Origin of the sequence: Lysinibacillus sp. RC46 (assembly GCF_041262385.1) — a bacterium.
Lineage (GTDB): Bacteria > Bacillota > Bacilli > Bacillales_A > Planococcaceae > Lysinibacillus.
The window spans coordinates 1-57,671 of the sequence record NZ_JBGCCF010000014.1 but is presented as its reverse complement, the minus strand read 5'-3'; the positions used below and the strand labels follow the sequence as shown (position 1 = coordinate 57,671).

Below are 57,671 nucleotides of genomic sequence, written 5' to 3'. Positions count from 1 at the left end.
TTTCAAGTGGAAGCTTCACAAGAGCATTTACAAGAAGATAGAAAGGTCTTCCCTGTTGAGAAAAAAGTAAAGCTTTTAGATGGTCAGGAAATAACAATAGAGGAGGTTGTTACTACACCAATATCAACAACGATATACTTTCATTCAGAGAAAAGCTTACTAAATGAAGCATTGCATTTTAAAATCCAATCAGTAACAGGGGAATCTTGGGCATTTAACGTAGCCTATCCTTTGAATGAAGAGTATACGAAGTGGGGTGTCCGCCTCGATGCATTATATTTAACGGGGAAGAGCTATGAGCTCATTCCGATAGCTGCAAATGGAAGTGAGCTTGGTTCTGCCATTAAAATTGGAGATTAAGAACGAAACCTGTTACCGTGAAAAAAACTTTACAATATCTTAAACCAAAAGGACGATTACCCATTGTACTATGAATATAGACGACATGGAAAGTAGTTGAAGATATTGCGAAGGTTATGGGAAATTTTTTTAGTTTCGCTTAAATTGGGTTGTACATCATTTGGAGGCCCTACTGCACATTTAGGGTATTTTCAAAATGAATATGTTCAGAAACGTAAATGGTTATCGGATCATGACTACAGTCAACTTGTTGCACTCAGTCAATTTTTACCTGGGCCAGCATCGAGCCAGGTAGGGATGGGTATTGGCTTATTAAGAGGCGGTTTATTTGGGAGTATTGTGTCATTTGTTGGTTTTACATTACCGTCAGTTTTTCTGCTTATGGCATTTGCGTATTTTTTTGCACATACACGGATGGATATGGGTTGGATTCATGGCTTAAAATTAGTGGCAGTTGCGATCATTGCGCAAGCTGTTTTTGAAATGTCAAAAAAATTGATTCCTAGTATTCACCATTTTATAATCGCTTTGTTGGCGCTTGTAGTAGTGCTTTTATGGGTCCATCCATTTGCTCAAGTAACTACTATTATTGTTGCTTCTTTTATAGGCTATCATTTTTTTAAGAAGACTAATCATAAAGATGAACCAAAAGAAACTGTTGTACCTATTTCAAAAACGACAGGTGTATGTTTTTTAGCGTTGTTTGTTATACTTCTTGTTGGTTTACCAATTGTTAGCCCACTTATACAATATGAATGGTTTACGATCATTGAAAAGTTCTATTTATCAGGTGCATTAGTGTTTGGTGGAGGTCATGTCGTATTACCTTTACTAGAGGCACAGTTTGTCCAAAGTGGATTAATGAGTTCTTCAGATTTTTTAGCAGGATACGGAATGACCCAGGCAGTCCCTGGTCCATTGTTTACGTTTGCTTCCTACATAGGTATGGTCATTGCTGGAGTACCTGGGACCATTATCGCTACGATAGCCATTTTTTTACCGGCATTTTTGCTAATAGTAGGGGCAATGCCTTTTTGGCTAGCTCTTAATCGTTTCGCTGGATTAAGAGGGGCGATGGCTGGTGCAAATGCAGCGGTTGTTGGAATATTAGCTGCAGCTTTTATTCATCCGATTGTTACACAGACAATTCAAAATGGTCTAGACATAGTAATTGCAGCCGTTTTTCTATGGTGTTTGATACGTTGGAAAGTTCAACCTTATTTGCTTGTGTTAGTTGGTATTTGTGTAGGGATTGTATGTTATTAAGGACATATAAAAAATCAAAACCATTATTGCTTTGGTTTTGATTTTTTTGTGAAATGAATGGAATGCTTAGATAAACTCTTCTTTTCGAATGGCTAGTTTCTTCATATGATATTGCAGAGATTGGCGAGAAATATTTAATTGTTTGGAAGCGGCCCGAAGCACTTGCTCACTATTTATTAAGTAGTAACGATATTTTAAGTATTGAATAAGACAAAATCTGGGTTATCCCTAATGAGAAAAAGTATGCTTGAAGATGTCTTCTAGCATACTTTTTTGTTACCAAAATAATAGTCTCGAAGCTTATTATTCTCGCAATTGGAATTATTGCTAAAATATTGTAATAAAGGAAAATCGTTTTTATAATTCCTTACGTTTGCTTGCTGCTGGTATTCCTAACTAGTCTCGATATTTGCTAATAGTACGTCTAGCCAAATGGATTTGAAAAGAGCTGGCTAGGCTTTCAGCAATCTTTTGATCGGATAAAGGCTTTTGTTTATTTTCAAAGGTGATTATTTTTTTAATCATTTCTAAGATTGACGTTTGAGAATGCTCTGTTTGAGTGCTTTCAATTTTAGAAGAAAATAGATCCTTCCATAAATATGTTCCAACAGGTGTTAGTATTATTTTATTCCGAATTGCTCGACTTACTGTTGATTCGTGCATATCGATTTGTGTTGCGACATCCCTTAGTGATAAAGGTTTTAAATAAGGTAGCCCTTTGTAGAAAAATTGTTGTTGATGCTGTAGGACAACTGACATAATCCGAATAATTGTTTGACGGCGCCGATGTAAACTATGGACGAGCCATTCATAATGCTTATAATGCTGTTTTACATATGCTTGTTCGGCTAAGGGCAGTATAGATGCGTAGCTATCATGAAGCCGAATAGATGGCATTGAGCGATCATTTAAACTGAATTGTAATGTGCTATCTTCGATCACAACAACAATATCTGGTGTGACATATTCTATATTATCTTCTGAGTTCAAAGTGCAAGGGATTGGTGTTAGTTGCTGTAGCTGATTAATTAGTGCTAATAACTGTTCCTTAGAAAGCTTAAGAGATTTCATCAATTCAGGAAATTTACGTTCAGCTAGTAGGAACAGCCCTTTTTGAATAAGTTGCTGTAAATCATAATTATTCTCTTCGATTTGCAGTAAAAGACATTCTTGCAGATTACGTGCACCAATTCCCGGCGGCCCGATTTGTTGTAAAAGCTGAATACCATAATAATGTTGTTCTTCTGCAACATTAGAAAGGTGGGCTGGAGAATAACCTTTGTTATCTAACTGTTCAATAAGAAACTGTACAATTTGTAAATCATCACCTGCAAAAGTGAGTGTAGCTAGTTGTAGCAATTCCTCCCGGTAGTTTAGTTCTACAATTTTTGTATATAAATCATTCTCAGTTGTTCGAAAGGGAGAATAAGAATTTCCGTAAATACGTTCTTGAAATGATGGTGGTTGTAAGTCGATTAACGGGTTCTCTAATTGCTGTTCATACAGAAATTGCTCAAGTTCAAGTGTTGTATATTGTAGTAATTCAATAGATTGCTGTAATTGAGGTGTCATCATCATTTTCTGTTGCTGTTGTTGTTTTAAAATTATGTCCATCATGATCACTCCGTTTCTTGCTTTTAATTAGCATAACATAAAGATGTGAATTTTCAGATAATAATTTGAGCAAATAATGTTAATGCAAAATAGTTTTGATTTAGTTATTTTACTAACTTGATTCATGGCGTTCCATGCCACTATTGTTTATAATGAGGAAATGGAAAAGACTAACGAGAAAGAAGGGATAGCTATGGCACGAGGTGTTTACATTCATATTCCTTTTTGTCACCAAATTTGTAACTACTGCGATTTCAATAAATTTTATTTTAAAAATCAACCAGTGGATGAATATATAGAAATGCTTGGCAAGGAGATGGAACTTGCGACAAAAAAATATCCCGAGAGTTTTAAGCAAATCGAAACAATATTTCTTGGTGGCGGTACACCAACAGCACTATCATCTAAACAAATAGAGAGACTTCTTGAGCTTATTCGTACGTATATTCCGATGGACAATGTGACAGAATTTACATCAGAGGCTAATCCGGACGAGCTATCAGAAGCAAAAATGCAGGCATTATTTGATGGGGGTGTAAATCGCTTAAGTATGGGTGTACAATCCTTTGATCAAGAGTTGTTAAAGAACATTGGTCGTACACATAGTAATAATCACGTCTATGAAACAATTGCCATGGCGAAAAAGGTAGGTTTCAGAAATATTAGTCTGGATTTAATGTACGGTTTGCCGGGGCAGACGATGGCACAATGGAAAGATACTTTAGAAAAAGCGTTCGCTCTTGATATACCACATTATTCTGCCTATTCACTAATAGTGGAGCCAAAAACGATTTTTTATAATCAATACACAAAAGGTAAGCTCCATTTACCAACGGAAGATCTTGAAGCGGATATGTACGATGTGCTAATGAGCCAGATGGAGGCGCATGGACTTCTCCAATACGAAATTAGCAATTTTGCTCTATCTGGTTTCAGTTCTAAACATAATAAAATATACTGGGAAAACGATGAATATGCAGGATTTGGTGCTGGTGCTCATGGGTATCTAGCTGGTGTGCGCTATTCAAATCATGGACCATTGAAAAAGTATATGGATGCAGTAAATGCAGGGGAACTACCAATTGTATATGAACATGTTGTAACAGAGAATGAGAAACGCGAAGAGCAAATGTTTTTAGGTTTGCGTAAAACGGAAGGAATTCCACACTCTATATATGAAGAAAAATTTAAAGAATCAATGCAGAGGGATTACTCACAAGTCATTGAAAAGTTAGTTTCAGAAGGTCTTTTGGAACATGATACTAAAGGAATTCGTCTTACGCGAAAAGGTCGCTTTGTAGGTAATGAAGTATTTCAACAATTTTTACTAGAAGATTGAGCGATATCGTTGACATAAAATGTAGGATTTGATAACTTAATAATAGTATTAGCACTCCTCTTAGTTGAGTGCTAACAGAGGTGATGATCATGCTAACAAATCGGCAATTACAAATATTGCAAGCTATTGTAGATGACTTTATTATGTTTGCACAGCCGGTAGGTTCTCGCCAAATCTCCAAAAAGAAAGAGATTACATTTAGTCCAGCCACAATTCGAAATGAAATGGCGGATTTAGAGGAATTAGGCTTCTTAGAAAAAACGCACACTTCCTCTGGTCGAGTGCCTTCGGAAAAGGGTTATAGATTTTATGTAGATCATTTGTTGAACCCACAAGGCATTAATTCAAGGGATATTCAGCAAATCCAATCAATTTTTAATGATCGTTTGGTAGAAGTAGAGCATATTATCCGAAAGTCAGCCAATATTTTATCAGAGCTGACATCGTATACATCGATTCTTTTAGGACCAGATGTTCAAAGACATCGAGTAAAACGATTTTCAATTGTGCCACTCTCTAGCGATTCAGCAGTAGCGATTATCGTAACGGATAACGGGCATGTTGAAAATCGCATGTTTAGTTTACCGCCTAATTTTACCGCTTCTGATTTAGAGAAAATGGTTAATATCTTAAATGAACGTCTCGTTGGTGTTTCATTAGAGGATATTCATAAAAAACTCGAAGCTGAAGTGCTAACAGTATTACAACAGCATGTTCGATCAGCGGATGATTTTATCCACGGTCTCGTTACAGCGACGATGCATAATTCGGAAAGTAAAATTTTCTATGGTGGTAAAACAAATATGTTCAACCAACCGGAATTCCACGATTTAAATAAAGTCCGTATGATTTTGGACTTAATGGAAACGACTAGCCAAGTGCAGTCACTCTTCCATCCTAATGAATCGGGCATTCAAATTCGTATTGGTTCAGAAAATAAACAACTAGAAATGGAAAACTGTAGTGTCATTACGACCACTTATTCTATTGGTGAAGATCAGCAAGGGGCTATAGCAATTATTGGTCCAACACGTATGGATTATAAGCGTGTCGTTGCTTTACTAGACGTAATGCGCATGGATTTATCACAGGCCTTTACGAAGAATCGTAGTGATTGATAATGAGGAGGATTAAAGTGACTGAAACAACTGAAAACAAAGACCTTGTGCAGGATGTACAAGCTGAAAATGTAGTAGAAGAAACAGAAGTAGTAGAAGAACAAAAAGCTGAATTAACACTCGAAGAACAGTATGAAGCAAAGCTAGCTGAGTTACAAGCAAAGTTAGACGACGAGGAAAGTCGTCATCTACGCTTACGTGCTGACTTCGATAATATTCGCCGCCGCAATCAGCTTGATCGTGAGGCTGCTGAAAAGTATCGCGCTCAGAGCTTACTGTCTGATTTACTGCCAGTAATCGATAATTTCGAGCGTGCCTTACAAGTTGAAGCGACTTCTGAAGAAACTGCTTCCATCGTGAAAGGTATTGAAATGGTGTACCGTTCTCTTATAGAAGCTACTGAGAAGGAAGGCTTACAGATTATTAAAGCTGAAGGTGAGCAATTTGATCCTAATGTTCACCAAGCTGTCATGCAGGAGCAAGATAGTGAAAAAGCGACGGGTGTTGTCTTACGTGAGCTTCAAAAAGGCTATATGTTAAAGGATCGCGTATTACGCCCAACAATGGTATCTGTAAACGAATAGACTTAGTACTATTTAATTAATTACATTAGTTAGAAAACGCGTCATTTGCGTTTAAATAATAGGAGGAAATTTTTATGAGCAAAATTATCGGTATTGACTTAGGAACAACAAACTCTTGTGTTTCTGTACTTGAAGGCGGAGAACCAAAAGTAATTCCAAATCCAGAAGGAAACCGTACAACACCATCTGTTGTTGCGTTTAAAAATGGCGAACGTCAAGTTGGTGAAGTAGCAAAACGTCAATCAGTAACAAATCCTAACACAATTATTTCTATTAAATCTAAAATAGGTACATCTGAAAAAGTTAAAGTGGAAGATAAAGAATATACGCCACAAGAAGTTTCTGCAATGATTCTTCAATACTTAAAAGGCTATGCTGAAGACTACTTAGGTGAAAAAGTAACTAAAGCAGTAATTACTGTACCTGCTTACTTCAACGACGCTCAACGCCAAGCTACTAAAGATGCTGGTAAAATCGCAGGTTTAGAAGTAGAGCGTATTATCAACGAACCAACAGCTGCTGCACTTGCTTATGGTTTAGACAAACAAGACACAGACCAAAAAGTATTAGTATTTGACCTTGGTGGCGGTACATTTGACGTATCTATTCTTGAATTAGGTGACGGTGTATTTGAAGTATTAGCAACAGCTGGTGATAACAAACTAGGTGGGGACGATTTCGACGATGCTATCATCGAATATCTTGTTGCAGAATTCAAAAAAGAAAACGGCATTGACCTTTCTAAAGATAAAATGGCTATGCAACGTCTAAAAGATGCGGCTGAAAAAGCGAAAAAAGACTTATCAGGTGTAACATCTACTCAAATTTCTTTACCATTCATCACTGCTGGTGAAGCGGGTCCATTACACTTAGAAATTTCTTTAACTCGTGCAAAATTTGACGAAATTACATTACCATTAGTAAACCGTACAGTAGGTCCAGTACGTCAAGCATTATCTGATGCAGGTCTTTCAACATCTGAACTTGACCAAGTAATCTTAGTTGGTGGTTCTACTCGTATTCCAGCTGTACAAGAAGCTGTACGTAAAGAAACTAATAAAGAGCCACACCGCGGTGTAAACCCTGATGAAGTTGTAGCAATGGGTGCTGCTGTTCAAGGTGGCGTATTAACTGGTGATGTAAAAGACGTAGTTTTACTTGACGTAACTCCACTTTCATTAGGTATAGAAACAATGGGTGGCGTATTCACAAAATTAATCGACCGTAATACTACGATCCCAACATCTAAATCACAAGTATTCTCAACTGCAGCTGACAACCAACCAGCAGTAGATATTCACGTGCTACAAGGTGAACGCTCAATGGCAGCAGACAACAAAACATTAGGTCGCTTCCAATTATCAGATATCCCACCAGCACCACGTGGTGTACCACAAATCGAAGTAACATTCGATATTGACAAAAATGGTATCGTATCTGTTAAAGCGAAAGACCTTGGTACAAACAAAGAACAAACAATTGTTATCCAATCTGATTCTGGTCTGTCTGAGGAAGAAATCGAACGTATGGTAAAAGATGCAGAGGCAAATGCTGAAGCGGATACTAAACGTAAAGAAGAAGCAGATCTTCGCAACGAAGCTGACCAATTAGTGTTCCAAGTTGACAAAACAATTGCTGACTTAGGCGAGCAAATTACAGAAGACGAGAAAAAATCTGTTGAAGATGCTCGTGATGAACTGAAAAAAGCGCTTGAAGCTGGCGAATTAGAAGGCATTAAATCTGCTAAAGAAAAACTAGAAGGCGTATTACAGCCATTAGTTATGAAAGTATATGAACAAGCTGCAGCAGCTGCTCAAGCAGCTCAAGGTGGCGATGCTGGTGCAGATGCTGGCGCTGGTAAAAAAGATGATATCGTAGACGCTGATTTTGAAGAAGTAAAAGACGATAAATAATAGTAAGAACACAGTTAAGTGAAGAAGCCAAAGACCGCTTGCGGCTTTGGCTTTTCTCTTTATAGTTAGCTATAACCTACGCACATTTATTCGTCTAGGTGCATAGGTTAACTGCGAGAAATGTGAAGAAACATATGTGCAACATTTTTAATGAATATTTAATAATAAAAATAGAGGCAGTTTTTTTAACTGCGTGATACAATAGATTTTATGCAAAAAGAGCGGAGTGTGAATGATGGAGAAACGCGATTACTACGAGGTGCTTGGTTTAACGAAATCAGCTTCTAAAGATGAAATTAAAAAAGCATACCGTAAATTATCAAAACAATACCATCCTGACCTTAATAAAGAGCCAGGTGCAGATGAAAAATTCAAAGAAATCGCTGAAGCTTATGAAGTGTTAAGTGATGATCAGAAAAAAGCACGCTATGATCAATTTGGCCACGAGGATCCAAATGCAGGCTTTGGTGGTGGCTTCGGAGGCGGCGGCTTTGGCGGCTTCGAGGATATTTTCAGCTCATTCTTTGGTGGTGGCGGTCGCCGTCAGGACCCGAATGCACCGCGCAAGGGTGATGACCTTCAATATCGTATGAATATTACATTCGAAGAAGCGATTTTCGGGAAAGAAACAGAAATCGAAATTCCAAAAGATGAATTATGTGATACTTGCCACGGTTCAGGTGCAAAACCAGGTACTAACCCCGAAGTATGTTCAACATGTCAAGGTGCAGGTCAAGTAAATCAAGCTGTAGATACACCTTTTGGCCGTGTGATGAATCGTCGTACTTGTTCTACATGTCATGGCGCAGGTAAAATCATTAAAGAAAAATGTTCAACTTGTCGTGGTGAAGGAAAAGTTCAACAACGTAAGAAAATCAAAGTTAACATTCCAGCAGGTGTGGATGATGGTCAGCAAATTCGTGTGTCTGGTCAAGGTGAGCCAGGTATAAATGGAGGCCCAGCGGGGGATTTATATATTATGTTCCGCGTTCAAGGACATAATGAGTTTGAACGTGATGGCGATGATATTTATTACGAACTAAAACTGACATTCCCACAAGCAGCTCTTGGTGATGAAATTGAAGTTCCGACTGTTCATGGAAAAGTAAAACTACGTATTCCAGCGGGCACACAGTCAGGTGCGCAATTCCGTCTAAAAGACAAAGGTGTCAAAAATGTACATGGATATGGTACAGGGAATCAATATGTAACAGTAAAAGTTGTAACGCCAGAAAAATTAACAGAAAAACAAAAACAATTACTACGTGAATTTGCGGAAATCAGTGGTGATATTCCTGAAGAGCAAGGAAGCTCGCTATTCGATAAAATTAAGAAAAAATTCCAAGGTGAATAATTAGAGGAGCTGAAGAGCTACGTGAAGTGGTCAGAATTATCCATTCATACAAAAAATGAAGCGGTAGAAGCAATTTCGAATATTTTGCATGAAGCAGGGGCAAGTGGTGTGGTTATTGAGGATTCTGCAGAATTTGCGAAGCCACGAGAGGATCAGTATGGTGAAATTTATGCGTTAAATGAAGCGGATTTTCCGAGAGATGGTGTTATTGTTAAGGCTTACTTATCGGAGTCTAGTTTTTTAAATGAAACAGTCGAAGAAATTAAGGCGGCTATAACAAATCTAACGAACTTCAACATCGATATTGGTGAAAATGTTGTATCGATTGTGGAAGTGAACGAGGAAGACTGGGCAACAGCATGGAAGCAATACTATCATCCTGTAAAAATTTCTGAACGCTTTACAATTGTGCCAACATGGGAAGAATATGTACCAGTATCAACAGATGAATTAATTATTGAATTAGATCCTGGTATGGCTTTCGGTACAGGAACACACCCTACAACTGTTATGTGCTTACAAGGGCTTGAGAAGGTCGTAAAAGAGGGCGATACAGTTATCGATATCGGGACGGGTTCAGGCGTTCTATCAATTGGTGCAGCCTTACTAGGAGCTAAGAGCGTACATGCACTTGATTTAGACGAAGTAGCTGTACGTTCAGCACAAGAAAATGCTGCATTAAACAAAGTAGATGATAAAGTATCTGTATTCCATGGAAATCTATTGGATACAGTTAAGGAACCAGCTGATGTCGTTGTGGCTAATATTTTAGCAGAAATTATTATGTCCTTTACTGACGATGCATTTTCAGTTGTTAAACCGGGTGGATTATATGTCACTTCAGGCATCATTGGCGCGAAACGTGATGATGTAAAAGTAGCACTAGAAGCTTCAGGATTTGTAATCGAAGAAGTATTACTAATGGAAGATTGGGTAGCGATCATTGCCCGTCGACCACAATAAATTGATTGAGGAAGCGCCAAATCGTGAGCCGAGTGCTGGCGATTTGGCGTTTTCTCTTCTTGCTATAAAGGAGTATGGTAACATGCAACGCTATTTTATTGAGACGACCATTGAGGAAGCACGTATTAGCGGAGAGGATGCGCGACATATTGAACGAGTAATGCGTATGAAAGAAGGCGACAAAATCGTTGTAGTTGCACAAAATACCGCCCATATATGTGAAATTGAAGCCTTCGAAGCAGATGAAGTATACGTTCAAACTACAGGTGAAATTATTCCTTCTCCGGAGTTACCTGTAAATGTAACAGTGGCATGTGGTTTGCCAAAGGGCGATAAACTAGAACTTATTACACAAAAGGCAACAGAGCTTGGAATGTTTGCCTTGTTGCCTTTTGAAGCGGAGCGTTCCATCGTTAAATGGGATAAAAAGAAGGGTGCCAAAAAGCAAGAGCGTCTACAAAAAATTGCTAAAGAAGCAGCTGAGCAATCCCATCGTACACATATCCCGGAAATTTATGAACCAATCTCTTTTAAACAGCTAGTAGAACAAGTTGGCAAATTCGACGCCGTTTTTATAGCAGATGAAGAGGATGCAAAAGCAGAACGACGCACAAGATTTTCGGAGAAGTTAAAAAATGTGTATGACAAGAAGTCGAAATCAATTCTTATTATCTTTGGTCCAGAAGGAGGCATTGCTAGAAAAGAAGCAGATGCCCTGCTTCAAGCCGGTGCCCAAACGATGTCATTAGGACCTCGAATTTTACGAGCAGAAACGGCACCACTCTATGCACTGTCTGCAATCTCTTATGAATTTGAATGAAATAAGATTTAGCCTTGTCAAAAGAGGCTTTTCACGCAATAGCTGTGCATGGGTAAACTGCAATATAATTACGTGTAAGTGCAGTCGTGGCAAGGTTTGAAGGAATAAGCGAAAATCACAATCAATGACTTAATCCTAACAAAAAGAGCTGATTCAAAAAATTTGAATCGGCTCTTTTGCATTGTAGACCAAATAAACTCGTTAGAATAGGTTCGATTTTTAAAAGAAAAGCTTTAAAACACAAGTAAGATAAAACAATGCTCAACTCAAAAATCTCATTTCGATTAAAAGTAAAAAACTAGTATACAAGTCCATGTATAGTTTTAAGTGCTTCATATTCTAATATAGAGCGCTCCCTAATACTAAAAAAATGAAAAGAGGGAATTTCTTTGAGTGATCAATCAGATATTCAAGTAAATCAAGTCGAACCTTGTCCAGTAACATCAACAGAACAAATACCATTAAATACTGCTACTACTCCAGTAGTCGCTACACCGTTAACGACTCCAACTATTAAAATTCCAGTTGTACTTGCAGAACCAACATTGCAAATTGCTGTGGAGGCAGATATTACGCTTACACCTGCAGCAACTGAAATCAAAAGAGTGAAAAAAAATGTATTCCTGAATCAAGTAAAACTAGTACCAGTTGCTTTTGCACGTATTGCTGGCACTGACTTTTTTAGGGTAACAAGAGCTAAATTATTTGTAGCGGGAAATATTCGCAAAAATATAGAATATGCTACAGCAGCATGTAACGCGGCACTCCAAGATAGAATTGCCGATGTTCCTTTTTCTGGTTTTACAGACCTTACTTTCCCACAAACAGTAGGGGGCCCTACTCCGATTTTAGGGATTTCTGAGTTTGCAGAAGCGAACTTCCTTAATGAAACTACGCAAATGGATGCTCGATTGGATAAAGCATTCTTCCAAAATCTAGTTAAATACAATGAACAACCATTTGGCGAGTTAGTAGCTGCAAACTTCTTTGAACTTGATTTTTCACCGGTTATGGCAGCACCAGAAGGCACTTTCGACACATTACGTGAAAAAATCGTGCTAGAGCTTACTGTAAAAGTATTGCAAGTTCAACAAATTCGCCTTGGAGCTGGCACTAATGTTATAACTCCTATTCTTACAGGGCTTACTCCTCCAGTTAGTCCGGTTATTACTCCACCTACTCCTCCTTCTAATCCTAGTTGTTAATCTCAGTTTTTAGGGGAGTATAACAGAGAAAGGGTATTTCGAGGGCACTGAAAAAATCTAAAATTTAAGTTGGCAGTTGAAAGTTCGGTTAAATCGAACTTTCAACTGCTTTTTGTATTAAAAGAATGCTATTAAATAATTGAGTTGAAAACAAAATAGTGGATAGATAAAATTTTGGGTGCTATCGTCTCTCAAACACATGGGATCTTAATTGCTACCTGAGATTTGGAAAGTACTCTGTGACAAAAGTGAAAATAAAGCATAATATGGATTGTAATTATAAGTGCAACACTTAGATCAAAATAAAAGTAGCTCATAGTGATGTTGTTTGACAATATTCGAAAAAGGGGCATTCATTAAAAGCTATACACATCTATCATATATTCGAGCAAAAATAGAAGAAAAAGTGTTTAGCTGTTATCAAACATTAGAGAAAATGGAAATGGCAGTTTTTTACCAATCCCTATTCATCATGGCAACGTAAGTAAATGAAAACAGGTTACTTCGTGAGTTTTGCCTGAAGAAAATGATTTTGAACATGTCTCTCTATCGTAGGATTTTACGGATCAAATGTTGCACAATATTTATCAAAAACATTATTTGGGAGTGAACTAATGCAAACTCCATGGATTAACTATAAAGTGATGAAAGAGATAAGTTCCGAACAAAAATATAATTGTCAAATTGAACCCAGCGAAATGGATCAAGCATCGCAACAAAATTCTCCTTATTCCGATTTTATAAATGATCTCTTTGATATAGAAAATGAAACCAGCCTTGCATCACATTTAGATTCCAATTATGAACTACTCATTCCTTGTGAAATTAATGTAGGGGATGAAATGAATGATCTTCTTGATACAGCCGATGTAGATGAAACCAAGCCTGTGGAAGAACAGAAATATGCATCTCATCTAGATTCTAATTGTGAACTACTCATTCCTTCTGAAACTAATGTAGGGGATGAAATGAATGATCCTCTTGATACAGCCGATGTAGATGAAACCAAGCCTGTGGAAGAACAAAATTCTGTAGCCCATTTAGATTCTCGTGAACTACTTATTCCTTTTGAAACGAATGTGGGGAGTGAAATGAATGATCCCCTTGATTCAGAAGAAACAGATGAAACCAAGCTAGAGGAAGAGCAGAATTTTGTAGCTTGTCTAGATTCCGATCGTGAACTACTCATTCCTTGTGAAACTAATGTAGGGGATGAAATGAATGATCCCCTTGATTCAAACGTTGCAGAAGAAACCAAGCCTGTGGAAGAACAGGATTTTGCATCTCATCTAGATTCCGATTGTGAACTACTCATTCCTTCTGAAACTAATATAGGGGATGAAATGAATGATCCCCTTGATTTAGAAGATGGAGAAGAAACCAAGCCTGTAGAAGAACAGGATTTTGCACCCCAACTAGACTCTAAACGTGAAATTTGCAGTCCTTCTAAATCTGATGTTGGAAAGAAAATAATATGTCTTATTGATACAGAAGAGATGGAGAATAACAATTTTACAGATCGTGTTAATGCATTTCCTGAGTCAGTACAAGGAAAAGTATATTCTAAAACCCAAAAAAGCCCATTCTCTACTCACGTAGAAATTGATGATTTTCTTCATGCTCCTATCTGTGGTGAGATTGTTAAAAATACATTTGATTTTCTTGATCCAGACAATCATCTTACTCCGCAATTTGAAACCAAACTATTTAGTACTACAACGGATTATCCTGAACAACCTGATTGTCGGTTGGTTCACTCAAAAATTAATCAAATTGTATTTTTAACGAAAACTGATACTTATGATAAAAATAATCTGAAGGGTAATCAGGCTAAATCAGTTGTAGTTTCCTTACATAACACACAATCAATTAATAAAGGAGAAACCAATCATCACTCTTACGGTTCCGATGACTTTATGCACATTAGAGCTCCAGTTGTAGTAGGGGAATATAAAATAGAAATAGGCCTTGAAGAGAATATCGTATTTGAAAAAGGCATTGTGGAAGTTAAAGATATCTCGAATGAGGTAGTATTAACCAATTGTAGATTCGTTCCTACTCAGTTTTCTCAATCATTAGGTAATGGGACATGTTCAGCATTGAGGGGGAATTTATTTATTGAAGGTTATATTCATCAGAGTATTGAATATACAGCATCTCACACTGGGAATGCAGTACCTGCACAAAATGGGTCATTAATTCATTCAAATCAAATGTGTCAAAACATAGTATTAGAAATAATCATTCATTTACTACAAGCACAGAAAATTCGAGTGCCAAAGTTCTAAAGGATATTTGAACTAATATCTCTGTTTAAAAAACTCTTTTTTAAAAAACTAGTGTATATGTCCATGTATGGATTAATTCCCTACATATTCTAGCGATATGAGTATTCTCATAAAAAAAATGAAAAGAGGGAACATTTTGAGTGATCAATTAGATAATCAAGTTAATCACGTTAGTAAAGTCGAACCTTGTCCAGTGGCATCAACTGAACAAATGCCATTAACTAGTGCTACTACCCCAGTAGTCGCTACACCGGTTACGGCTCCAACTATTAAAGTTCCAGTGGTACTTTCAGAACCAACACTTCAAATCGTTGTGGAGTCGGATATTACGCTCACTCCTGCAGCAACTGAAATCAAAAGAGTGAAAAAAAATGTATTCTTAAATCAAGTTAAATTAGTACCGGTTGCTTTTACACGTGTTGACAACACTGACTTTTTTGCGGTAACAAGAGCTAAGTTATTTGTAGCGGGACATATTCGCAAAAATATAGAATATGCTTCATCAGCATGCAATGGGGCGCTTCGTGATAGAATTGCTGATGTTCCGTTTTCTGGCTTTACAGACCTTACTTTCCCACAAACACCTGGAGGCCCTACTCCGATCTTAGGAATTTCCGAGTTTGCCGAAGCGAACTTCCTTAATGAAAAAACGCAAATGGATGCTCGATTGGATAAGGCTTTCTTCCAAAACCTCGTTAAATACAATGAACAACCATTTGGCGAGTTAGTAGCTGCAAACTTCTTTGAACTTGATTTCTCACCAAAAATGGCAGCACCAGAAGGCACTTTCAGCACATTACGTGAAAAAATCGTGCTGGAGCTTACTGTAAAAGTACTGCAAGTTCAACAAGTCCGCCTTGGAGCTGGCACTAATGTAATAACTCCTAATCTTTTCGGACTTACTCCTCCTACTAGTCCTTGATAATCTCTAGTTTTTAGGGGAGCAGAACAAAGAAAAAAGGCAGTTTACTGCAAAAAAATGTAATCGAAAAATTAACCATGTAATATTAATTTGGCACTGATAAAAATCCAATATTTGAGTAGGCAGTTGAAAGTTAGGTTGAATCTAATTTTCAACTGCCTTTTTACAATTTTATAACCAAAGAAATTGATTTCTTTCGAGGGTTTATTGGGAGAAGCTAGAGAGTTGTAAAATGATGAGGGGAATAGCAGGTGTCTTAATTAAAATAAATGGATTAAGATGGATAAAATAGCTGTTTTTGGTTTTAGTGGAACGACCTATTAACAAGCAGGTACTCGATACTACGGTGCCTGTTTTTTTATTCAAAAAAATAAGCTTAGCCAAAAAGCTAAGCTCATTATCTTTATTTGTGCTATTATAAGACACGTTAATAATTTTATTTATTGTAGTGTACTCTTGAAAGGATGATATATATTATGAGTAACGAGCGACCGAAAATCGTGAGTTTCCATACTCTAGGTTGACCATTTCCCAAATGAGAAAGCCAATTCAAGTAAAATTTGGATTGGCTAATCTATTTTATACAGAAAAGTCCCGGCCTATTGTAATGCCTTAATCACAGCCATGGTGTTAAGGTATAGAACCGATTGTTGGTTTCTATTTGTTTATAAATAAAAATCCCCTCCTAAATATATGGAGGGGAAAGATAATTAATCTTTATTTAATTGTTAATGAATAAGGCATGTCATAGCTTGAGCGCCTAAACAACTAGCACAAGCTACCACACTTACAATATTTCCGCCAAATATTACAGAGAGACAAGCAGCGGAACATAATTCTTTCCTAAGTTCACCAGCATTATTCCAGCATATTTTAAACAATCCCAAGTATCGCTCCAATAACCTGTTTGACCACTATCATATGGAGATACCTCGTTGTATATTGTTCTGTCAATAACTTCATTTGTACCTACATCAAGAGTCATGCAACCACTTTTTCGTCATTTAATGTTGAATAGGTAACTTCAATTTCCTTATTTTCGATATTAAGAACTGATTTCATGATAATAAAATCATCACTAACTTCACCAGATGTTTTATCATAAGCAGTCAATAAACGAATATCAAGGTTTTCATTGTTCTGCTTATAAGGTATCATTAAACCATCTTTATCTTTGCCGAAATCCATGAATTCAGTATTTTTCCAATCGAAATCATCTTTATTGTACTCACTATGATTAAACTTCTCCGCTATATCTAAATCTTCTTTTACATCGTTTATTACTAAATTATTATTTAAAAAACCTGCTTTTTCCATTTGTAAAGGTACTTTTTGTGAACAGCCACAATCGTTATTGTTATTCACATCGTCTTCTTTAGCTAAAGCTCCATCTAAATTTGCGGATAGGGGTTGTAATGCTAAAAACATAACCATTACCAAAAAGATTAATTTTTTCTTCATTTACAATTCCTCCTGAATCTTAAATTTATTTTTTTTTGAAAAACTTGTACCACGGAACACCAATGAAAAAAACGGCAATTAAAAGATAAAAAAAATCACGAGATTGTATCCCGTCCGAAAAAAGTATTAGTAATAAGGCTATAAATGCCAATATTCTAATTAAAATAGTTTTTTTCACTAAAGACCCCCATTCCTTTACAAAATATTACGAAGCTTTTTAAAAAATGGAATTAACATCAGTAGAAAATATTACCATTAATTATATATAATTTCCATATATTTATAAAGAAATAGGTTATGCAAGTAATATTTGAGTTTGGAGAGATGAAAGAAAGGCACTCATTTTTTAACAATGAGTGCCTTTCTCCATGAATAGAACCTGGTCAGTCACAAAAAAGTATCTTAAAAGTACTGATTTCAAAAGGTTTGTGTTATTATAGTTCACGTATCTAAATTATGGACATCAAATAATAATTAAAAGTTAAGAAACAAAATGTAATGCAATCTTGAAAGGATGAAATATATTATGAGTGAAACGCTTCCTAAAACCCTAGCTCTATATACATTAGGTTGTAAAGTAAATCATTATGAAACAGAAGCAATTTGGCAACTATTTAAAGAAGAAGGCTATGAACGTACAGAATTTGATCGTCAAGCAGACGTTTATGTCATTAATACATGTACAGTAACAAATACAGGGGATAAAAAATCCCGTCAAGTTATCCGTCGAGCTATTCGTCAAAACCCAGACGCTGTCATTTGTGTAACTGGATGTTACGCTCAAACATCTCCAGCTGAAATTATGGCGATTCCTGGTGTTGACATTGTTGTAGGAACACAGGATCGTACAAAATTACTTGGCTACATAGACCAATATCTTACTGAACGCCAACCGATTAATGCTGTACGCAACATTATGAAAAATCGTGTTTATGAAGAATTAGATGTGCCTGCATTTACAGACCGTACACGTGCATCTTTAAAAATACAAGAAGGTTGTAATAACTTCTGTACGTTTTGTATTATTCCATGGGCACGTGGGTTAATGCGCTCTCGAGATCCTCAAGAAGTATTGAACCAAGCCCAACAACTAGTGGATGCGGGGTATCTTGAAATTGTTCTAACTGGTATTCATACAGGTGGCTATGGACAAGACTTAAAAGATTACAATTTAGCTCAGCTACTACGTGATTTAGAGGCAAATGTGAAAGGCTTAAAACGTCTTCGTATTTCTTCGATTGAGGCAAGTCAATTAACAGATGAAGTGATTGAAGTTTTACGTGAATCAAAAATCGTTGTTAATCACTTACACATTCCAATCCAATCTGGCTCTGATACAGTTTTAAAACGTATGCGTCGTAAGTATACAATGGAGTTCTTCGGTGAACGCTTAACTAAACTACATGAAGCGTTACCAGACTTAGCTGTCACTTCTGATGTAATCGTAGGTTTCCCAGGAGAAACTGAGGAAGAGTTCATGGAAACATATAACTTTATACGTGATCATAAGTTTTCTGAATTACACGTATTCCCGTTCTCTCCACGTACAGGTACACCAGCAGCGCGCATGGAGGACCAAATTGACGAGGACATTAAAAACGAACGTGTTCACCGATTAATCGCATTAAATGACCAATTAGCAAAGGAATATGCTTCTCGCTTTGAAGATCAAGTACTAGAAGTAATTCCTGAAGAATTCGTGCATGATGGAAGCGATGAGGAAGGGCTTTTAACAGGTTATACAGATAATTACTTAAAAGTAGTCTTTGAAGGTCCTGAAAGCCTAATCGGTCAGCTTGTGAAGGTGAAAATTACTCAAGCTGGATATCCACATTCTAAAGGGCAATTTGTTCGTGTTTTAGAAATTGTAAAATAAAATAGAGTAAATATGAAGAGAAACACCGTTCGAACTTTGGACGGTGTTTTACTTTATTTTTGATTAATGATATCACTCTTATAGAAATCGCCTAACTATAAAAGAAATTAGACGGCAACGTTAAAAAATGTTATGATGCCAAAGAGGTACGTACAACTTGTTGATAGAGGAGAGTTTAATAAAAATGGAACAAAATTTCGCGCGTATGATTGATCACACATTATTAAAGGCTGAAGCAACAAAAGAGCAAATCGAAAAACTGTGTGCAGAGGCAAAACAATTTAACTTTGCTTCTGTTTGTGTAAATCCAACTTGGGTAAATTATAGCAGCGAGCTTTTACAAGGCTCAGAGGTCTTAGTTTGTACAGTAATTGGCTTCCCTTTAGGCGCTAACACGCCAGCTGTTAAAGCATTCGAGGCGAAAGATGCGATTGCTAACGGTGCTAAAGAGGTAGACATGGTTATAAATATCGGTGCTTTAAAGGATCAAAACTATGACCTTGTGCAAGCAGATATCGCTGCAGTTGTTGAAGCGGCTGAAGGCAATGCACTTGTAAAAGTAATTATTGAATCTTGCCTTTTAACTGACGAAGAAAAAGTAAAAGCATGTGAGCTAGCTGTGGCAGCGGGTGCTGATTATGTGAAAACATCAACTGGTTTTTCTACTGGGGGCGCAACAGCAGAAGATATTGCATTAATGCGTAAAACAGTTGGCCCAGATTTAGGTGTAAAAGCCTCTGGTGGTGTACGAAGCTTAGAGGATATGAAAAAGATGATTGAGGCTGGAGCAACTCGTATTGGAGCAAGCTCTGGTGTTGCTATTATGAACGGATTAATTGCAGATTCTAATTATTAATAGTAATGAAAATCCTTATATAGTAAGTGTTACGGGGCTGTTCGTTAGGAACTAGCCCCACTTTCATTTAAAGTTTGACTAAATGCCGCTACGGATGCCTCTTCCATTTCTTTTAGAACATGACCATATATTTCATAAATCATTTTAGGAGTGTTATGTTAGATTGAATTTCGATATGCTCCCAACGTTGTATTTAAATTTGTTTTTGATAAAGCCTTTTGAAAATTGTGCATCCCCAATGACGACTAATCATTTAATTGGGTTGTATATTACGATTCAACAAAGACGAGTTAAATAGAAATGTTCAGTTTTTGTTGAGAATAATGTAGTGATCTATCAATGTCATTGTAAACAAACAAATGAACACACCAATGACAAAGCCCAGGTACTCAATTAATTTTGAGCCTGGGCTTTTTTTATGCGTATCGATAATATAATCGTTTAAAAACTAATATCTGGCTTAAAGTACTTACTACATCTGTAAAAGTTTTAAGAGAAGTATTGAGACTTAAAAATACTACAATATGGGTAAGCTATTGTGAAATTTACGTAATTATTTGTAGTATCTGTACCAGAAAAGGTGACTGTATCACCCGAATTATATGACCTCTCCAATTGGAGATTTTAGGATACACCTAATAATCAATGCTATTTTTTCTATTGGCATGGTAATTTTAACTATCCCTATTTTAAGATCATTTAGGGATAAGCAAGTTAGCCGAAAAAGAAAAATATGGAATGCTATATTGGTAGCAACTATCTGTATGTTTATTTTATTGATAATTCAGTACCGCTTTCTGTTGTTTTGGACTATATAAATAGTCACCAAATTTGCAATTGCTACTTTTAATGTCAGTATAAGAATCTATCAAACTCCACTCTGGTTAACGTTTAAATACCATATAGATTTTAATAAAAACAGGCAAAGTTATTCACTTTGCCTGTTTTTTTAATATACCTATAGTATTTCGACTTTGAATTATCACATTATAACCATCATATCAAAAAACAAAAAAATATACTCAATATCATAACCCCCTTGACAATATACGTCATGTAAGAGGATGTGTCTTGTTACTGATTTTAAAAAAACTGTCAGAAAGTTAGGTGAGTGCCTGTTTTTTTGAGTTTCTGTCAGAAGTGGTAGAAAAAATAATTGGAAGAAGAACAAAAACGTAAAGAAATGGAATCCCAGCAAAATGCGAATAAAGATGAATAATAAAATAAGCACTTGCTACGGCAGGTGTTTTTTTGTGGATGCCCAAATAAAAAATGGCTGTTATGAAAAATTGTTTAATAATACAAAAATTAGCTAATTAATGTATAATTAAGTCGGTATATTTTGACTTAGTATCGTGTGAAAGAGAAAGTGGTGGAAAGATGAAAAATAAAAAAGGGATAGTTATTGCTAGCATTATATTATTATACTGTGTAATTGATGTTATCTATACGCTTTTAGTAGTTGGAAAAATCAATTGGTCTATATTATTTTTAGCAATATGTATGATTGGCTTAATAGAAGTTGCTATCTCCAATAATAAATTACTTAAAAAGAACTTGAATAAGTAAATATAAGGGCATATTCTAAAACTCAAATTTGCATTTTATACCTTACGTAATGGTGAAATTAACATAAGAAGGGAGGTATTCTATTGTATAAAGATGTTTCAAAGTTTCAATTGGTGCTATCCTTTTTGATGATTTTTGTCGGTTTTTCGCAAGCGTTTAACAACTGGGGAGAAAAGAGAGCTTTATCTTTATTCTTTTTGACTTCTAGTATTTTAGTTTTAATTCTTGCGATTATTGCTTTGATTGTTTATAGGAAACGGCAAATAACTAAAGACTGAAGAGTTGTTTCACCTATTCCTGTACACACGCTCGCCGTATTTTATTAGCCCACTACTTAATACATTATTTTGCATTATTAAAAAATACATATAGAAGTTAAAATAAAGGAATTACACCCCATTATCTATTGAGTTTGCATTAAACCAAAACTACAGATTCTAATTATTAATAGTAATGAAAAATACTTATAAGTAAGTTACGAGGCTGTTCGTTATGGACTAGCCCCATATACATTTAGAATTTAAAAACCCCTTTTACCCCCACAATTAAAATCCCCCTAATACTTGAGCAAGTTCATCAATTTCCTTAAGTGATTTATGACAAATATTTAATCAATCGATCTATTGTCATTGTTTCATTCACAATAACCCTCTTTTTAACTTAAAATAGATGATGTATTATTGAGAGTAATTGCAAAAATGTATAGGAAGGAATATGATAATTTTTATGGTTTTATAATCAAGCTTTTTATATGTAAAATTTATTATTGGACTAATAAATTTTTTCTTTATAAGAACATTGTATAGGTACGAACCGACTTCTTACATAACTTAGTAACATCGATCACATAAAATATCGTAAAATTAACAGGTCAATCATTCGTTAACTATTATATTTTAATCTGAATGACCTCTCATTTTTTTAACTTCCTTCAATAAATGTTTTGGTAGCGAAAGCGAAGACTCAGCTACAAAAGTCTCCCACCTCTATAGGTGGTGAGATGATGCGGAATTAAGTTACTTTTTCAGCGGGTGTACTAACATCTGCAATTATGCCGAGGTATAATTGATTAATCATTCCGCTGTTTAATTAGCAAAAATGGGGTAATATATGATATTTGATAAAAGTAACGAATTGTATTAAAAAAGGAGAAACTATCCGTGGAATTCATAAGCAGTTTTATAAGTCAATATGGATATCTTGCTATATTTTTACTTTTATCTTTAGGGATAATTGGTTTACCCGTTCCCGATGAAATCTTGATGACGTTTGTGGGATTTATGTGTCAAGAGGGGCATTTAAACTATCTATTGAGTATACTTTTAAGTTTTCTTGGCTCATCTACTGGTATGATCATTAGCTATTTAATTGGTAATAAATTAGGGAAACCTATAATATTAAAATATGGAAAATGGATTGGTCTCAATGATAAACGGTTCATTAAAGTTGAACGATGGTTTCATCGTTTTGGACCATGGACAATAATTATAGGATATTATGTTCCAGGTATTAGACATGTAACAAGTTACATGTCTGGAATAACCCAGATGAAGTTTAGGACTTATCTTGCTTTCGCTTGTTTTGGAGCTTTGACATGGGTAATTATTTTTATTTCTATAGGATATTTTCTTGGTGTAACTTTATAAAAATGCATAATAATATGTACAAAATACAGCTCGCGTTTTTCGAAATGCGAGCTACTTTTGTGTTCTTGGTACGCGAAGGATTACCAATCTCGTTTGGTAATGTGACTTCCTCCGGATTATAACACCACTCTGAATAAAAATTTCATCTACCTCATATACTCCACTGATGTAATTGAATACAGAAGGGAGGATACAATGTTCACTCAATATAAATATTGGAAGCCTTTTATTAGCCCATTCGATCCATGTCCACCTATAAGGGTTAAAAGTTTTTCTACACCGCCCCAATTGTATATGAGTTTTCAACCGCCTGGGCTACCACAATATCAAACCCCTCAAGAAGCTCTCAAATCCGGCACATTATGGCCTCAATTATTTAGCCCCTATCCAAATCCCCAAGAAGGAGGGATGAAGAATGAGTAAAGAGATGCCACCAGAATTTTATAAGCTACTTGAAGAAATACAAGCCATTGATTTTGTAATAGTGGAATTAAATCTTTATTTAGATACTCATCCTCACGATTATGATGCTATTCAGCAATTTAACGAAAACACTGAAATAAGCATGCGACTTAAGGTTGCATTTGAGCAAAAATTTGGTCCGCTTATGAATTTTGGGAGAAGTTATTCAAATTATCCTTTTAATTGGGTAGATACACCTTGGCCATGGCAAGTTTAACTTTATCAGCAAATATGTTTTGGTAGGATTCCGGATGCAATTATGCCTGGCATAATTGATTATAAGTAACTAGGAGGAATTTTTTTGTGGTATTACGAAAAGAAGCTCCAGTATCCAGTAAGGGTGAGTACATGTAACCCAATGCTAGCTAAGTATTTAATTGAGCAGTATGGTGGTGCAGATGGAGAATTAGCAGCGGCACTTCGATATATGAATCAGCGCTATACTATTCCTGATAAAGTAGTGGGTTTGTTGACAGATATAGCTACAGAAGAATTTTCTCACTTGGAAATGATTGCCACGATGGTTTATAAACTTACGAAGGATGCCACCCCAGAGATGCTTAAAGAGGCAGGTCTTGGAGAACATTATGCCAATCATGACAGGGCATTATTTTATCAGAATGCAGCTGGAGCACCGTTTACGGCAACTTATATTCAGGCCAAAGGGGATCCGATTGCTGATTTGTATGAGGATATTGCAGCTGAAGAAAAGGCACGAGCGACATATCAATGGATTATTGATTTATCAGATGACACAGATTTGAATGATAGCTTAAAATTTTTACGCGAACGAGAAATCGTCCATTCTCTACGTTTCAGAGAGGCGGTAGAGATTTTAAAAGACGATATGGATAGCAAGAAAGTCTTTTAATTTTTTCAGCCATTGTTTTCTGTAGCGTCAGCGCAATTATGCCGAAGCAAAATTGATAAAATATAACAGGCTGTTTCAAGGGAAACCTTTTGACGCAGCCTCTTTTGATCCCTTTTTCTATTCAATATTTGAAAATACAGTGAGATCCTTTCTATGCCCAATCATCACTAATATATCTTTTTCCTTAATAGTCTCATCAGGAGAGGGTAAAATGGTAATATTACCGTCTCGAACTATGGCAATAACACTGACATTATATTTAGCTCGAATGTCTAAATCCCGTAGATTATGACCAGCCATTTTAGAAGGAATCATAATTTCCTCTATACTGTATTCCTTTGACAATTCAATGTAATTTAGCATATTCGGTGAAAGTAGCTGATTGGCTACACGTTCCCCCATATCTCTCTCAGGGTAAATAACCCACTCAGCACCCACCTTATCTAAAACTTGTCCATGTCTTTTTCCGAGAGCCTTTGCAATTATTTTTTTGATACCTAGCTCCTTTAATAAGGAGACCGTTAAAATACTTGATTGCATATCAATACCTATAGCAACAATGACACAATCGAAATTTCTTATCCCAATGGAGTTAAGAGCTTTTTCTTCTGTCGTATCAGCAACTACTGCATGCGTAACATATTGTTCGGCATCTTCGACTCTTTCCTCGTTAATATCGATTCCTAAAACTTCATGTCCAGCTTCATACAACTTGCGTGCTACGCTTACTCCAAACCGTCCAAGACCTATAACAGCATATTGTTTGATAGACATTGTACTCATCGCTCCTTTATCATGGTTACCCGATCATTATATTTCCTTTTGGATGACGGAAAGCCTCTTTTTTTCGTCGATTTGTAATAGCAAAAGCAATTGTTAAAGGGCCTAATCTTCCGATAAACATAGTTAATATGATAAGAAGGCGGCCACCAGTTGATAGCTCGGGAGTTAGCCCCATTGAAAGTCCAGCTGTTCCAAATGCAGAAGTAGCCTCAAATAAATACATCATAAAACTATGACGTTGTTCAATAATACTTAAGACAATGGTAACAAGTACGACAATCATCATCCCACACATTGTGACTGTTAAAGCTTTTAAAATCGTTTCATGAATAATTCTACGTCTAAAAAGCACAACATCTTCTTGCCCTTTTAATTGAGACCACATCGTAGCAACTAAAACAGCGAAGGTCGTTATTTTAATACCTCCAGCAGTTGAACCAGAACCGCCTCCGATGAACATTAGCCAAATGATTAAAAATAAAGTTGAATGTGTTAAATCACCAATAGGAAGGGTATTAGAGCCAGCAGTTCTAGGTGTAACTGCTTGGTATAATGAACCAAGAATTTTGCCCCATTCAGATAGTTGCCCAAGGGTTTTACTATTACCGTATTCAAATAAGAAAATTAAAATCGTTGAGCCGACTGTTAAAATAAGCGTTGTTGTTAATACAATTTTTGTGTGCACTGAAAGTCGTTTCGTTCCGCGGTATTCATATAGTTCATTTATAACAATAAACCCTAAGCCTCCAATCAAAATAAGTGCACAAATAGTAATTACGACGAAAGGATCGTCTACGTATTCTGTTAAGCTCTTATAGCCACCCATTAAATCAAATCCAGCATTATTAAAATTCGATATCGCATGGAAAAATCCGAAATAAAAGGCTTTACCTACAGGCATATCGAATGAAAAACGAATAGATAAAATGAAGCCACCTATAAATTCAATCAGTGCTGTAAATAACAGTATCCGTTTAACTAATTTAACTAGACCAGCAATTGTAACGTTATTAAATGCCTCCTTTAACAAAAGCCTTTCTTTTAAAGAAATCTTTTTTCCTAATAGCAAAAATAAAAACGTCGCGAACGTCATAAAGCCCAGCCCGCCAATTTGGATAAGAAAAAGAATAACTAATTCTCCAAATATCGAAAATGTATCACCGGTATCTACAACAACCAGTCCTGTTACACACGTAGCTGAGGTAGCAGTAAATAAAGCATTTAAAAATGAAAGACCTTTATCATCGACCGTTGCAATGGGGAGCATTAACAAAAATGTTCCGATTGAAATGATGACGGCAAAGCCTAGCACAAGTATTTTTGGAGGATTTAATTTATTTTTAAATGTTTTCATTTTTATCTCCCCATTGAACCTTTGATTTAAAACTTTGTATGTTTATGGTGTCCAAAAGCAAGCTGAAAATTCTTAAGGTAAAAAAACCAAAAATTCATCAGATTAATTCGTACACTTTCTATTGACCATTTTTAGACAATACGTTATAATTCTTTAGTACACAGCAAATGGTTATTTGCCTATTTGTGTATTGACGTGTGTTCGGAGGGAGGGAAAGAGAGATGTCAAAAACTGTCGTTCGCAAAAACGAATCGCTTGAAGATGCTCTTCGCCGCTTCAAACGTACTGTATCAAAAAGTGGTACAATTCAAGAAGTTAGAAAGCGCGAGTTCTACGAAAAACCTAGCGTAAAACGTAAAAAGAAATCAGAAGCTGCACGTAAACGTAAGTGGTAATTTAATTTCCCATTAAAAATCCCTACGTTCATAACACGCAATTGTATGATTCACTGAGCAGACAAAGATATACCTGGAATTAATCGCATGTCGGTTAATTTCAGGTATTTTACTTTAAGCTCTCAAATTACGTACATATTGAAGAAGCCGAATGTGATCCCTGAGATTCATTCGGCTTTTATGTTATATACTGATTGTATAAATATAAATTAAAAATTCACGGTATAATAAAATTATTAGGATTTATGAAACTTTTTAGTTAGTCAGTCGTATATACAGGAGAGAAGCATGTTAGAAGGGAGGGAAAAAGATGCGGAGACGAAGAATCCTCAGTTATTTATTAGTTATTTGGATGACATTTTTGTTAGCGTTTCCATTAACATCTGCTTTTGCAAGTAGTAAGGTCTACCACATACCTATTCATGATGAAGTAGAGCGAGGACTTCACGCATTTTTAGAACGAGCTTTTAAAGAGGCGGAAGAAAACTATGCAGAGGCGATTATTTTAGACATCCATACGCCGGGCGGTTTCGTGAATGCAGCTGGTGATATTGCTATGCTAATGGATGCAACGGATATACGTAAAATTGCGTATATTAACAAAGATGCGCATTCAGCAGGTGCCTTTTTAGCCTTACATGCGGATGAAATCTATATGGTGCCAAGTGGAACGATCGGGGCGGCTGCAGTTATTGATTCAGCAGGAAATGCAGCAGACTTAAAGGCTCATAGTGCATGGGTTGCTCAAATGGAAGCAGCTGCAGAATCGAAAGGTCGCAATCCAATCTATGCACGAGCAATGGCTGATGTATCTGTTGATTTACCAAAATTTCGAGCGGAAGAAGGAAATTTATTAACTTTATCTGCCTCGGAGGCAAAAAAAGTTAAATATTCTAATGGGACGGTTTCGAATTTCCAAGATCTTTTAGAAAAAACGCAATTAAATGGTAGTGATATCGTTCCAATTGAACCTACTTTTGCTGAAAAACTTGCTCGTTTTATTACGAATCCGATTATAGTTCCGATTTTATTGTCGATTGCAAGTTTGGGACTTGTAGTTGAGCTATATTCGCCAGGTTTTGGTGTTCCAGGTATAATGGGATTGTCAGCACTTGGATTATTTTTCTTCGGTCATATGGTGGCAGGCTTGGCAGGTTATGAAGCATTACTTTTATTTATTGTAGGCTTAGCGCTTGTTGTAGCGGAATTTTTTGTCCCGGGAGGTATTGTTGGTATTTTCGGCGGTGTGCTAATATTACTAAGTCTAATACTGGCAGGTGCGAACATGATGCAAATGATTATAGCGATTTTCATTGCGCTTGTTGTAGCGATAATAGGGATGGTGATCCTGATGAAATTTTTTGGTAAAAAAATGCATGTTTTAAACAAGCTAGTCTTGATGGATGCGACAACAACGGAAGAGGGCTATGTATCTAACGTGAATCGCACAGAGCTGCTCGGAAAAGTAGGTACAACGGTTACACCACTTCGTCCGGCAGGTACAATGCTATTTGGTAGTGAACGCATTGACGTAGTATCGGAAGGTGGCTATGTTGATGCTGGGAAACATGTAGAAGTTATTAAAGTAGAGGGCTCACGTATTGTTGTGAGACGAACAGAAGAAGAGATGGAGGAATAGCAAATGGGAATTGATTTAGCTTTAATAGGTCCAATTGCAGGGCTAGTCATATTATTTATTGTTGTCGCGGTATTCTTTACCTTTGTACCAGTGGCGCTGTGGATTTCTGCTCTTGCTGCAGGTGTCCGCGTTAGTATTTTCACTTTAATCGGTATGCGATTACGTCGTGTAATCCCGTCACGAATTGTGAACCCATTAATTAAAGCGCATAAAGCAGGTTTGCCTGTGACGATTAATCAACTAGAAAGCCACTATTTAGCTGGTGGTAATGTAGACCGAGTTGTCAATGCGTTAATCGCAGCTCATCGTGCAAATATCGAGTTAACATTTGAACGTTGTGCGGCAATTGATTTAGCGGGTCGTGATGTATTAGAAGCTGTACAAATGTCTGTTAACCCGAAAGTTATTGAAACACCATTTATTGCGGGTGTTGCTATGAACGGGATCGAAGTAAAAGCGAAGGCACGTATTACAGTGCGCGCAAACATTGAACGTTTAGTCGGTGGTGCTGGTGAAGAAACGGTTATTGCCCGTGTAGGTGAGGGGATCGTTTCTACAATTGGTAGCGCCTCTAGTCATACGACAGTTCTTGAAAATCCTGATATGATTTCTCAAACTGTATTAGCAAAAGGCTTAGATTCTGGAACAGCATTTGAAATCTTATCGATCGATATTGCTGACGTTGATATCGGCAAAAACATTGGTGCTGAATTACAAATTGAACAAGCACAAGCTGATAAAAACATTGCCCAAGCGAAAGCTGAAGAACGTCGTGCAATGGCTGTAGCGAACGAGCAAGAAATGATTGCACGCGTACAAGAGATGAAGGCAAAAGTAGTAGAAGCAGAAGCTGAAGTACCACAGGCAATGGCAGAAGCTTTACGTTCGGGTAATCTTGGTATTATGGACTATATGAATTACCGCAACATTCAAGCAGATACAGCTATGAGAGACTCCATTTCTAAAGTAAGCTCAGATAAATCAGAAACAAATGGACCTAACGAATAAAAAACTGAAAGGAGCAGTACTAATAAATGGAACAATTAATTATATTTGTGATAATTGCCATAGTCAGCTCTATTTTCGGTAAAGCAAAGAAGAAAGAACAAAAACCAATGCCTCCTTTTAATAAGGATTCTCATGTTGATCCTCCTATTACAGAAAAAGCAGAGATGTCTTCAGAGCAACGTCCTGCTTCTAAATCACAGAGCTTTGAAGATTTTGCACGTGAATTTTTAGGTGATTGGAAAAATGAGCAATCTAAAGTGGAAGAGCCGAAAAAATTTGTCGAAGAAACAGTGAGTAAGGAAGTTCCAAGCTATGCAGCTCCACCGTTAATCCCGACTGAGAAAGTAAGTCGTACTACGAATAGAGAAAGTATCGGTCGTTTGGCAGCTGAGAAAAAAGTTGTGGGAGTAGCTGAATCTCAATCTGCTTTTCAATTGCCAAAATCAAAAAAATCATTAATGCAGGCTGTTGTAATGGCAGAAGTTTTAGGTCCTCCAAAAGCAAAAAGAAAATAACTAGCATGTCCTCCTTTTTCGATGCATATATTGCCGAAGAAGGAGGCATTTTTTATGAGAAAACTATTTCAATTAACGCCACTACTTGAATTATTACAATATGAAACATTAAAAATCATTGGCCCATATCGTTTTCTACATGCTGATGCTTCATCATGCTCTTTTATTTATGCAGACTATCATATTACTGTGCGTGGGAAATCGGTGGAAATTAATGCTCTTAAAGAAGAAATGCTTCATCTTTCTGTAGAGGATTTGCAGGAGCTTCATCTGAAAATGACAAAGGATATGGGTGTGAGCGATAATGTGGAATAATCGGCCAATTATCATACGTATAAAGCGCCATGAAAATGTTCATCCTTTTATTCAAGCATTGCATGCACAACATGTGCCATTAAAGCGGATTGTCTTTCGTGAGCAAGAGGTTGCTTTTGAAACAACGATGCATTATCTACCAAAGATACGCCGTGTACGTAGACGTTACCGACTTAAAATGGCTGTCTATTATTCAGATGAGCTTCAAGTTTTACGAGCGCAGCTTTGGACTTTGCTTGGCCTAGCGTTGATGATATTAATACCATTGCTATGTGCACAGGTTATTTGGCGTATTGATATTAAAGCGGCAACGCCAGAGTTAGAGGCACGTCTAGGAAAGACCTTTCAAGATACATTTCAACTAGAAACACCCATTTCTAAAAAAGACTTACCCTCAGATGCTGTCATTCGACAGAAGCTATTAGAAGGGCATCGAGATCTTTCTTGGGTGCATATTGAAAAGCATGGTGGACGTGTAACTTTACGACCTCAGGAATCCCCGAAACAAACTAAACAAACGAATGAGAAACTAGCGACGCATTTAGTGGCAACAAAAGGTGGTGTTATTACCCACTTTAATATTCAAAATGGTGAACGTAAAATTTCAGTCAACGATACTGCTTACGAAGGTGATGTTCTCGTAAGTGGTGTAATTGAAAGTGGTGAAGATCAAGTCTTTGTTGGGGCAAAGGGAGAGGTCTACGCTGATTATTGGCTCGAATGTTCATTTAAAATTCCGAAAAAGCTAACGATGGAAACGCTACAACAGAAGCAGTGGCGTGTATTAGTGAAAGGCATTCATCAAGAAAAAGAAAAAGTTGACTATGTACAAAAGAAAGATTTACCAAGCTGGCTCGATCCGTATGTTTCAATTGTTGAAGAGCAGAACACTAAAAAAGTGCAAGTAGAGCTTGATGAATCCAAAATAGATTCATTGCTCATACCATTACTTCATGAAAAGGTAATACGTTCATTACCTGCTAAAACGGTTATAAAAAAAGAAAACCTTTTACAGGTAAAGTGGGGGGATGGTACAGTTGAAGGGAAAGTTCTATTTTTAGTCAATGAAAACATTGCCAGTCCAATACAAGGCCCACAAGGAGAATGATTATGTCAGAACATTTAACTGTATTACAAGTGGATAATCCAAACGAAGCGGTTATGCTACTCGGAATTTCCGATGCAAATATGAAGTTAATCGAAGAGGCACTACAAGTCCACATTATTACACGTGGTGAACAAATTCAGCTTGCTGGTGAAGAGGATGCAAAGGAACAAGCGACATTCCTTTTACATGCTCTTCTAAAGGTCATTCGTAAAGGAATTAATATTGATCAGCGTGATGTTGCAACTGCTATTGAAATGACACAAAAAGGAACGATTGAATATTTTGCAGAACTTTATGATGAAGAAATTGCACGCACGACGAAAGGAAAGCCTATTCGTGCAAAAACAATCGGTCAACGAGAATACATACAAGCAATCCGTCATAAAGACGTTGTTTTTGGTATCGGTCCAGCTGGTACTGGGAAAACGTATTTAGCGGTAGTCATGGCAACGCAGGCGCTAAAAAATGGGCACGTTAAGCGTATTATTTTAACACGCCCTGCAGTAGAGGCAGGAGAGTCTCTAGGCTTTCTTCCGGGGGATTTGAAGGAAAAGGTAGATCCTTATTTACGACCTCTTTATGACGCTTTAAACGATATTTACGGGACAGAACAAACTCAAAGACTTATTGAACGAGGAACAATTGAAATTGCACCTTTAGCGTATATGCGTGGACGTACATTAGACGACGCCTTTGTTATTTTAGATGAAGCTCAAAATACGACACATCAGCAAATGAAGATGTTTTTAACGCGTCTAGGCTTTGGCTCAAAAATGGTCATTACAGGCGACAAAACACAAATGGACCTACCGAAAAATACGGAATCTGGGTTAATCGTAGCAGAACGCACACTAAAGTATGTAAAATCAATACATTTCCAAATTTTAGAACAAGGCGATGTAGTACGCCACCCAATCGTAGCAAAAATCATCAAAGCCTACGAAGAACAGCAACTTTAGAATTGCGCTATGCGTAATTCTAAAGTCTGCACCGAAAGTGGAGTGAAACGGAACGACAGGTGCAACAGAGTTAGAGTAAATGCGACGGGTATAAAAATTAACAAACGTGAAAATACTTGGAAAATGGAAAAATTTGTGACAGCTATACAATTTGTATAGCTGTTTTTTTGCTTTCTTATACATTTTTCGGGAAAAATGTTTTTTGAATTGGTATGATAGTAGATAGATAGAGGAGGTGCCGGATGGAGAAACAATTAAAAAAATTTACAGAACTTATTGGCTTCCGCTACTTTTTAATTGTCGTTCTCATCTTAACAGGAGCCCTACAATTTACTTTTATGTATGGCAATGTTAAAGGTGTTACATATGATTTTAAACCATTACAACTAGCGCCTGAAACAGTACGATCTACTAAAACGATAGAAGATACTTATAAAACACAACAGGAACGAGAAAAAGCAGCGAATGCGGTTGAGCCAGTCTATCAATTTTCTGCGGATGTTGCTAAGCAGCGAGCTGCGATTGTAACGTCTTTATTTGACTATGTTCTCGACGTAAAGGCGGATGTTGAGAGTAGCAAAGAACCTATTCCGATTGCCGACCAAGTGGCGAAGCTGCGCAAAAAGTTTGAATCCATTGATTCAGAGCAAATGCCAATTATCTTTACTGATTCACAGCTAGAGGGTTTGTTAGTACAAAGTGAAGCAGATTTAAAAAGAACAAGTACGCAACTATCAAAATCTGTGCAGGAATATTTGCAAAAATCTATTCGATCAGAAAATGTGTTTGCGGGTCAAAATGATTTTGAGACAAAAATTCGTGGACAACGAGGATATCCGGATAAAATATTTAATACGGTAGTTTTAATTGGACGTACTAGTATTATCGAAAATGAGACGATAAATGAAGAACAAACGAAAATTCGAAAGGATCAAGCGAAGGAATCGGTTGAACCAACTCGAATTCTTCAAGGTCAAATCATCGTACAGGAAGGTCAAATTATTGATAATGAGGCGTTTCGTCAATTAGAACTTCTAGGTATGGTGAGTAATAAAGCATCGATGAAACCGATTGCAGGGCTGATTATTTTAATACTTTTGGAAATGACGTTCATGTTTGTTTTATTTGAACGTTTGGATACAGATGAGCACAAGAAACGTAATGCGTTGTTGGTGACAGTAATTGTTTATGGTTTATCCATCTTGCTGATGAAATTTATAAGCCTAGTTTCTAGTGGCTTCGATGTTACGGTTGCCTTCCTTTTCCCAACGGCTTTGGCAACAATGCTTGTACGGCTATTAGTGGATGACCGTGCTGCGGTACTTATTACGGTTATGACAGCGGCATCTGCGGGTGTTATTTTTCAGGAGGGTTATTCATCTGTTATGCAGATGGAAATTACACTGTATATAATTTTTGGAGGCTTTGCGAGCTTATTCTTTTTGGGGAGTATGGAAAAGCGTTCGCATATTTTACATGCTGTAGGTGTTATCGGGCTAGTAAATATGTCGTTTATCGCATTTTATTTACTGATGACACAATCTACTTACGGTTTGTCAGAGTTGGTGTATTACTTTATAGCGGCGTTGATATCGGCTCTATTATCAGGTGCTCTTACAATGGGTCTTTTACCATTCTTTGAATCAGCGTTTAGTTTATTGTCGTCGCTACGTTTAATTGAATTATCGAACCCAAATCATCCGTTGCTGAAAAAATTACTAATGGAGGCTCCAGGAACATATCATCATAGTGTAATGGTGGCGAACTTAGCGGAGGCGGCATGTGAGGAAATTGGAGCGGATGGATTACTGGCTCGTGTAGGATGCTATTATCATGATATTGGCAAAACGAAGCGTCCTGCCTTTTTCATCGAGAATCAAATGTCTGGTGTTAACCCACATGATTCATTGCCTCCAGAAAAAAGCGCGGAAATTATCATCGCACATACAACTGATGGAGCTGAAATGCTAAAACGTTATAAGATGCCACAGGAAATTATCGATATTGCCTTGCAGCATCACGGATCTAGTCTGTTAAAGTTCTTCTACTTTAAAGCGAAGGAAGAAGGAAAATGTTTAGATGATACAAAGTACAGATATCCAGGTCCGAAGCCACAAACGAAGGAAGCGGCAGTTATTAGTGTTGCAGATAGTGTTGAGGCAGCGGTTCGATCGATGAAGGAACCGAATGCAGAGAAAATTAAAAAGTTGGTACGAGCGATTATAGATGATCGAGTACAAGACAATCAATTTGATGAATGCGATATTTCAATAAAAGAGTTAAAATGTATAGAGCGAGTACTTTGTGAAACGTTGAATGGAATTTTCCACTCACGAATTGAATATCCAAAGGCAGATAAGTAGGAGGATCTATGATTTTAACAATTGATTTTACAGATGAAACAAATGAAGTGGCTGCTGAGCATATGGAGCTTGTTGAAAAGCTTTTACAGCATGCAGCGAAAGTAGAGAATATTGAACCGGAAACAGAAGTGTCAGTGACGTTTGTTACAAATGAAGCGATTCAAGAAATAAACCGAGAATATCGTGACAAGGATCAGCCGACAGATGTTATCTCGTTTGCCCTTGAGGAGTTAGGTGAGGGAGAAATAGAAGTAACATTTGAAGGGATGCCCCGTGTGTTAGGAGATATTATTATTTCAACGGATCGTACAAAAGAACAAGCTGAGGAATATGGGCATACATTTGAACGAGAATTAGGCTTTTTAGCGGTTCACGGTTTCTTACATCTACTTGGTTATGATCATATGGTGCCGGAAGATGAAAAGGTGATGTTCGGTAAGCAGGATGAGATTTTACAATCTTTCGGCTTAGGACGAGAATAAATGAATGTTCGCAAATTCGTACGCTCTTTTGGGTATGCCTTTAAAGGTATTCTTACAGCCTGTGCTGAGCAAAATTTTATATCCCACTTGCTAAGTGCGGGAATAGTTTTGATTGCTGGCTATTTTACGGAGTTATCACGTATGGAATGGTATATTGTGTTGCTATTAATAGCACTAATGTTTGCACTTGAAATGATTAATACTGCAATTGAACGAGTAGTAGATTTAGCTTCACCTACTATCCATCCACTTGCTAAGCAGGCAAAAGATCTTGCAGCAGGCGCAGTACTTGTATTTGCGATATTCAGTGCTATAATCGGATTACTCATATTTATACCGAAATGGTTTTAAAAATATTACTCGGTCATGAAGTAGTAGCTATTGTGCTGGAGAATTATGATTATTAGGTTCGTCACCAAAAGTTAAGTGAGGACATTTGTTAATCCATGCTATAAGTTGATTGTAGTGGAGGCTGGGCGACTCCTTGGGGATCAGCAATAGAGGAACGAAGGCTAAAAGCATCACATCCTGTGATAACGCCTTCGTGACCAACATCGTGTTGGCCCGAGACCATGGAGCGCAAGCGAAGCGGCTCATCGGACGCGCCCAGGAAAGCGCCCAGCCGGAACGGAAATCAACCCACGTTATGGTGATGAGCTATTTTTTATTTTATGTAGAGGAGAACATTAATGACAATTGATATGCATGCATTACTAGAAGAATCAAAAAAAGCGCGTGAAAAGGCTTATGTACCTTATTCAAAATTTAAAGTTGGCGCGGCGATTTTAACGAAAAATGGAGAGGTTATTCATGGCTGCAACATTGAAAATGCTGGCTATAGTATGACCAATTGTGCTGAACGTACAGCATTTTTCAAAGCCGTGTCAGAAGGTATTTATGATTTTGAGGCGATCGCTATTGTAGCTGATACGGATGGACCATGTGCGCCATGCGGAGCTTGTCGTCAAGTGATGATGGAATTTTGCAAACCATCTATGCCTGTATATTTAACAAACTTAAAAGGTGATGTCACGGTAACGTCTGTAGGCGAATTACTACCGTTTGCATTTACAACGGAGGATTTAGAGAATGCTGGAAAATAACAATGGCTATAAGTCAGGTTTTATCTCCATAATCGGGCGACCAAATGTAGGGAAATCAACATTTTTAAACCGTGTCATTGGTCAAAAAATTGCGATTATGAGTGATAAACCACAAACAACACGAAATAAAGTACAAGGTGTACTAACAACAAATGATAGCCAAATGATTTTTATAGATACACCAGGAATCCACAAGCCGAAACATAAGCTAGGGGATTTTATGCTAAAGGTTTCTAAAAATACTTTGCGTGAAGTGGATGTTATTATGTTCATGGTAAATGCAGAGCAGAAACTTGGAAAGGGTGACGAATTCATCCTTGAAATGCTGGCGGGTAATCCAACGCCTGTCTTCCTAGTGATTAATAAAATCGATCAAATTCATCCTGATGAATTAATAGGGATTATTGAAAGCTACAAAGAGCGTTATGACTTTGCGGAAATAGTTCCGATTTCAGCGTTACAAGGGAATAATGTAGAAAATTTATTAACTACATTAACGAAATATTTACCAGAGGGGCCACAATATTACCCAGCAGATCAAGTAACAGATCATCCTGAGCGTTTTATTATTTCAGAGTTAATTCGTGAAAAAGTGTTACATTTAACGCGTGAAGAAATACCTCATTCCATTGCTGTTGTTATTGATAAAATTCGCCGTGATGAGGAAAACGAAGATAAAATTCGTGTAGCAGCAACGATTATTGTGGAAAGGGATTCTCAAAAAGGGATCGTCATTGGTAAACGTGGAGCGCTACTAAAAGAAGTAGGGATACGTGCAAGAAAAGATATTGAAATGCTTCTTGGTTCAAAAGTGTATTTAGAGCTTTGGGTTAAGGTACAAAAGGATTGGCGAAATAAATCAACACATTTACGTGACTTCGGTTTCCGTGATGATGAATATTAACTTATTTCAGCGGCTGTACTAACATCAGCTGAAATAGAGGAACTCAGTCTAAGAACGTCACGTCCCGTGGCAACGTCTGAGTGACCAACATCATATTGGCCTAAAGCCTCTGGCAGATGTCACGGAATTATGCCGAGGCATAATTGATGAGATATGCTGTAAACACAAAACAACTTTACAACATTCCTATCTGTCGCTGTAGTTTTAAATGGAGCTGTCCAATAATTTATTGGACAGCTCTATTTTCACTTCTATTTGGACACCCGCTGATAGAAGTGAAAGCCTCCGGCGGATGTCACGGAATCGGAAAGGAGTTAATAAAGGGGTTAGCCTAAAATCATCGCATCCATGCGATAACGGCTAACTGACCTGCATCGGTAAAAACGCCACGTCCTGTGGCATTACCGAAATGACCGACATCGTGTCGGCCCTCACGCAGGCCAAAGCACAAAGCCGATTCCGGACGCATTGTTTATCTGCGCGACAGCGGCAATTATGCCGAGGCATAATTGATTGCAAAGGTTGAAAAGGAGGGGAATCGATGCTTCATAAATGGGAAGGGATTGTCCTAAAGGTACGTGCCTATGGAGAATCAAATAAAATTGTAACATTACTAACGAGAGAAGCAGGAAAGGTTGCAACGATGGCTCGGGGAGCGAAGAAGCCTTCCAGTAGGTTAGCATCTGTGACACAGCCATTTACGTATGGCATGTTTATGGTACAGCATCATACCGGTATGGGGACATTGCAACAAGGAGAGCATCTAAATTCAATGCGTCATATTCGTGAGGATATAATGGCAACGGCCTATGCAAGTTATATAATGGAACTTGTTGAGCGTGTAGTAGAAGAGGGAAAACCTGAGCCACTTGCATTTGATGTGCTCCTTCAAGCATTACAAGCAATTGAGGAAGGTTACGACCCGGAGGCTATTACATTGTTCGTTGAATGGAAAATGCTGCCCTATACTGGCGTGCAGCCTATTTTACATGCTTGTGCTGCTTGTGGTGCAGTAGACGGAGAATTTGCATTTTCTTTTGTCCAGGGAGGTTTTTTGTGTCATCGTTGTTATCATCATGATCCTTATATCATTCGATTAACACCGACTCAGCTTAAGCTTATCCGAATGTTCTATACTGTACCGATTGACCAGATTGGGAAATTAGAATTAAAAAAGGAAACAAAATATTTTATTAAAAAAATAATTACAACAATTTACGAGGAACAAACAGGAATTCGTTTTAAGACTAAAAAATTTATCGAACAGCTTGAAAGAACGCCTGAATTTCAGCTAAGAACGAGTGCTGATCAAGAAAAAACGCCAGAAGATCATTAATATTGATCTTCTGGCATTTTTACATTAATAATCTTCTGAATCATCCATGAAACCGTAAGAAACAGCCCATTTATTAGCGATTTTTAGAAAGTCAATATATAGATAAGCAGTTTCACCATTTTTACCTGTAATATGTAAAATAGATGTACCTTCTGCTAATGGTGTAACATTTACTTGCTTATCCTTTATTGTAGCTTTCACAGTTGCTGGCTCAGAATTAAATTTTTCTAAGGCAACATGTGTTGGTTCAAACGATAGATAGCTACTTGAAATCGTTAACTCATCTGTAACTTGATACAAATCAATACTACGCACGAAATCATATGTATCGACAATAGCAGCCATTGTTTGTTGTTGAGTACCGTTAGTGAAAGTAAGCATATACTGCCCATTTTTAAAGATAGAAAGTGTAGCAGAGTTATTCGTTGATTTAAAATTATATAATTCAGGAGATAAGGCTTGACCATCTGCAGTTTGAATACTTACATTAGTAGGAACAAATTTTAAATTACTTTCCTTTAAGTTGAACGGTAAGTTTTCTGCATAATCCTCTTCTTTCACTTTTTGAAGTGTTGTTTGTAGCTTCCCGTTTACATTCTTCACATTTACTAAGTAAAAGACATCCAAAAATTCTTCAGTATCTTCTTTAAAGCCCGTAATAACTAATTTTCCCGTGCCTTCTTTTAGCGGTTTAATTGTAATGGACTCTGTCATATAATCTTCTTCATCTTCAACCCATGTAAAGATATCCTCTGCAGGCTTAATGCCGCCATAAGAAGCATAGATATAGTCTTGCTTAAATTGACTAGCAAAAACTGTGACGTTGCCTTGAGCTTTTTCAGCACGTACAACAAAAAGTGCTAATTGGGAGCGTTTTACATTAGTTTGTGGTCCAAAGGTAGTAGGGGTTGTACCTTTTGTGATGGTGTTGGCAAAAAGCGTTTTTATATATGGTTCGTATTCACTGCCTTCATTGACATCATAGAAAGGAATGTTAATGCCGTTTGTAATTGGTAATTTAAAACCTTTCACAATCATTTTTGACATTTGTCCACGTGTAATATTTTTAGTTGGGTTGAAATAGCCATTGGTTCCGCTAATAATACCTGCATTTGCTAAAGCAGCAATCGCACCATAATTTGCATCGCCAGGTTTTATATCCTTAAAATTAGGATTTTTCACATGAACCGTATCAAGCTTTAAAATACCAGCTAAAATTTTTGCAGCTTGTGTACGAGTAATTGAATTCTCAGGTTTAAATGTGCCATCAGGGTAGCCTGATATAATGCCGCGTTGAGCTAAGTTAATAATAGCTTGACCTTCCTCACTTGACACATTTTTTACATCAGAGAATCCCGATGCAGCATGTGCTGGGGGTGCAATGACAATAGCGCTTGTTGCTAGTGCTGATGCCATAGCGATGTGATAAAAACGATTGCTCTTCAAATAAATTTCCTCCAAAGTACATAAAAAAATTTTATAGCTAGGACCTACCTATTACAACGGGCTGAATGTAATAGGTTGGAATCTCCATGAATTGTTAAATTATTGTTATTTAACATTTAGGATTAACTACAATACTTTATTTATATCAAAATGACGAAGATGAGAATAGAGGGAATTTTATGATGTTAAAAATTAACATGGATAAAATACTTGTTCATCAACATGAATGAATAGTATTTCTGACTCGACTGGTGTGCTTTTAAGGCCGAACAATGAGCTGTTTAGGGATAGGGGATTTGTCTCTGATCTATCGTACCAATCAATAAAATATGTATTAACAAATGTCATCTCGACTTTTGGTGGTGAGATAAAAGTTGGGTGAAATATATATAAATTATTAATTTTCAATGTTCCATAATGTAAAAATGAGTAGTTATTTTTCTGAATGGTAATATTTATCTATTAGTGTTGGATTTTTGCTAATGGTATTAGGACAAATTAAGTAATTCTTTATGATTTACAGAAATATTATTTAATGAGATAAATTTAACTATAAATTATAAATATACGCTAATATACGCTTTTTAGTCCTTTGTATAGGACTTTATATCTTTTTTTATTTAAAATTAATAATTGTTGCCAAAGGAATTTTTTTGGATATAAATTACTAATTTTATAATAGTTTTTAACGTAAAAATAGTAGTAACTATCCATGTAAATTCCATAAACTAGTTGAAAAGGTGTTTTAATCTATGATATTGTAAATGATATAGATGAATGTTAACTTCTTTCAGCGTGGGTCCAAACATCTGTACCTGACGTTACGCTTTTGGTACAAAAGACATCCGCTGAAATATAGGAACTCAGTCTAAAAAGGCCGCGTCCTGTGGCAACAACTGAGTGACTAATATCGTGTTGTAGCTGCCGCTACGTTGACACTACGCTTTCGCACAGACAAAACACGTTGCTGTCGCTACGTTGGCACTACGCTTTCGCGCAAAAAATATCTGCTGCTGCCGCTACGTTAGCACTACGCTTTCGCGCAAAAATTATTTGTTGCCTAAAGCCTCCGGACGCAATTATGCCGAGGCATAATTGATGAACAACGCAGTCTTATCGAAGAAGGAGGGAGTCACATAATGCTTGGACATTGCGTATGTGGCAGAAAATATGCTAAGAAAAGTGACGTTAAGTATTGATGAAGTTGAAGCCAATGATATTTTAGCTGAAGATATTTTTTCTGATTATCGTTTATTAGCTAAAAAAGATCTAGTTTTAACGGAGCGGATTATTGTCTTACTTAAACTTAGAAAAGTAGACGAACTATCTGTATATTTACCAACTGATTCAGTCCGAATTGTTCATGATTTGAGTGTTCAGCGTACAAGAGATTACGAGGATGTATTTGCACCTCTGATGGATAAAAAGGATGAGGTAGATGAGTATAAAGATACGGTAAAAAATCTTTTTATGACTACATTAGAGAATGTTGTGCATGAATTGCGCTATGGTCAAATTTTAAAAAGCACCCAAGATACTGCTTATGTACGAGGTATTTTTGAACAAATTTTTGAAAAAAAACATCGCTATGAATTACTCATGAGATTAAAAGAATGGGATGAGTATTCTTTTGTTCATTCATTTGATGTTTTCGTTTTAGGTACAATTTTTGCGCGTTATTTAGGTTTAACCGATATTGAAACGCTAGCAAGGGGCTATTTGTTCCACGATATTGGGAAGGTATTTATCCCGCAAGACATATTAAATTTAAAACGAAAATTATCAGAAGATGAGTTTGACATTGTTAAAACTCATACGACTAAAGGTTATGAGTTACTCATAGAAAATGGGGAAGACGATATTGCCTATTTAGCACGTGATCATCATGAACGTTTTGCCGGTAAAGGTTATCCAAATCAGCTTTGTGAGGATGATATGTGTGAGGGGGTTCAATTACTGCAAATTATAGATGTTTATTCCGCTATGACATCAAAGCGTGTATATCATTCGGGATATGCTGCAACAGATGCATTAGCTGTTTTATATCGTGATCGACATTTATATAACGAGAAATTTATGCATAAATTTGTAGAGTGCCTAGGGATTTATCCTGTCAACTCAGTCGTTCAATTATCGGATAATCGAAGTGCACAAGTAGAACTTGTCTATGATTTATTCCCAACGTTACCTAAAGTTAAATTGCTGGATGAACAAAAGTCAATGATTTTACCTTTAAATTATAGTGTGAAAATTGCGAAAATGATTGATTACCGTGCTAACAGCTTTGAAGAAATTTTTAACTTATTTATAGAACAATTAATTCGCTGTGACGAAAATAGCTTAAGAGTCTATTTTAATAAATTAATAGATCATTTACATCCTAAAGAAATTATTTTAAAAATATTTTTACCTGCCTTTCGAATTCTACGTTTATTAACAAGAGAAATTCAAACGGACATGACAAAATACAGGAATTCTATTAATATATTAAAGAAACTATTAGAAGATCAATTACATGTATTGTATATGGATTATCAGCATGAGAAAACAACTATATTAGTTGTGGAAACTTCACTTCGAGAAAATTTCTTCATAAAACTTGTGCAAAGTATTTTGTATATTGATAAAATTGTGCCGTTTTTTATTAATCCAGATGATGAACGGCGCATTACGCAATTAATGGAACATTGTAACGTAAATATAGCTTACTTTATTGGAGATGAGCTTACAGTCGATAAGAGAGTTCGCCCAATGGGAGAAGGAACATTCCTTTTTTATTCGCTTGTAGATATTGAAGAATTACTTATTAGCTTAGTAGGCATGGAAATGAAAAGGTTTTCATTTGAGGAGAAGATGCAAGAGCGTTTGTTTTCATTGTTAAAAACATAAAATAAGAGGGAGTCGCTTAAAATGCGACTCCCTCTTTATATACTGATGAATTTTAGAATTGAAGATGTTTTTCGATGTATGCTTTAACATCTGTAATTGGCATACGAACTTGAGACATTGAATCGCGATGACGCACTGTAACTTGACCATCTTCTTTTGAGTCGAAGTCATACGTGATACAGAATGGTGTACCAATTTCATCTTGACGACGGTAACGTTTACCAATTGATTGTGACTCGTCAAAATCAACTGGGAATGATTTACGAAGCTCTGCCCAAACATCAGTAGCTTCATCTGAAAGCTTTTTAGAAAGTGGTAGGACTGCAGCTTTAAATGGTGCTAGAGCAGGGTGGAAGCGTAAAACTGTACGCTTATCATCGCCTTCAAGCTCTTCCTCGTCATAAGCATCGCAAAGGAATGCTAATGTTACACGGTCTGCACCTAAAGAAGGCTCGATACAATATGGAACATAACGTTCGTTTGATACTGGGTCAATGTAAGTGAAATCTTCACCAGAATGCTCCATATGCTGTTTTAAATCGAAATCCGTGCGATCTGCTACGCCCCATAGTTCGCCCCAACCGAATGGGAATTTAAATTCAATATCAGTTGTAGCATTTGAGTAGTGAGATAATTCGTCGTCCTCGTGATCACGAAGACGCATAGAATCTTCTTTCATGCCTAAATTTAACAACCAATTTTTACAAAACTCTTTCCAGTATGCGTGCCATTCAAGGTCCTCGCCAGGCTTACAGAAAAATTCAAGTTCCATTTGTTCAAATTCACGCGTACGGAAAGTGAAGTTACCTGGTGTAATTTCGTTACGGAATGATTTACCGATTTGTGCAATACCGAATGGTGTACGTTTACGCATTGAACGTTGTACGTTTTTAAAGTTCACAAAAATACCTTGTGCTGTTTCTGGGCGTAAATAAATTTCATTAGTAGAAGATTCTGTTACACCTTGGAATGTTTTAAACATTAAATTAAATTGACGAATATCTGTGAAATCAGCTTTACCACAATCCGGGCACACTACGTCATACTTAATCATCGTTTCTTTCATTTGATCAAATGTCATACCATCGACAATGATTTCATCGCCTTTTGCTAGCGCAGCGTCCTCGATGATTTTGTCAGCACGATGGCGCGCTTTACATGCCTTACAATCAATCATTGGGTCATTAAAGTTGCCAACGTGACCAGAAGCAACCCAAGCTTTTGGGTTCATTAAAATTGCAGCATCTATCCCAACATTGTGCTCTGATTCTTGGACAAACTTTTGCCACCATGCTTTTTTAACATTGTTTTTTAATTCAACACCTAATGGACCGTAATCCCAAGTGTTTGCTAAGCCTCCGTAGATTTCAGAACCAGGGAAGACAAAGCCGCGATGCTTCGCTAAAGATACGATTGTTTCCATTGATTTGTTTGCCATAAAAATAGCCTCCTTCAAAGTTTTCACAGAGTGAACATTAATTTTGTTTAAGCGAATTTATACAATTCGCTAGAGATATTTTTTAATTTAGGTAGGACTAAATTAAAAAATAGCACCCGTCTCCGGGCACAATGAATGCCCAGGGACGAGTGCTAAAACCCGCGGTTCCACCCTGATTGTTTTAAACGCGTTGTTTAAAACCTCTTTTCAAAAAGTTAGCTCAAGGAGTGCCTTTTCTCTGTTGCTATGTAGACTTTCACCATCTTCTACTCGCTTTAAAGTGGAACAGATACTTTTTTTCCCGTCATCGCCTATATAACGCAAATCGCTCGAAAATACATTTAGAGCAAGCGTATGTGTCAATATTGTAGCATGTAGTTCTTTTCTTCGCAATAATTATTAAAATAGTATATAATAATTGAGCATAAGTATAACACTATTAGATTTGAGGCGGTGAGTCCAATCGAACTCAATAAACGTCAGGAAAACATTTTACAAATTGTGAAAGAAAACGGCCCAATCACAGGCGAACATATTGCAGAACATCTCAATCTGACAAGAGCAACTTTAAGACCAGATTTAGCAATACTCACAATGGCGGGCTTTTTAGATGCTAGACCTCGTGTTGGCTATTTCTATTCAGGTAAAAAAGCATCCGTTACATTGACGGATAGTATTAACAATTTAAAGGTGAAAGATTTTCATTCAGGACCAGTTGTTGTACCGGAAACAATGACTGTTTATGATGCGATTTGCTTCATGTTTTCAGAGGATGTTGGAACACTCTTTGTCGTAGATAAAAATGAATTTTTGACAGGGGTACTTTCTCGTAAAGATTTACTACGTACAAGTATTGGTACGCAGGATTTAAACAAAATTCCTGTACATATAATTATGACACGTATGCCAAATATTTCGTACTGTGAGAGATCAGATTCTTTAGTTGTTGCTGCGAATAAACTAATTGAACGGGAAGTTGATTCGCTACCAGTAGTAGAGCCACAAGAAGGTGGTTTGAAAATCGTTGGTCGTCTTACAAAAACGACGATTACACGAGCTTTCTTATCACTTGTACAGAATGTCTAAATATTTGAAGGAGAGCAGCATGAAAAGACTACGGGTTTTTGTTGTATCTGATTCAGTCGGTGAAACTGGTGATCAAGTAGCGAAAGCGGTTATTAGCCAGTTTCGACCTAGTTTGGAAAACACGGTTATTCGCCGTTTTCCTCATATACAATCAGAGGAGCTCATTCGGAAAATTGTATGCCTTGCAGCGAAACAGAATGCATTTATTGTGTATACGCTTGTTCGCCAGGAGATGCGATCGTTATTACATGAACTGTGTGAGCAAGAAAATGTCTATGCTGTCGACATCTTAGGGCCTGCTTTAAAAACAATGACAACATTTGTGGAAGAATTCCCATTAGAAGCACCAGGAATTGTGCACCAGCTAGATGATGATTATTTTAAAAAAATAGAGGCTATTGAATTTGCGGTAAAATATGATGATGGTAGAGATCCACGTGGTCTATTACAGGCTGATATTGTGTTAGTCGGTGTTTCACGTACCTCTAAAACACCGTTATCACAATATTTAGCACATAAACGCTATAAGGTGGCGAACGTACCTTTAGTACCAGAAGTGGAGCCACCAGAAGAACTATTACAAATAGATCCGAAAAAATGTATTGGTTTAATTATTTCTCCTGATAAATTAAACTCAATTAGAAAAGAGCGATTAATGTCTCTTGGATTGAATGATGATGCTATCTATGCGCAGCATAATCGAATATTAGAAGAAATCCAGCATTTTGAAAAAATTGTCGCTAAAATCGGTTGTAAGGTTATTGATGTGACAAACAAAGCTGTTGAAGAAACAGCGAACGTCATTATTGAGCATATCTCGAACTGTAAATAAGAAACGAATGATGATAAACCACCTCATTTAAGAGGCGGTTTTTTTGAGTCGGTTTTGAAAATAGTATAGATAAAAACTAATTTTTGTTTTATAATAATAAAATTGTGGTAAAAATATTTATTAAGAGAAAAATCCTATTTTTTTGTCGAGAAATAAAGGATTTTTAAATCGGATAGCGAATTGTGTTTTAGAACGTAATTAAAGATGGTGATGAATGTGGCAGGGAAGATTCCTGAAGAAGTGATTGAACAGATTCGCTCACAATCGGAGATTGTTGATGTCATAAGCGAATACATGCAGCTTACAAAGCGTGGGCGCAATTGGTTTGGGCTCTGTCCATTTCATGGAGAACAAACGCCATCTTTTTCTGTGTCATCAGACAAACAAATTTTTCATTGCTTTGGTTGTGGTGCAGGCGGTAATGCTATTACTTTTGTTATGGATATAGAAGGTATTTCTTTTCCTGACGCTGTCGTGAAACTTGGTGAACGTGTTGGCATACAGTTAGATATTGGGCCAAGTTTACCTGAAGTAACGAAAAAGGTATCTAAAGCGGAAGAAAGGATGAAAGAAGCTCACGCTTTTGCAGCAGATTTTTTTCATCATTTACTGTTAAATACTGAAGATGGTGAAGAACCTTTAAATTATTTGCTAGAAAGAGGATTTACAAGGGAACTTATAGAATCTAATAGCATTGGATGGTCTCTTCCAAGCTTTGATGCATTAACGATATTGCTTGAAAGAAAAGGTTATAACTTACAAGAAATCGCGGAAAGTGGTTTAGTAATCAAGCGTGAAGGGGAAGAACGCTATTTTGATCGTTTTAGAGGGCGTATTATGTTTCCCATTCGTGATGAGAACGGTAAGATTATAGCGTTCTCAGGACGAATCCTTGCATCAACTGGTGAAGAGGCAAAATATTTAAATAGTCCAGAATCACCAATTTTTCAAAAGAGTGAAGTGCTATATAACCTAGATAAAGCACGAACCTCGATTAGAAAAAATCGTCAAGTAGTATTGATGGAAGGATTTATGGATGTTTTAGCAGCAACTTCTGTGGGTGTAACGAATGCTGTAGCAACAATGGGCACTTCGCTTACGAATCAGCATATCACAAAGCTAAAGCGCTTAGTAGAGCAGATTACGATTTGCTATGACGGTGATAATGCTGGGTTTGATGCGGCGAAAAGAGCGGCACAGTTACTTCAAACGGAACGTATGAAAGTCAATATTGCGGTGTTACCAGATAAGCTAGATCCCGATGAATACATTCAAAGTTTAGGTGGACAAGCATTTAAAGAACAAATTTTGGAAAACCCTCATGCGTATATTGCTTTTATGATGATGCATGCTAGACGAAATAAGAACTTTCAGTTTGAAAATGATACGCTTCAATATATTCAAGAAGTTCTTGAGCAACTGGTAGGTAGATCATCACCAGTTGAACGAGATTTGTATATAAGACAGCTATCGAATGAAACAAACATCTCGGAAGAAGCGATTTATGCTCAATTCCGAAAGCTAGAGGCAAGTCAGGTTCGTTCTGCAAAAGTAGAAATGCCTGTTCAAACGCCTTCGATGCCGGTCACTCAGCAACATAAGCCTATGGACGCAGCTGAACGTGCCGAACGTTTATTACTGGCTCATATGCTTCATAATATAGATGTAGTGGACAGGGTATTACGTAGTGAGCAAAAAGATCCATTTGTACGAGATGCCTATATGGCAGTTTTTGTTCGCTTAGTAGGATTTTATGAGGAATATGGTCATCCTGATTATCAGCGTTTTGTTGAGATATTAGATGACTCTGAATTACGCAAGATTGTAATGGAAGCGGCTTTAGCGGAACGAGATCCCGACCAAGCAGATGCAGAGGTCGCAGACTCAATTCGTCAGCTGCAAAAATATAGAATTGAGCAAGAAATTCAACAAAAGATGCATGAGTCAAAGGAAGCGGAGAAGATGCATGAGTATGCACGTGCACTTGAAATCGCCCAACAGATTATTCATTTAAGAAAATCGTTATCGGCGATTTAACCCGATTCGGTTGTTTAGAAGGAGGAAGGTTTATGGCGGACAAGTCAGAACGTTCAAAAGAGGTAGAAGTAGAAATTACATTAGATGAAGCAAAAAAAATACTACAAGAAAAAGCAAAAACAGAAGGTGAAATTTCTATGAAAGAAATTTCAGAGAAACTAGCGCCTTATGAATTGGAGAACGAAGAGATTTTCCACTTTGCTGAGGACCTTGAAAAGGCTAAAGACATTCAAATCATTGGGAAAGAAGAGTTTGAAGAAGAAAGCTTAATGAAAGAAGAAGCAAACGAAGAGACTTTCGATTTAAATGATTTGAGTGTACCACCAGGTGTTAAAATAAATGACCCTGTACGTATGTATTTAAAAGAAATTGGTCGAGTTGATTTACTTTCTGCCGAGCAAGAAATTGCATTAGCTGAGCGTATTGAGCAAGGTGACGAAGAAGCACGTAAACGCCTAGCTGAAGCGAACTTACGTCTTGTTGTATCGATTGCAAAGCGATATGTTGGCCGTGGAATGCTATTCCTTGATTTAATTCAAGAGGGGAATATGGGGCTTATCAAGGCTGTTGAGAAATTTGACTACCGTAAAGGTTTTAAATTCTCCACTTATGCAACATGGTGGATTCGCCAAGCGATTACACGTGCAATTGCGGACCAAGCACGTACAATTCGTATTCCAGTGCATATGGTAGAAACAATTAATAAATTAATTCGTGTACAACGCCAATTATTACAAGACTTAGGTCGTGAGCCTTCACCAGAAGAAATTGGCGAAGAAATGGATTTAACACCTGAAAAAGTACGTGAAATTTTAAAAATTGCACAAGAACCAGTATCTCTTGAAACACCAATTGGAGAAGAAGATGATTCACATTTAGGAGACTTTATTGAGGATTCTGAAGCTCAATCTCCATCTGACCATGCAGCTTATGAATTGTTAAAAGAGCAATTAGAGGATGTGTTAGATACATTAACTGACCGTGAAGAAAATGTCCTTCGCTTACGTTTCGGTTTAGATGATGGTCGCACACGTACATTAGAAGAGGTAGGGAAAGTATTTGGTGTAACGCGTGAACGTATTCGCCAAATTGAAGCTAAGGCTCTTAGAAAGCTACGTCACCCTTCTCGCAGCAAACGTTTAAAAGACTTCTTAGAATAAAGATAAAAAGTTGGGCTATCTAATTAGTAATGACTAATTGGATAGCCCTTTTTTAGGCTACTATTATATTTGCATGAAATAGGAGAATACCTGTGAATGTGAAGTAAATAGCCGCGCAAAATTTTCATTATTTTTCCCTAGAACATACTAAACATAATAGATATTTTTTCGATAAATGTTATAGCGAGTAATTAGAATGAAACAGTCTTATTATTTTTGCTACTTTATACAGATGTGTTATTAAAGGTATTAAGATAAAATTGTAATAATAACCATTATTAAGCAATGTTTGGAGTATACACTATGACAAATCCTCGAAAAAAAATAATCTTGAATGAGATTTTGTTTTGGAAGCAGAATAAGCTATTACCAGAACATTACTGTGATTTTTTAGCGGCTCTATATGCAGAGGGGACAGATGTAGAGGAGTTAGAACCAGTACATCATAAACAGGCTATATTGCCTTCAGAAAAGAGAAGGCTACTATTTATTATTGCAGGTATATGTATTGCCATGATTACACTGTTGTCTATTTATTTTACAATAGCATCCTTAATGATAATTTTAACGGTTGTTGTTGGAATAGCTGCTGTGATATTATTTCTGACAGCATTTAGAATGGCACGTAAAAATGATTTATTAGCCCCTGTTTTCCATTTGTTGGGTGCTGTTTTATTGTTTAGTATGTCTATTCGAATTTACACTACATATTTTAATGGGAATAATATTGCTTTGTTTTGCTTGATTGCAGCAAACTGCGGGGTTTGGCTTTGGTCAGGTTTAAAAATGAAGCTACTTTATTTCACGGTCTCAGGTGCCCTAGGTTTACTGGCACTGATTAGCTATTATACCATAAACTTATTATAGGAACTCATTTTGTAAAATAGTTTCGCTAACAATGACAAGAATCTGTTTGCTTTCAAATAGCTAACAGATTCTTTTTTTTATCAAAATGTGATCTCGAAATTTATCCCATGTAAATTGCTGAAGACTAAAAACAATGCGAAAGCGAAGCGTCAGCAACAAAGCGCCCAGCCGGAACGGAAATCAACCATACGTTATGGTGATGAGCCATGATAATAGGACTTATTGCTATGGCTTATTCTATTAGCAAATATCAATAAGTTATTTTGATTTTCTTGGTATATGATGCGTAAAGAGAGGAAAGATAACAACATGTAAGGAAGTCGTTAAAAAGATAATAGATAGTCCAAATATTGGGGATTTCAAGACATATTTTATCCAATAGTTACAGAAATGTCGAATTTGTTACAAACAAAGGAAAACTTAGCGAATGGTCTTTTCGTTTCATGGTTAATGAAGTACAATGTTAGATGTTGACTGATTCTATATTATCATAGAAGTAGATTTACAATGAGGAGGGAAAACATATGAAAAACAATCCAGTCGTTCCTTACATCTTAATTCTTGCATTTGGTATTGGTCTTATTTTCTTCATGTCTTTAACAGGTGCAGAGAACAAAAAAGAAATTGCTGCTGAGAAAGAAGGCGGTGGCGAAAAGACAGAAGCTACTGATGATGGCGCAGCTTTAGTACAATCTTGTATTGGCTGTCACGCTGCTGACTTAACTGGTGGTATGGGTCCAAATCTACACGGCAAAGATGAAGCTCGTATCGTAGATGTTTTAACAAACGGAATCCCAGGATCACCAATGACGCCTGGCATGAAAAACGAAGCGGAAGCAAAAGCAATCGCTGAGTACATTTCAACTCTAAAATAGTCTAAAAAAGTAGCTGTACTGAAAACGTTTAATCGTCATCGGTACAGCTACAATTTATTTTTCTTCATTCAGTAAATGGAAAATGGAGTTGCTCAAAATTTTTGAGTCAACTCCATTTGTTTTTTTTCACGACATCATACATACTAAGAGTGGACACTATTTAAGACAGGCGGTAAAAAAAATGAATGCAAAAAATTTATCAAAGCGATTAGAAACAGTAGCAAAATATGTACCCTCTGGTGCGGTTGTAGCTGATATTGGCAGCGACCATGCATATTTGCCATGCTACTTAATTCATAAAGGTATTGCTTCTTATGCAATAGCAGGGGAAGTTGTGAAAGGTCCATTTGAATCAGCAGTTGGACAAGTACAAAAGGAAGGCTTAACAGAAAAAATTACAGTACGACTTGCGAATGGTTTAGCGGCCGTTGAAGAAGCCGACCATGTAGATACAGTTACTATTGCTGGGATGGGTGGACCTCTAATTGTCTCCATTTTGGAGAAGCATCCTGAAAAATTGCAAGGGGTAACAAGGCTTATTTTGCAACCAAATATTCATGCTAAAGTGATTCGCGAATGGGCATTAGCAAATAATTGGGCAATTCAGGACGAAGAGATTTTAGAGGAAGACGAAAAAATTTATGAAATTCTCGTTTTGCAAAGAAGCACAATGACGTTAACGGAACCGGAAATTTTATTTGGGCCGAAATTAATGCAACGAAAATCACCATCATTTATAAAAAAATGGTCACGTGAAAAAGAAAATTGGCAGCGTGTATTAAAGTCCATTGAAGGGGCAGATCAAACACCTGAAATTGAAGAAAAACGTGCAGAGTTAGAAGCTCTACTCAATTTAGTGGAAGGGGTTCTATGAGATGAAAACAGTTAACGGTCAGGAAATTATACAATTGTTCGAATCATGGTCGCCTAAAAAACTAGCATGTATGGAAAATGACCCAATTGGTCTTGCAATCGGTACATTAAATAAATCTGTAAATAAAGTATTAGTCACATTAGATGTTAATGAAGCAGTAGCTGAGGAAGCTATTGCTCAAGGATGTGAGCTAATAATAGCGCATCATCCACCGATTTTTAGGCGACTTTCGAATATTCGTACTGACAATCCAGCTGGGCGTTTATATGAAAAGCTTATAAAAAATGATATTGCTGTTTATGCTGCACATACGAATTTAGATATAGCTGAAGGCGGTGTTAACGATTTACTAGCGGATGCTCTACAGCTTGAAAACCGTTCTATTTTAGAAGAAACATATGCGGAAAATATGTTGAAGCTAGCAGTTTTTATACCGACTACAAATGCCGATGATTTACGTGAGGCATTAGCAAAGGCAGGAGCAGGTCGCATTGGAGATTATGAAGCGTGTAGCTATACTACATTGGGAGAGGGACGTTTCCGTGCACTAGAAGGTGCAAATCCACATGTGGGTTCTATTGGTGAATTACATGTTGAAGAAGAAGTGAAGGTAGAAGTTGTATTTCCGGAATCTATAAAAAATCGTGTATTAAAGGCAATGTTAAACGCACATCCATATGAAGAACCTGCTTATGATATCATTCGCTTAGACCAGCAAACGAATGTAATGGGCTTAGGACGCGTTGGTTATTTACCACAAGAAATGACTCTTCATGAATTTACGCAATTCGTCAAACAGCAGCTAGACGTACCCGCTGTCCGCGTTGTTGGTAATTTACAATCGAAGGTGAAAAAAGTTGCGCTTGTCGGTGGTGACGGCAATAAATATATTTATTCTGCAAAACGTGCTGGGGCAGATGTATTTTTAACAGGAGATATGTATTTCCATACTGCACAGGACGCTCAAGCAATTGGTCTACAAATCGTAGATCCAGGACATCATGTGGAGAAAGTGATGATTGCAGGAGTAGCTAAAAAGATGGCAAGAATGTGTGGGGATAAAAAGTACTCTGTTGAATTTGTCCAATCTACTATTCATACAGAACCGTTTTTATTCGTGTAAGAGAGGGGAATATCTATGGCGAATGAAAAACCTGTCGGCAATAAGGCCGGCAAGTTATGGATGATGATTGGTTTGCTGATTGCTGTGTTTGGGGTAGGTATGACATTGATGACGAATACGATGAATGCCAAAAAAATTGATACTATGACAGAGCAATGCGAAAAAGATGGTGGAGAAGCCATCGTCTCAAAGGAAAAAAGTTTTCTATCAACAAACTATTCATTTAAATGTAACCAGTAATAATAAAAAGGCTGAATTATAGTATGTAATATAATTCAGCTTTTTTATGTAGAAAAAAACGCTTAAGGAAATCTTTGTGAATGTTGTGCTCTAAAAATGAGGGTGATTTCCGTTCCAGGCTACTCGCTTTGCCGCTGACGCTTCGCTTTCGCGCAGAGCAGAGCTTCCTGTGGGCGAGCGTCGAGCCGCTTCCTCCGCTGCGCTCCGTGCAGGGTCTCGCCTGTCTCGCTTTCCCACGGGAGTCGAGTAGCCTTCCACTCCAATCGGCAATAGCGTATAACTTTTATAAATTTTATTCATTTCAAAAGTGAACACTATTACTATTCACCATAATCAAACAGAAAAGACTTATAACAGTGACGCAATTGTAAACCTATTATTGCTAACGCTTAGATTTCGCACAAAGATGCCGTCGCTGTTTCGTTGTATCATTATTGTAGTGGAGGCTGGGCGACTCCTTGGGGATATCAGCGTCACAGATGAGACCCTGGAGCGAGCTTCGCGAGTGAAGCGGCTCATCGGACGCCCTCAGGAAAGCGCCCAGCCGGAACGGAAATCAACCCCTCGTTTTACCGAAGAGCCAAACATAATTTATTGTGAAACTTTAATATAATTGACATAATACGGAATATGAAGACTGAATTATAGTATTTAATATAATTCAGTCTTTTTGTGTATGCATGAATTAATTTTAGAGTATTATGATAGATGAGTATAAATGGCAATGAGAGGAGAGTTATGAATTGTTTATTCGATTAACAAAAGAACAACAAGAAACAATAATAGCTGATATTCAACGATTTTTCTACAATAATCGTGATGAGGATATTACAGAATTTGAAGCAGAAAGAGTATTAGACTTTATAAAGGAAAATATTGCTCCACATATTTATAATGCGGCTATCTCGGATGCAAAATATGTTGTAGAAAGACAATATGCATCGATTGAGGATGAACTTGCAGCATTAGAAAGACCATTAAAATAAAATAATTTAATCCGAATTAAATAACTGGAAATTTTTATAAATATATGATATTTTTATCTTGAATTAAAGATAATTTAATTCGAAGTAAAAAACAATGGTTTCATTAGCCATCAATGTATTGAATAAAGAAATGGATTCCTGTACAACATGGCTAAGAGAACCGTTTTTAGTTTTAAATGAATTATTCGGTCACAATTTGAGGGATGAATAAAGGAGGAACAACATGTTGAAAATAGGGGTAATTTTAGGGAGTACGCGTGAAGGTCGTTTAAGTCCACAAGTGGGCGAATGGGTAAAGGAAGTTGCTGGAAGACGTGGTGATGCGGAATATGAAATTATTGATATTGCGGATTATAAACTACCACTTCTAGGTGAGCCAGGTGGAGATGCTTCAGGAGCAGCTACATGGTCACAAAAAGTTGCTGCATGTGATGGTTTTGTATTTATCGTTGCAGAGTATAACCATTCCATTACTGGGGCATTAAAAAATGCATTAGACTACTTACGTGTGGAATGGAATAATAAAGCGGCAGGTATTGTTTCTTACGGTTCTGTTGGCGGTGCAAGAGCTGCTGAACATTTACGTGGAATTCTTGGTGAATTATTAGTTGCAGATGTTCGCGTCCATCCTGCTTTATCATTATTTACAGACTTCGAAAACGGCACAGTATTTAAACCAAAGGATGTGCAAGCAGATTCAGTAAATCAAATGCTAGATCAACTTATTCCTTGGTCAACGGCATTAAAAACAATTCGATAGGGGCTTAGGCAGTATGTACAGTAAAAAGTGCATATTGCTTTTTTTATGTATTTAGAGACCTATGTCTGAGTGAAGTAATGTCTCAAAACTTAGATAGATTGTGTTGATACTACCTTATGACTAAATTTTTATAAAAGGTCATTGTGGTGGGAATTTTCCAAAATTGGCGTTGCGACAAAAAGCTTCTGCGTTAATTCTTTATATAATAGGGGGGTATTTTTTAAGAGTATCTTAATTAATTTGAGAATAATGGAACTTTTATGCAGTCAATTCGTATCTATTAATGTATCAGAGTTTGATATTAGGAATTGGGGATAATCGCCAAGGAAGCATAGACAGTCGGAAATCGGATTTGTTTCGCAGGATAAAATTTTAGGAACAGAAAAGGCTTGTTGAGACTCCCACCCCTAAAGGGACAAGCTGACTAATGTCAGTGGGATTCCTGAGTAACTAGCGTTCGCAGTCCATTTCTGTTTTGAACAGTTCTCAAGATTGGGGTATCCCATTACCCCTCCCTATCCAGTGCATATAGCATATAGGGCTACACTACTGTTACCATAGCGTATAGTTGGTTTCGTCCGATGTGTTTTAGCGTCTTTTTCGTGACGACACATATTGTTTTACCGATAGCATGAATTAGGCTATCGAACCTTATACAATATCCAATTTTCAATGAACGAGCGTGTTTTATAGACTTTTACTAGTCTATAGATGAAGTATAACACCCTTTCAGACAATTAAGGTAGCAATAGTTACCTCTTGTCTGACCTCACTTTCATCCCATGTCTAAAGACGGGCTACACCCTGCAAGGCTTTCTCGTTCGGAAAATCTGTAATACACGCCAGTTAGAGTAGCCAGCTTTGATGTAAAACTTAAATAAAGGAAGGGAAAGTATATGAAAATGGTTACCGTCCATCATTATGATGCGTTTAGCACGATACCTAATATGGGGAACCCAGCAGGTGTCGTCGTAGAAGGAGATCAGTATAGTGAAATAGAAATGCAAGCTATTGCTAAGCAAGTAGGCTTTAACGAAACAGCCTTTACGCTAAAATCGGATAAAGCAGATTTACGTATACGTTATTTCACGCCAGGGCATGAGATGAATTTATGTGGACATGCAACAATGGCAACAATCTATGCACTGAAAACACAAGGTTTACTAGAAAATAAGTCAAAGCTAACTATTGAAACGAAAGCAGGAATTCTCCCAATTGAGATAAAAGAACAAAAAGGGAAAATTCATATCACTATGCAACATGCAGCACCTCAGTTTGAGGCATTTAACGGTTCAAAAACTAAGCTTGCACAATCTATTGGACTAACAGAAGAAGCAATACATCCTGAATTACCGATAGTCTATGGAAGTACAGGAATTTGGACATTACTAGTACCTATAAAAAATTTATCATACTTTGAAAAAATGACTCCGCAAACTGCAGATTTTCCGGATGTCCTTGAAGAAATGCCAAAAGCATCCGTGCATCCTTTTTGCTTAGAGGCATTTGATAAGTATGCAGATATGCACGCACGACATTTTTCATCACCTTATTCTGGAACAATTGAAGATATAACTACAGGTACTGCCTCTGGTGTTATGGGAGCATATTTTGCTAATTATATCGATCGAGAAGCTCAATTGCCAAAAACACTTACCGTTGAACAAGGTCAGGAACTTGGAAAGGATGGGCGAGTGCATGTACATGTCAAAAATGACGATGGTAAACTGAATATTTCGATTTCAGGGACTGCTGTACATGTGAAGGACCTAAAAGTGCATATATAAAAAGGGAGCCGCTTCTAACGGGTTCTGTTTTCGAGTACAAAACTTAAAAAAACACTATAAAAGGGGTATCAAATCGAATTGATTTGGATGTCCCTTTTTTATTGATATAAAGCGGTTTTTTAACAATTTTCATACGAATTGGTATATCAAATTGCATTAATAAAGCTACATTATAGAAAGTTCTATAACGATGCGAATACATAATCTTTTTTTCGCTCGAATTAGTTAACGTGATAATTTAAATGGCAAGGAACTATATTCAACTCCCATGAAAGAACTTAATCATCTTTCATTTTCCGTGGTGTAGCGCTGGTTTTTGCGCTACATGGATGGCTAACGGGGCAGGTTAGTTGAATATAAATTTATTTTACAAATAGATATAAGGGACCGTACGTTCGTGTTATAATTTATCTGATTATACTGACAAGCCCAGTGGTGATATGTCAACCATAAAAAACATCGGAATTGGAAATTCTTAAGCTACCAAGCATCTAAAAAACTGTTTTTAAGCGTACTCAAA

52 protein-coding genes (1 of these 52 running past the window's edge) are annotated in these 57,671 nt (G+C 36.8%); 46 read left to right on the top strand and 6 right to left on the bottom strand.

The annotated features are described in order from the left end of the window. Both ABH966_RS14190 and chrA read left to right on the top strand, forming a co-directional pair. Positions 1-360: the final stretch of a DUF4179 domain-containing protein gene (locus ABH966_RS14190; protein WP_370079464.1), read on the top strand. 483 nt of this gene lie to the left of the window's left edge; 360 of the gene's 843 nt are visible here — the last part of the coding sequence; its start codon lies beyond the left edge, outside the window; its stop codon occupies positions 358-360. A 105-nt stretch (positions 361-465) separates the two neighbouring features. After that, entirely contained in the window at positions 466-1,626 is a 1,161-nt protein-coding gene (gene chrA, locus ABH966_RS14185; protein WP_370079463.1) for a chromate efflux transporter, read from the top strand. Positions 1,627-2,022: 396 nt separating this feature from the next. Here the strand turns inward: chrA and rpoN are convergent, their stop codons facing one another. Beyond that, positions 2,023-3,240: an RNA polymerase factor sigma-54 gene (rpoN, locus tag ABH966_RS14180; protein ID WP_370079462.1), complete on the bottom strand. Its 1,218-nt coding sequence runs from the start codon at positions 3,238-3,240 to the stop codon at positions 2,023-2,025. A 193-nt stretch (positions 3,241-3,433) separates the two neighbouring features. Here rpoN and hemW point away from each other — a divergent pair, with 193 nt between their 5' ends. From hemW to ABH966_RS14130, 10 genes are all read left to right on the top strand, one after another. After that, complete coding sequence (gene hemW, locus ABH966_RS14175; protein ID WP_370079461.1) at positions 3,434-4,579, top strand: radical SAM family heme chaperone HemW; 1,146 nt, start codon at positions 3,434-3,436, stop codon at positions 4,577-4,579. Between the two features lie 89 nt (positions 4,580-4,668). Next, complete coding sequence (hrcA, locus tag ABH966_RS14170; RefSeq protein WP_370079460.1) at positions 4,669-5,697, top strand: heat-inducible transcriptional repressor HrcA; 1,029 nt, start codon at positions 4,669-4,671, stop codon at positions 5,695-5,697. Between the two features lie 2 nt (positions 5,698-5,699). Next, entirely contained in the window at positions 5,700-6,281 is a 582-nt protein-coding gene (gene grpE, locus ABH966_RS14165; protein ID WP_370079459.1) for a nucleotide exchange factor GrpE, read from the top strand. A 74-nt stretch (positions 6,282-6,355) separates the two neighbouring features. After that, positions 6,356-8,194, top strand: coding sequence for a molecular chaperone DnaK (gene dnaK / locus ABH966_RS14160; protein ID WP_370079457.1), 1,839 nt, complete (start codon positions 6,356-6,358; stop codon positions 8,192-8,194). A 235-nt stretch (positions 8,195-8,429) separates the two neighbouring features. Beyond that, positions 8,430-9,548, top strand: coding sequence for a molecular chaperone DnaJ (dnaJ, locus tag ABH966_RS14155; protein ID WP_370079455.1), 1,119 nt, complete (start codon positions 8,430-8,432; stop codon positions 9,546-9,548). 21 nt (positions 9,549-9,569) lie between these two features. Beyond that, the gene (prmA, locus tag ABH966_RS14150) at positions 9,570-10,511 is read left to right on the top strand and encodes a 50S ribosomal protein L11 methyltransferase (protein WP_370079453.1); all 942 of its coding nucleotides are present in this window, start codon (positions 9,570-9,572) and stop codon (positions 10,509-10,511) included. An 82-nt stretch (positions 10,512-10,593) separates the two neighbouring features. Continuing rightward, the gene (locus tag ABH966_RS14145; protein ID WP_370079451.1) at positions 10,594-11,331 is read left to right on the top strand and encodes a 16S rRNA (uracil(1498)-N(3))-methyltransferase; all 738 of its coding nucleotides are present in this window, start codon (positions 10,594-10,596) and stop codon (positions 11,329-11,331) included. A gap of 389 nt (positions 11,332-11,720) precedes the next feature. Beyond that, entirely contained in the window at positions 11,721-12,536 is an 816-nt protein-coding gene (locus tag ABH966_RS14140) for a CsxC family protein (protein ID WP_370079449.1), read from the top strand. Positions 12,537-13,150: 614 nt separating this feature from the next. Beyond that, positions 13,151-14,824, top strand: a complete 1,674-nt coding sequence (locus ABH966_RS14135; RefSeq protein ID WP_370079447.1) for a BC_2427 family protein — start codon at positions 13,151-13,153, stop codon at positions 14,822-14,824. A gap of 136 nt (positions 14,825-14,960) precedes the next feature. After that, entirely contained in the window at positions 14,961-15,746 is a 786-nt protein-coding gene (locus ABH966_RS14130) for a CsxC family protein (protein ID WP_370079445.1), read from the top strand. A 981-nt stretch (positions 15,747-16,727) separates the two neighbouring features. Here ABH966_RS14130 and ABH966_RS14125 read toward each other — a convergent pair. Continuing rightward, positions 16,728-17,207: a hypothetical protein gene (locus ABH966_RS14125; protein ID WP_370079443.1), complete on the bottom strand. Its 480-nt coding sequence runs from the start codon at positions 17,205-17,207 to the stop codon at positions 16,728-16,730. A gap of 526 nt (positions 17,208-17,733) precedes the next feature. Here ABH966_RS14125 and mtaB point away from each other — a divergent pair. From mtaB to ABH966_RS14080, 8 genes are all read left to right on the top strand, one after another. Continuing rightward, positions 17,734-19,083: a tRNA (N(6)-L-threonylcarbamoyladenosine(37)-C(2))-methylthiotransferase MtaB gene (gene mtaB, locus ABH966_RS14120; protein ID WP_370079441.1), complete on the top strand. Its 1,350-nt coding sequence runs from the start codon at positions 17,734-17,736 to the stop codon at positions 19,081-19,083. A gap of 184 nt (positions 19,084-19,267) precedes the next feature. Beyond that, positions 19,268-19,939 (top strand): deoxyribose-phosphate aldolase, encoded by a 672-nt coding sequence (gene deoC, locus ABH966_RS14115; RefSeq protein WP_370079439.1) that lies wholly within the window; start codon positions 19,268-19,270, stop codon positions 19,937-19,939. A 1,380-nt stretch (positions 19,940-21,319) separates the two neighbouring features. Further along, positions 21,320-21,508 (top strand): hypothetical protein, encoded by a 189-nt coding sequence (locus ABH966_RS14105; RefSeq protein ID WP_370079437.1) that lies wholly within the window; start codon positions 21,320-21,322, stop codon positions 21,506-21,508. Between the two features lie 83 nt (positions 21,509-21,591). Next, positions 21,592-21,786, top strand: coding sequence for a hypothetical protein (locus ABH966_RS14100; RefSeq protein WP_370079435.1), 195 nt, complete (start codon positions 21,592-21,594; stop codon positions 21,784-21,786). Positions 21,787-22,668: 882 nt separating this feature from the next. Continuing rightward, positions 22,669-23,154 carry a DedA family protein gene (locus ABH966_RS14095; RefSeq protein ID WP_370079433.1) on the top strand — a complete coding sequence of 162 codons (486 nt, stop codon included), beginning with the start codon at positions 22,669-22,671 and terminating at the stop codon, positions 23,152-23,154. Positions 23,155-23,349: 195 nt separating this feature from the next. Further along, complete coding sequence (locus tag ABH966_RS14090; RefSeq protein ID WP_370079431.1) at positions 23,350-23,577, top strand: spore coat associated protein CotJA; 228 nt, start codon at positions 23,350-23,352, stop codon at positions 23,575-23,577. Beyond that, the gene (locus ABH966_RS14085; RefSeq protein WP_370079429.1) at positions 23,570-23,833 is read left to right on the top strand and encodes a spore coat protein CotJB; all 264 of its coding nucleotides are present in this window, start codon (positions 23,570-23,572) and stop codon (positions 23,831-23,833) included. The genes ABH966_RS14090 and ABH966_RS14085 overlap by 8 nt, the downstream gene beginning before the upstream one ends. 84 nt (positions 23,834-23,917) lie before the next feature. Then, complete coding sequence (locus tag ABH966_RS14080) at positions 23,918-24,487, top strand: manganese catalase family protein (protein ID WP_370079427.1); 570 nt, start codon at positions 23,918-23,920, stop codon at positions 24,485-24,487. 117 nt (positions 24,488-24,604) lie between these two features. On the opposite strand, the gene ABH966_RS14075 is transcribed toward ABH966_RS14080, so the two are convergent. After that, positions 24,605-25,261 carry a potassium channel family protein gene (locus tag ABH966_RS14075; protein ID WP_370079425.1) on the bottom strand — a complete coding sequence of 219 codons (657 nt, stop codon included), beginning with the start codon at positions 25,259-25,261 and terminating at the stop codon, positions 24,605-24,607. A 25-nt stretch (positions 25,262-25,286) separates the two neighbouring features. Then, positions 25,287-26,624: a TrkH family potassium uptake protein gene (locus tag ABH966_RS14070; RefSeq protein ID WP_370079423.1), complete on the bottom strand. Its 1,338-nt coding sequence runs from the start codon at positions 26,622-26,624 to the stop codon at positions 25,287-25,289. A 221-nt stretch (positions 26,625-26,845) separates the two neighbouring features. On the opposite strand from ABH966_RS14070, the gene rpsU reads away from it, so the two are divergent. From rpsU to recO, 13 genes are all read left to right on the top strand, one after another. Then, positions 26,846-27,019 (top strand): 30S ribosomal protein S21, encoded by a 174-nt coding sequence (gene rpsU, locus ABH966_RS14065; protein WP_004227078.1) that lies wholly within the window; start codon positions 26,846-26,848, stop codon positions 27,017-27,019. Positions 27,020-27,329: 310 nt separating this feature from the next. Continuing rightward, the gene (locus ABH966_RS14060) at positions 27,330-28,658 is read left to right on the top strand and encodes an NfeD family protein (RefSeq protein WP_370079421.1); all 1,329 of its coding nucleotides are present in this window, start codon (positions 27,330-27,332) and stop codon (positions 28,656-28,658) included. Between the two features lie 3 nt (positions 28,659-28,661). Continuing rightward, entirely contained in the window at positions 28,662-29,666 is a 1,005-nt protein-coding gene (floA, locus tag ABH966_RS14055; RefSeq protein WP_370079419.1) for a flotillin-like protein FloA, read from the top strand. Between the two features lie 26 nt (positions 29,667-29,692). Then, the gene (locus tag ABH966_RS14050; protein ID WP_370079417.1) at positions 29,693-30,181 is read left to right on the top strand and encodes a hypothetical protein; all 489 of its coding nucleotides are present in this window, start codon (positions 29,693-29,695) and stop codon (positions 30,179-30,181) included. Positions 30,182-30,235: 54 nt separating this feature from the next. Then, a complete protein-coding gene (locus ABH966_RS14045) occupies positions 30,236-30,496 on the top strand; it encodes a hypothetical protein (protein ID WP_370079415.1) in 261 nt (86 codons plus the stop codon). After that, positions 30,486-31,604: a sporulation protein YqfD gene (locus tag ABH966_RS14040; RefSeq protein ID WP_370079413.1), complete on the top strand. Its 1,119-nt coding sequence runs from the start codon at positions 30,486-30,488 to the stop codon at positions 31,602-31,604. Before ABH966_RS14045 ends, ABH966_RS14040 begins: the two co-directional genes overlap by 11 nt. Positions 31,605-31,606: 2 nt before the next feature. Further along, a complete protein-coding gene (locus tag ABH966_RS14035) occupies positions 31,607-32,563 on the top strand; it encodes a PhoH family protein (RefSeq protein ID WP_370079411.1) in 957 nt (318 codons plus the stop codon). A 242-nt stretch (positions 32,564-32,805) separates the two neighbouring features. After that, positions 32,806-34,926: an HD family phosphohydrolase gene (locus ABH966_RS14030; RefSeq protein WP_370079409.1), complete on the top strand. Its 2,121-nt coding sequence runs from the start codon at positions 32,806-32,808 to the stop codon at positions 34,924-34,926. Between the two features lie 8 nt (positions 34,927-34,934). Then, positions 34,935-35,408, top strand: coding sequence for an rRNA maturation RNase YbeY (gene ybeY, locus ABH966_RS14025; RefSeq protein ID WP_370079407.1), 474 nt, complete (start codon positions 34,935-34,937; stop codon positions 35,406-35,408). Further along, entirely contained in the window at positions 35,409-35,759 is a 351-nt protein-coding gene (locus tag ABH966_RS14020; RefSeq protein WP_370079405.1) for a diacylglycerol kinase family protein, read from the top strand. 338 nt (positions 35,760-36,097) lie between these two features. Continuing rightward, positions 36,098-36,511, top strand: coding sequence for a cytidine deaminase (locus tag ABH966_RS14015; protein ID WP_142509859.1), 414 nt, complete (start codon positions 36,098-36,100; stop codon positions 36,509-36,511). Further along, positions 36,498-37,415: a GTPase Era gene (gene era / locus ABH966_RS14010; RefSeq protein ID WP_370079403.1), complete on the top strand. Its 918-nt coding sequence runs from the start codon at positions 36,498-36,500 to the stop codon at positions 37,413-37,415. The genes ABH966_RS14015 and era overlap by 14 nt, the downstream gene beginning before the upstream one ends. Before the next feature lie 541 nt (positions 37,416-37,956). Then, positions 37,957-38,751 (top strand): DNA repair protein RecO, encoded by a 795-nt coding sequence (recO, locus tag ABH966_RS14005; RefSeq protein ID WP_370079401.1) that lies wholly within the window; start codon positions 37,957-37,959, stop codon positions 38,749-38,751. A gap of 24 nt (positions 38,752-38,775) precedes the next feature. Here the strand turns inward: recO and ABH966_RS14000 are convergent, their stop codons facing one another. Then, positions 38,776-40,197 (bottom strand): S-layer homology domain-containing protein, encoded by a 1,422-nt coding sequence (locus ABH966_RS14000; protein WP_370079399.1) that lies wholly within the window; start codon positions 40,195-40,197, stop codon positions 38,776-38,778. Between the two features lie 1,143 nt (positions 40,198-41,340). Here ABH966_RS14000 and ABH966_RS13995 point away from each other — a divergent pair. Further along, a complete protein-coding gene (locus ABH966_RS13995; protein WP_370079397.1) occupies positions 41,341-43,086 on the top strand; it encodes an HD-GYP domain-containing protein in 1,746 nt (581 codons plus the stop codon). Positions 43,087-43,138: 52 nt separating this feature from the next. Here the strand turns inward: ABH966_RS13995 and ABH966_RS13990 are convergent, their stop codons facing one another. Next, positions 43,139-44,524 carry a glycine--tRNA ligase gene (locus ABH966_RS13990; protein ID WP_370079395.1) on the bottom strand — a complete coding sequence of 462 codons (1,386 nt, stop codon included), beginning with the start codon at positions 44,522-44,524 and terminating at the stop codon, positions 43,139-43,141. A 453-nt stretch (positions 44,525-44,977) separates the two neighbouring features. On the opposite strand from ABH966_RS13990, the gene ccpN reads away from it, so the two are divergent. The 12 genes from ccpN (at position 44,978) to ABH966_RS13930 (ending at position 57,151) form a co-directional block, all read left to right on the top strand. Further along, positions 44,978-45,610, top strand: coding sequence for a transcriptional regulator CcpN (gene ccpN, locus ABH966_RS13985; RefSeq protein ID WP_370079393.1), 633 nt, complete (start codon positions 44,978-44,980; stop codon positions 45,608-45,610). A 19-nt stretch (positions 45,611-45,629) separates the two neighbouring features. Beyond that, a complete protein-coding gene (locus ABH966_RS13980) occupies positions 45,630-46,442 on the top strand; it encodes a pyruvate, water dikinase regulatory protein (RefSeq protein ID WP_370079391.1) in 813 nt (270 codons plus the stop codon). Between the two features lie 204 nt (positions 46,443-46,646). Further along, entirely contained in the window at positions 46,647-48,479 is a 1,833-nt protein-coding gene (dnaG, locus tag ABH966_RS13975) for a DNA primase (protein WP_370079389.1), read from the top strand. Positions 48,480-48,511: 32 nt separating this feature from the next. Then, a complete protein-coding gene (gene rpoD / locus ABH966_RS13970) occupies positions 48,512-49,639 on the top strand; it encodes an RNA polymerase sigma factor RpoD (protein ID WP_049663796.1) in 1,128 nt (375 codons plus the stop codon). A 303-nt stretch (positions 49,640-49,942) separates the two neighbouring features. Continuing rightward, complete coding sequence (locus ABH966_RS13965) at positions 49,943-50,506, top strand: hypothetical protein (RefSeq protein ID WP_370079387.1); 564 nt, start codon at positions 49,943-49,945, stop codon at positions 50,504-50,506. A 524-nt stretch (positions 50,507-51,030) separates the two neighbouring features. Further along, a complete protein-coding gene (locus tag ABH966_RS13960) occupies positions 51,031-51,381 on the top strand; it encodes a c-type cytochrome (RefSeq protein ID WP_370079385.1) in 351 nt (116 codons plus the stop codon). 181 nt (positions 51,382-51,562) lie between these two features. After that, positions 51,563-52,255, top strand: a complete 693-nt coding sequence (locus tag ABH966_RS13955) for a tRNA (adenine(22)-N(1))-methyltransferase (RefSeq protein WP_370079383.1) — start codon at positions 51,563-51,565, stop codon at positions 52,253-52,255. 1 nt (position 52,256) lies between these two features. After that, positions 52,257-53,378 carry a Nif3-like dinuclear metal center hexameric protein gene (locus ABH966_RS13950; protein WP_370079381.1) on the top strand — a complete coding sequence of 374 codons (1,122 nt, stop codon included), beginning with the start codon at positions 52,257-52,259 and terminating at the stop codon, positions 53,376-53,378. A 15-nt stretch (positions 53,379-53,393) separates the two neighbouring features. Next, a complete protein-coding gene (locus ABH966_RS13945; protein ID WP_370079379.1) occupies positions 53,394-53,618 on the top strand; it encodes a hypothetical protein in 225 nt (74 codons plus the stop codon). A 743-nt stretch (positions 53,619-54,361) separates the two neighbouring features. Beyond that, positions 54,362-54,604: a DUF2164 domain-containing protein gene (locus ABH966_RS13940; RefSeq protein ID WP_370079377.1), complete on the top strand. Its 243-nt coding sequence runs from the start codon at positions 54,362-54,364 to the stop codon at positions 54,602-54,604. 223 nt (positions 54,605-54,827) lie between these two features. Next, complete coding sequence (locus ABH966_RS13935) at positions 54,828-55,364, top strand: NADPH-dependent FMN reductase (RefSeq protein WP_370079376.1); 537 nt, start codon at positions 54,828-54,830, stop codon at positions 55,362-55,364. 896 nt (positions 55,365-56,260) lie between these two features. Continuing rightward, positions 56,261-57,151, top strand: coding sequence for a PhzF family phenazine biosynthesis isomerase (locus tag ABH966_RS13930; protein ID WP_370079375.1), 891 nt, complete (start codon positions 56,261-56,263; stop codon positions 57,149-57,151). The last annotated feature ends 520 nt before the right edge of the window (positions 57,152-57,671 follow it).

What these genes read in the sequence shown, in the direction of transcription:
- rpoN (WP_370079462.1), bottom strand. Translation starts at nt 3,240, where the DNA reads ATGGACATAATTTTAAAACAACAACAGCAACAGAAAATGATGATGACA.
- hemW (WP_370079461.1), top strand. Translation starts at nt 3,434, where the DNA reads ATGGCACGAGGTGTTTACATTCATATTCCTTTTTGTCACCAAATTTGT.
- hrcA (WP_370079460.1), top strand. Translation starts at nt 4,669, where the DNA reads ATGCTAACAAATCGGCAATTACAAATATTGCAAGCTATTGTAGATGAC.
- grpE (WP_370079459.1), top strand. Translation starts at nt 5,700, where the DNA reads ATGAGGAGGATTAAAGTGACTGAAACAACTGAAAACAAAGACCTTGTG.
- dnaK (WP_370079457.1), top strand. Translation starts at nt 6,356, where the DNA reads ATGAGCAAAATTATCGGTATTGACTTAGGAACAACAAACTCTTGTGTT.
- dnaJ (WP_370079455.1), top strand. Translation starts at nt 8,430, where the DNA reads ATGGAGAAACGCGATTACTACGAGGTGCTTGGTTTAACGAAATCAGCT.
- ABH966_RS14145 (WP_370079451.1), top strand. Translation starts at nt 10,594, where the DNA reads ATGCAACGCTATTTTATTGAGACGACCATTGAGGAAGCACGTATTAGC.
- ABH966_RS14135 (WP_370079447.1), top strand. Translation starts at nt 13,151, where the DNA reads ATGCAAACTCCATGGATTAACTATAAAGTGATGAAAGAGATAAGTTCC.
- ABH966_RS14125 (WP_370079443.1), bottom strand. Translation starts at nt 17,207, where the DNA reads ATGAAGAAAAAATTAATCTTTTTGGTAATGGTTATGTTTTTAGCATTA.
- mtaB (WP_370079441.1), top strand. Translation starts at nt 17,734, where the DNA reads ATGAGTGAAACGCTTCCTAAAACCCTAGCTCTATATACATTAGGTTGT.
- deoC (WP_370079439.1), top strand. Translation starts at nt 19,268, where the DNA reads ATGGAACAAAATTTCGCGCGTATGATTGATCACACATTATTAAAGGCT.
- ABH966_RS14105 (WP_370079437.1), top strand. Translation starts at nt 21,320, where the DNA reads ATGAAAAATAAAAAAGGGATAGTTATTGCTAGCATTATATTATTATAC.
- ABH966_RS14090 (WP_370079431.1), top strand. Translation starts at nt 23,350, where the DNA reads ATGTTCACTCAATATAAATATTGGAAGCCTTTTATTAGCCCATTCGAT.
- ABH966_RS14085 (WP_370079429.1), top strand. Translation starts at nt 23,570, where the DNA reads ATGAGTAAAGAGATGCCACCAGAATTTTATAAGCTACTTGAAGAAATA.
- ABH966_RS14075 (WP_370079425.1), bottom strand. Translation starts at nt 25,261, where the DNA reads ATGTCTATCAAACAATATGCTGTTATAGGTCTTGGACGGTTTGGAGTA.
- ABH966_RS14070 (WP_370079423.1), bottom strand. Translation starts at nt 26,624, where the DNA reads ATGAAAACATTTAAAAATAAATTAAATCCTCCAAAAATACTTGTGCTA.
- rpsU (WP_004227078.1), top strand. Translation starts at nt 26,846, where the DNA reads ATGTCAAAAACTGTCGTTCGCAAAAACGAATCGCTTGAAGATGCTCTT.
- ABH966_RS14060 (WP_370079421.1), top strand. Translation starts at nt 27,330, where the DNA reads ATGCGGAGACGAAGAATCCTCAGTTATTTATTAGTTATTTGGATGACA.
- floA (WP_370079419.1), top strand. Translation starts at nt 28,662, where the DNA reads ATGGGAATTGATTTAGCTTTAATAGGTCCAATTGCAGGGCTAGTCATA.
- ABH966_RS14050 (WP_370079417.1), top strand. Translation starts at nt 29,693, where the DNA reads ATGGAACAATTAATTATATTTGTGATAATTGCCATAGTCAGCTCTATT.
- ABH966_RS14045 (WP_370079415.1), top strand. Translation starts at nt 30,236, where the DNA reads ATGAGAAAACTATTTCAATTAACGCCACTACTTGAATTATTACAATAT.
- ABH966_RS14040 (WP_370079413.1), top strand. Translation starts at nt 30,486, where the DNA reads ATGTGGAATAATCGGCCAATTATCATACGTATAAAGCGCCATGAAAAT.
- ABH966_RS14035 (WP_370079411.1), top strand. Translation starts at nt 31,607, where the DNA reads ATGTCAGAACATTTAACTGTATTACAAGTGGATAATCCAAACGAAGCG.
- ABH966_RS14030 (WP_370079409.1), top strand. Translation starts at nt 32,806, where the DNA reads ATGGAGAAACAATTAAAAAAATTTACAGAACTTATTGGCTTCCGCTAC.
- ybeY (WP_370079407.1), top strand. Translation starts at nt 34,935, where the DNA reads ATGATTTTAACAATTGATTTTACAGATGAAACAAATGAAGTGGCTGCT.
- ABH966_RS14020 (WP_370079405.1), top strand. Translation starts at nt 35,409, where the DNA reads ATGAATGTTCGCAAATTCGTACGCTCTTTTGGGTATGCCTTTAAAGGT.
- ABH966_RS14015 (WP_142509859.1), top strand. Translation starts at nt 36,098, where the DNA reads ATGACAATTGATATGCATGCATTACTAGAAGAATCAAAAAAAGCGCGT.
- era (WP_370079403.1), top strand. Translation starts at nt 36,498, where the DNA reads ATGCTGGAAAATAACAATGGCTATAAGTCAGGTTTTATCTCCATAATC.
- recO (WP_370079401.1), top strand. Translation starts at nt 37,957, where the DNA reads ATGCTTCATAAATGGGAAGGGATTGTCCTAAAGGTACGTGCCTATGGA.
- ABH966_RS13990 (WP_370079395.1), bottom strand. Translation starts at nt 44,524, where the DNA reads ATGGCAAACAAATCAATGGAAACAATCGTATCTTTAGCGAAGCATCGC.
- ABH966_RS13980 (WP_370079391.1), top strand. Translation starts at nt 45,630, where the DNA reads ATGAAAAGACTACGGGTTTTTGTTGTATCTGATTCAGTCGGTGAAACT.
- dnaG (WP_370079389.1), top strand. Translation starts at nt 46,647, where the DNA reads ATGGTGATGAATGTGGCAGGGAAGATTCCTGAAGAAGTGATTGAACAG.
- rpoD (WP_049663796.1), top strand. Translation starts at nt 48,512, where the DNA reads ATGGCGGACAAGTCAGAACGTTCAAAAGAGGTAGAAGTAGAAATTACA.
- ABH966_RS13965 (WP_370079387.1), top strand. Translation starts at nt 49,943, where the DNA reads ATGACAAATCCTCGAAAAAAAATAATCTTGAATGAGATTTTGTTTTGG.
- ABH966_RS13960 (WP_370079385.1), top strand. Translation starts at nt 51,031, where the DNA reads ATGAAAAACAATCCAGTCGTTCCTTACATCTTAATTCTTGCATTTGGT.
- ABH966_RS13955 (WP_370079383.1), top strand. Translation starts at nt 51,563, where the DNA reads ATGAATGCAAAAAATTTATCAAAGCGATTAGAAACAGTAGCAAAATAT.
- ABH966_RS13950 (WP_370079381.1), top strand. Translation starts at nt 52,257, where the DNA reads ATGAAAACAGTTAACGGTCAGGAAATTATACAATTGTTCGAATCATGG.
- ABH966_RS13945 (WP_370079379.1), top strand. Translation starts at nt 53,394, where the DNA reads ATGGCGAATGAAAAACCTGTCGGCAATAAGGCCGGCAAGTTATGGATG.
- ABH966_RS13935 (WP_370079376.1), top strand. Translation starts at nt 54,828, where the DNA reads ATGTTGAAAATAGGGGTAATTTTAGGGAGTACGCGTGAAGGTCGTTTA.
- ABH966_RS13930 (WP_370079375.1), top strand. Translation starts at nt 56,261, where the DNA reads ATGAAAATGGTTACCGTCCATCATTATGATGCGTTTAGCACGATACCT.